Raw genomic sequence first — 56,928 nt, forward strand, 5'->3', positions numbered from 1 at the left:
GCCACAGCTCAACCAGCCCCGCCTGCCCTTCGCGGCAAACGCCATGTTCCGGGATCGGAAATTCACCAAGCCCTTCAGCCGCTTCCTTGTCTGAAAAAACTTCATCGACAAATTTGAGAACCGGCTCTGTCGTTCGGAAGGACATTTTGAGCTTGAGATTTTTATAGTCGGTTACCGCCTCAAGACGTCGGCCAAGATCAATTTCTTTTGCCTGAAACAGCCCGACATCCGCCCCTTGAAATGAATAGATCGACTGTTTCATATCACCAACAGCGAAGAAACTGCGCTGATCAAGCCGCGCCCCAGCGCCGCTAAAATAATCCTCAAACAGGCTTTCAACCACAGCCCATTGGTTGGGGCTGGTATCTTGTGCTTCGTCGATCAAGATATGATCGACGCCATAATCGAGCTTGAACATGATCCAAGCGGAATTAACGCGGCTGAAAAGCTGTCGTGTACGAACAATCAAATCATCGAAATCAAGCGCCGCTCGATCGGATTTCGCGGCAGCGTATATGTCAAAAAGCGCCTTACAAAGACGGAAATGGGCGGCTGTATCCTGAAAAAACGCAAGCTTCTTTAACTGGCGCAATGTATCTTCGAAATCTTGCGCCAACTGTTTCAGAAATGGCCCAACCCATGGATCGACCTTATCGGTCGCCGCTGTCGCAATTCGACTGCGCAATTTGCTGCGATCCGCAGTCAAAAGAAAAGCGCAAAGAATGTCCCATTTCTCGTCCGCGCCCGACGCCGAAAAATAAGGGGCGAGTCTTTTGGCTGCGTCTTGTGGCTGTTTTCCATCCGCCGCGAGACCGTTATGCGCGCATTGAAGGTCATCCTTTGATAAACGCCCTATGAAATCTGCCTTGATCTGATCCTCGCTTAGCTTTGGATCGATCAGCAACTCCCGCCCCAAGGCCGCCAGCGCGGCATCGACGTCAATATCCTCAAGCGTTGGCTTTAGCCCCGACAACAACAGATCACGCAGCGACTTTTCTTTTCGTGTGGCCGAGAGGCGCGTAAATGCCGCGCGCAATTGCGGATCGTCGTCAGCCCGGATCGCCAGCGCATCAAGGGCGCTGTTCCGCATGCCCAAGGCTTGCGCATCCTCGATAACGGTGAACCCCGGTGGAGCCCCGGCTTCAATCGGAAAGCGCCGCAAAACGCTCTCACAAAAAGAATGGATCGTCTGGATTTTCAATCCGCCCGGTGTTTCTAGCGCTCTCGCAAATAGCCGCCGCGCTTGGGCCAATTGATCGGGCGTCTTTTCTTCGGCATCATCGCCTTCGATTTCCTTTAGCGCTTCGATCAACTCATTATCGCTCGCCAACGCCCATTCACCAAGCACCGAGAAAAGCCGCTCCGCCATCTCAGCGGCCGCCGCTTTGGTGAATGTAATACACAGGATCTTTTCCGGCTCAGCGCCAGACAGCAAGAGCCGGGCAACGCGGTTTGTCAGTACCCGTGTTTTTCCTGATCCGGCATTGGCCATCACGAATACTGATCGCGCGGGATGCGCCGCATGGCGTTGGTTATCAGTTGTTTCCTGAAGCGGGGTCATTCGTCACCTCCGCCCTGCGCATTGCGTTCACGTCTTCGAGCGAGGTGATCATAATCACCAAAACTATCCGTATATTGCGGGCGCGGCTGAGAAATATATGCGTTTTCGGCATTTGAAAAATGCAACAATAACGAGAAAAGACCGTCGCGCGTATCGGCGATCAATTTTGCGGCATCATCGCCCGTTGCGCGGGACGGACGATCTTTTTCTTTTCGGTCCAGCACTTTGATATATTCAAACCCATCGACCGGCGCCGCGCCGAGTGATGAAAAACCACCCTTTTCGACGATAAAACCCGTGAGCGAAAGCTGCGGGCTGAATTTCTGCTGCATACTGAGCGTTGGTGGATCACCGGTCTTGTAATCGATGATAAAAGCACCGCCCGTTGCGCGCATATCAATCCGGTCCGCCCGTGCCGATAGCGTATAATCCGTGCCGTCGAGCTGAAACGTATATTCGCCCTTACCTTCCAGAACCGCCGGCGCGCCCAGCGCCCGTTGCTCTTCATCCCAACGCGCAAGCCACGCGCAGGCGTCTTCAACGCGCTGTCGCCAGAATGCGTGATGATGGGGTTCATAGCCATATTCGGGTGCGTATTCGTCGAACAACTGGAGCAGCTTTTCTTTACCTGCTGCCGCATCCGACTCCGGGGCTTTTGCGTAATCCTCCATAATTTTATGGAACAGATTACCCACATGCCGCGCGTCAAACTCTTCACCCAACGGGTCGAGCTTTCGTAAGCGCAAAATCCGCTGCGCATAAATCGCATAAGGGTCGCGTAAAAGCTTTTCAATCGCTGTTACCGGGAAAGCCGTGGGCCGGGCCTCAACAGGCGGACGCGGAGAAGGTGCACCGATGAGCGCTATTTCAGACGGCTTATCAAGCAAATCAGCCAGGCCTTCAAAGGTCCTGGTTTGGTCAACCTGATCAAGAACCGAAGCCCCTTTTAAAATATTCTTGAGCCTGACCATCCAGCGCGAAGGCTTAGTCGGCTTGCCGCCCGCACGGGTTGAACGCACCAGCATCACTTCGGGTGACGCAGAAAGCTGCGCAAAGTCATGGGCCGCAAGGCCAATGCGCCGCTCGGGCGAAGGCAACCCTAATTCCCTTCGCATGGGCCGAGAGAGGAATGGATCAATCGCCGCGTCGCGCGGCCAAACGCTTTCATTAAGGCCGCCAAGGATGACAACATCCGCAGATTGCATACGCGCTTCGAGCGGGCCGAGAATCGACAAGCGCGGATGCGCCGGTTCGCGCCGACGCACGGCCCCGCCGGCGATCAACCGCGTGAAAATTTCCGGATATTCGGTTGACTGATCATTTTGAATTAAGCCCAGACTGTCACGCAATATAGCGAGAAGGCTAGCGCCTTCTTCACCGTCATCACCGCGCCACAAACGGTCCTCGCCTTGTTCTTCATCACTCGCGCAAAGTATTTCACTCGCGCGAAGATGGCTCTCAAATCGATCAGAGAAACTTTCAGAAGCGTCTGGCCATAAAGCGGCCGCTTGTTCGAGCGTTGAAAACAACGTCGCGAGCGGCGGTGCAATGTCGCCACGTTGTTCAAGCCGTTTGCGCAATCCCTCTATATTTTTTTGCGGCCTTAGGCCCCGCAACACACGGTCCATCTCGCCAATGGCGCGGGCACGGTCTTTGCCGTTAAGGCCGCCGCCAAAGCGTGAATGGTCAAGCATCGCCATCAAATGAACCGGATTGGCGACATCGCTGAGCCAGGCCGCAACCAATCGCAGGAAAATACCACATGGCGTATTGGCAAAGGGCGCACCGGCGGAATCGTCAACGATCACATCCCAGCGGCGCATCTTAATCGCGACGCGCCGGGCGAGGTCACGATCTGGTGTGACGAGCATTGCCGTGCGATCCGGCTGATTGACGACTTCACGCAATTTCAGCGCAATGATCGATGCTTCGCGCTCTTCATCCTTGGCCTCAACCAAGCTTAACCCCTCAATGCCATTCGTAATGGCAGACCGGTCTGCTTTGGTGTTTTCTGCCCATTCGCGCCAATCATCCGACGCACCGGCCGGCCGCAAGGCCATAGTCACAAGATCCGTTCGCGGAGGGATATTGCCTAAATCCGAACCGGGCCAGGGCCGGATGTCACCGCGCAGCACGTCGAGATTATCAATCAGCGCCTTGAGGCCGCTTTGCGGATGCGGCTCGTCAACGGCGTCCCAGACATGGGACGGCGACCAGAAATCAAGCCCCGGTAAAACCACACAGCCAAAGGGAAAAGACGCCACCGCTTTCATCATCTGGCCGACCGCAGGGGTTGAACCGGTCGTACCGGCAATAATGACCGGATGGTTTGGCGGCGTTTCGAGCCAGCGATTGGTTTGTTTCTTTATGAGGGCAATGCGCCGGGCCGCGGGGTCTGACAGGGATTGCTCCGCAAGATAGTCAGGCCACAACTCGGTGACGATTTTGAGAAACTCAAGCGACCCTTGCCAATGTTCAGCCAACCCATCGGGAACGATATCACCCAGCTTCGCGGCATCGACCTCTTCCGTATAAAGAGAATCGAGCAGCTTTCCCAACTCATCCGCCGCGGAGATGGCCCCGGCCCAGCGATGTTGACCGTCAAAGAATACCCGTTCGCGCTCGGCGATCAGGCGAGCCAGAATTAAGCGCCGATTGGCCGATGAAATCGCCGGTAGCAACGACAACTCATCCTCAATGGTCGCGCCGATATCATCGACCAGAAATTCATCTTCGTCGATATCGCCGAGCGCGCGGATGTGTGGTGTCAGGGCCGCATTTGTGCCCGCTGCCGCTAAAAATGCCTCGGATAAGGCACGCGCCGCCCGCCGTGTCGGCAGATAGATCAGTGCATCAGCGACGGAAAAATCCTCGGCAGTGATGGAGGCCGTTAGGGTTTGCGCCAGATCTTGCAAAAACGGTCTGCCCGGCGCGATCGAAAAATAGCGCGGCGCTGTAGATTTAAAAATGTCCTGATCCGCCGTCACCCTAAACGACGCTCCGCCTTCTCAAACCCATCTGGATCCCCCACATGCAACCAGTCACCGTCATAGATTGTACCGAAAAGACGTCCGCGGCTAGCCGCGCGTTCCCACAAAACGCGTGTTGAGAACGCCCCCTCTGACCCTTCATCGATCAATTCTTGCGAAATGATTTGAAGACCAGTAAAAACGAAGGGCGCTGTATCTTTTTTTCGAAGCTGTATTTGTCCGTCAACGGAGCGGTTGAAATCGCCCTTGCCATCATAGCCGCTGGTTCGTTCGATCGGCACCAACAAAAGAAGAGCATCCATCTGAACGCTATCCCAGACACTCGCCAGCGCCGAACAGGCATCCGGCCCGTCGCTATCGATCATGATGGCGTCAGTATTCGTGCAAAAAATCGGCCCATCCCGGAATAATCCACGCGCCTTCTTTAAGCCCCCGCCCGTTTCCAACAAGGCATCACGCTCATCCGAGATGATGATCTCCGGCGTGGTCCGGCCTTCTACATGGCGCTCGACTTGATCGGCGAGATAATGAACATTGACCACCGCCCGCTCAACGCCCGCATCGGCGAAACGATCCAGGGCGTAATCAATCATGGCCTTGCCCGCGACCTTTATAAGGGGTTTTGGGCAATCATCCGTAAGCGGACGCATACGCGTTCCCAACCCCGCAGCAAGAACCATTGCGGATTGCGGCATAAAATTTGTCATGCAAGCCCCGGAAAGTGTTTTTCAAAAAACGGCCTGAGCGGCGCGAGCGCCGGACGTTCAAGATCGCGGCCGAAATGCGCCTCTACCCGCGGCAAAAGATTGAGATAGGCGGGTTTATTATCCCGTTTGGCAAGGCGCGCAAAAATCCCGAGGATTTTTGCATTTCGCTGCGCCGCTAATATCGCATAATCGCGGTCAAACTGTGCCTTATCGCCCGGCACCTGGTCCTGATAATAGGCGATCATCTGGGCCGCCAGCGCAGGGTCGACATCACGGCGCGCATCTTCGAGCAGGGAAACAATGTCATAGGCCGCATGACCATAAAGCGCATCCTGAAAATCTATGACGCCAACCTTTGCCGCCCCTTCACGCTTGGGCAACCAGAGCAAATTTTCCGCATGGTAATCACGCAATACGAATGTATTCGGAACAGATAGCCCGGTCAGAACTTCTGACCACATGCTTTTGTACTCTGTACAAATATCAATATTGGCCGCTTCGCCATGCTTTAGCGGCCAATACCAGTCAATAAGCAATTGGGTTTCGGTTTCAAGCGCCAGATGATCATAGTCGAGCATCGAATAGTGATCATTTTCAACGGGCGAAAGTGGGGTTTTGTGTAACCGGACCAAGGCGTCAATCGCCGCGCGATAAAGTGTTTCCTCTTCGATCGCGCCAACCACGCGCGCAAACAGGTCGTCTCCGAGATCTTCGAGCAAGGCAAACCCGTTTGCCGCATCCGCCGCAAGAACCGACGGGGCCGATAGTCCGGCCTTGTTCAAGGCATCGGCCAATGCAACAAAAGCATGCAAATTTGGGCCGGCGAGCCGCGCCATCGCATTATACCCAAGCGAAATTCGGGTCGCTTCATCCGCATTTTTCGGACAGCACGGAGCCTCAGCCCCCGGCGGCGCAATCATCAAAATTGCCGTCTTTCCAGCCCGCTCAAGACGCTCGTAACGACGGGTCGACGCATCACCGGCAAGCGGAAAAATGGCAGCGTCCCCCCAACCGGCGGCCGCCAGCAAGTCGTCTTTGACATCGGTTTTCTTTATATTCGTCATGCCGTCCACTTTATACGATTCCCGCTTCCTTCAGGCGCGTTGCCCATGCCGCGTCCGCATGCAGGGTAACCCGCCGCGCCTTGCCATTTGCTGCTGTTTCTATGCGTAATCCAAGGCTGTTTTCGGGCAATAAGCCGTCAATCCGATCGGGCCATTCCACCAGCACCACCCCATCATCCAGCGCTTCTTCGAGCCCCAATTCCCAGACATCGCGCGGATCATCGAGCCGATAAAGGTCAAAATGCCATAGCTGGAACCGGTCGGCATCATAGGTCTCGACCAACATATAGGTTGGGCTTGGGGCGTCTTTGGTATCGGTGAGCGCCGCAATGATAGCGCGGGCAAATGTCGTCTTGCCCGCCCCCAGATCACCACTGAGCCGCAGAATGTCTCCATCCCGGAGCATAGGGGCCATTTTCGCGCCTAAGGCGCTGGTTGCGGCTTCGTCCGGCAGTTCAATTTCAAACGTCGTCATGCTTTCCCAAAGATATTGCTGCCGCGCAGAGCGCAACAAATCCCCCAATAGTCACATCAATCGCCGCACTGAGGCATAAAAGACTTGCTCTCCCATGCTAAGGCCTTACATCCAACCATTCGTAAACATGTCCCACTAACTACAGACGAGCCCCATGCCAAAAATTACCTTCATCGAACAAAACGGAACTGAACATGCCGTCGAGGCCGCCGAAGGCGCGTCCGTGATGGAGGCCGCTGTTAAAAATATGGTTCCCGGTATCGACGCAGATTGCGGCGGGGCCTGCGCTTGTGCCACTTGCCATGTCTATGTGGACGAAGCGTGGCAGGAAAAGACCGGAAAAGCGGCCACCATGGAACAGTCGATGCTCGATTTCGCCTATGAGCCGAAAGAGAACTCGCGCCTTTCCTGCCAGATCAAAGTCACCACAGAACTTGACGGTCTGGTCGTGCGCCTGCCTGAATTCCAGGGCTAATCTTTCCATTTGAGCCAACTCACTTGACCTGCAATGATCTGCGCTGTTTTATGAACAAATGCGGAACATTGCACCAATAGGCACGATTGCCAAGCCCGACCCTCTGACCCGCCCCGACCGAACCCTATCCCTGACACGCGGGGTGATGCGGCTATTTGTGGATTTGGGCCTTAGCCCCATCGCGGAATTCAGGTTACCCATCAAGCGGCGGGCGGATATCGCCGCGCTCGACCGGCGCGGTAAATTGGTCATGGCTGAAATAAAATCATGCCGGGCTGATTTCGAAACCGATCAGAAATGGCCTGAATATCTCGATTATTGCGATGAGTTTTATTTCGCCGTCGATCAGGAATTTCCGGTTGATCTTTTACCCTCGCAAGAAGGGCTAATCATCGCGGATGATTTTGGGGCGACCGTCATTCGCCCGCCGGCGCAACGCCAACTCGCCCCTGCACGCCGTAAAGCGATCACTTTGCGATTTGCGCGGCAAGCGGCCCGTCGCGCCCTTGCCGCACCGGAAATGCCTTAGACCCCTATTGTGGCGTGAGCCGTAAAACCTTGCCCGTCGGCTCAGGGTCGTTGGTCATTTCCGTCGCCACGTAAATCGCACCATCCGGCCCCACACGCACATCGCGAACGCGCTCACCACGGTTGAGCAAATAACGCGCCTCGCCCACCGGTTTGTCGCCGTCCATTTCGATATGGTGAAGCGCGGCACCCGCCATAGCCCCCACCAGCAAGTCACCTTCCCAATCGGCGAACAGGTCACCGCGATAAACCGCGAGACCTGAAACGGCGATTGACGGCGTCCAATATTTCACCGGCTGGGTCGTACCTTCATATTCCGTAAACGGTGTAATTTTCGCACCATTATAATCGATGCCATAGCTGGCTAGTGGCCAGCCGTAATTATTGCCGGCTTCAATGATATTCAGCTCGTCACCACCACGCGGGCCATGCTCGGTTTCCCATAAAATGCCGCGCTCGGCATCATAGGTGAAACCCTGACCATTGCGATGCCCCTTAGTGAACAATTCAGGCCGCGTCCCTTCGCCAAAGACAGGGTTATCATCAGGGATGGTGCCATCTTCATTGAGGCGCACAACAGACCCGAAACTGCTGGTCATGTCTTGTGCCTTTTCTTTATATTTCGACCCTTCACCGATCGTCGCATAAAGTTTGCCATCGCCGCCCCACACAAGACGACCGCCATAATGGTGGTTCGTATCTTTTTCCGGAACCGCATCATATAGGACTTCGACTTCGCCAAGCGCGCCATCAGCATATTTTGCCCGCGCAATGCGCGTCGCATTGGCGCGGTCAGTGCCATGGGCATAGGCAAGATACAGCCAGTTATTTTCCGAAAAATTCGGATGCGGAAGAATATCGAAAAGGCCCGCTTGTCGGCCCGGATGAATTTCAGGCAATCCCGACACCGGGTCTGGCATTAAATTGCCATCGCGAATAATCCGTAAACGTCCCGCCCGCTCGCTTACAAGGATGTCGCCATTGGGCAAGAACGCAATCGACCACGGATTGGCCAAGCCTTCGGCCAGCACCTCAACATCAAGTGCGAGCTCACCTTCCGGCGCTGGATCGGCCAAGGTTTCTTGCAGAGCAGGATCGCCACCGCCTTTTGCCGAAGTTGGGCCCGCACCACTTTCGCCAGAACAGGCAGTCATCAATACAGCACAGCTAATCATCAAGAATCGCTTGGTCATCGTTAACCCTTTCAGTGAATTGGCAAATTTGATCTCTATGGGTAGGCGCAGGCGGTGATTGCGGTCAATATTTCGTCCCGCGAATTGGCCACCCCTATGTTATACGAGTTAGCGCTGACATAAAATGGTGCTAAGTTGGGCGCGCAAATAGATGGGTTGGAATGATGAAGATCGCAAAAACAGCAATCGCCTTTATTATTGCCGTTCTCGTGACCTATGTGTCCGCCGCGATATTCTACACCCAGCAAGTCATCGCAAAACAGTCGGCCATCGGCATGGAATTCACAGCCGGTCAAAAGCTTGATTACTATACGAGTAATCTGAGCGGGCTTTGGCAATATGGCGCAACAATCACTATTGCTCTGCTGATCGCGTTCGCGGTTGCGGCTGGTGTTAAACGAATCCTCACCCCACTTGCACCGATCGCCTATCCGGTTGCCGGGGCCGCGGCGATAGCACTCTTGATCGTTTTGATCGAAAGCCAGCTCGGTGGCGGCGCTGGTGTTATCGGCGGCGCACGGGATGCTTTGGGTATTTCTTTGCAATGTTTTGCAGGTTTCTTGGGCGGCGGGCTTTTCGCCATGCTTAGGCCGCGATAGAACCCCCAGCAATATGCAGAATAATCTCGCCACCCTTATCCGCAATACGGCCGCGCGCGTTCGATCGCGGGATTTCATGTGGGCTATCGGCATTAGTGCCGGCGTGTGCGTTGCGTTGATTATTGCGCAATTAGCCGATTGGCGTTTGGCCGTTCTGGCATGGGCCGCGTTCTTGGCAGCATTGTCGGTTCGGTATCGCTTTTCGTCGGGCCGGGTTTGGGCCGCCCCCGTGCAACGGATCATCGAAACCGAATTGAGCGCACAAAAAGCCGAACTCGCGCGCCTTCGTATGGCGCAGGGTGTTGCCCGCGCATTGCCCGAACCGCTTTTTATCCTTGATGCGGACGGCATGGTGGAACACGCGAACCCGGCTGCGCTCGATCTTGTCGGCATGACCGAGGCAAGCGGACGGCATTTTGCATCGGTTCTGCGCGCCCCATCGGTTTTCGAGGCCGCAGAAAATGTAATTACCAGCAACGAACCGGTGACCGTTGAGTTCACCACGATTGGCGGCGTGGAGCGCACTTGCCGCGCCCATATTACGCCGATCGAGACCGGCGACGACGAGCCGAACAGGGCGCTAGTCTTTATTCGTGACCTGACGAGCGAACTCCGCGTTGAGCAAATGCGCGCCGACTTTATTGCGAGCGCCAGCCACGAACTCAGAACGCCGCTTGCCTCTGTTTTAGGGTTTATCGAGACGCTTCGCGGCCCCGCCAAAGACGATCCCGAAGCCCATGACAAATTTCTTTCCGTCATGCAGGCTCAGGCTGAACGCATGCAGCGGTTGGTTGCTGACCTGATGTCGCTCTCACGCATTGAGCTAAACGAACATGTCCCGCCGCGACAAAGCCTTGACCTCGCTGAAGTCACCAAAGACGTCATTGAAAGCCTGACACCTTTGTTCGAAGCGTCAGAAGCCATCGTTGACTTCACCAAAGAAACCGATCAGCCCACAGACATTCGCGCCGATCATGACGAAGTTTTTCAGGCGATCCAGAACCTCGTGGACAATGGCGTAAAATATGGCGGCGAACCGCCCATGGTAAAAGTCAAGGTTGGCCGCGGTGCCGCGCCAACGCCGTTCAAAGATGGACCGCCTGCGCACCGCGCCGGTGACAGTGCCGAACAGGTTGCAGCGCGCCTCGGTGTACCCGTCGATGATCTCGTCTATGTTCAGGTCCGTGACTTTGGGGTTGGCATTGAGCGCAGTGACCTGCCGCGCCTAACCGAACGCTTTTATCGGGTCAGCGTGGAACGCAGCCGCAAAAGCGGCGGCACCGGTCTTGGCCTTGCCATCGTGAAGCACATCATGAACCGCCATAAAGGTGGATTTCAGATCGAAAGTCGCCCGGCGAACGGCGCGTCATTCACCTGTCACTTTCACGCGGCAAAATAAAATTCTGGTGGATTAGCCGCTCCGGCAGGCAAGCGATCATGCGCAACTGTTGCGCATTTTCGTTTGACCAGACAAGAAACTGTCATAAATAATCCCCATGTATTCGGTCCTTCGGCGCAATAATTTGCCATTGTGCGCAAAGCGATCGAGCAAAGAAGCGTCAAAACACTAAAGAAAACAAAAACATGCCTATTTCCGCGCCCAGCAAATCTTATCCTGAACGTCTTGAGCTTGAGACCTCTTTGTCGCGCATGGCCGCGCAGGTCGAAAGCCAATTGGCAGGCGCAATCGGTGCATTTGAACGTCGCGACATCCCGACGGCAGAAAAAATTATTGCTGGCGACGAGCGTATCGATCAGTTCGATCAGGCAATCGAAAACAAAGTCATGGACCTTCTTCTTAACGGCCCCTTGCCGGAAGAAGCTCTGCGCGAAGTCATGACAGTGAGCAAAATCGCCGGTGAACTAGAACGCGTTGGCGATCTTGCGAAGAACGTCGCGAAACGGACATTGGTCGTGAGTATGGAAGCACCGGCGCGGCCAACCTCTGGCGTCGCCCGTATGGGCCGCGCGAGCCTTCGTCAGATTTCTGATATTTTGACAGCCTATTCCGCGCGGAATTTGGACGCCGCCAAAGCGGTTTGGGGCGGCGACGACGAGCTTGATGAGCTCTATAATTCCGTATTCGAAGAAATTCTCGTTGCGATGATGCGTGACCCCGCACAGGTCAATGCGTGCACACATCTCGTCTTCACCGCAAAGAATTTTGAACGGGTAGGCGACCACGCAACCAATATCGCCGAAGCGCTTCATTACCTGCTGACCGGATCGCGTATTATGGATTCTCGACCAAAGGGTGACAAGACCTCGACAATCACTGTTTCACCCCCTAAAGCGGGCTCGGTTTAGACAGTAACAGGATCCGCATATGGGTCGGTGACGTCTTACGGCCGGAGCGACCGGAATGATCCGCGTTCTGGCATCGCGTCATCACCCGATGCACCAACAAAATGGGACGTGCCGGCATGCCCGAGACAAAAGTCTTGATCGTCGAAGATGAAGACGCGCTTTCGACGCTTCTTGAATACAATCTCACGAAAGAAAAGTTCGAAGTCGCCATCGCCGCCGATGGCGAAGATGGCCTTTTAAAGGTGGAAGAATTTTCGCCTGACATCATCATCCTTGATTGGATGCTGCCAAAGGTTTCGGGCATCGAAGTTTGCCGCCGTTTGCGCGCAAAACCGGAAACCCGAAACATTCCGATCATCATGCTCACCGCCCGGTCCGAAGAAGCGGATCGCATTCGCGGGCTGGAAACCGGCGCAGATGATTATCTGACAAAGCCATTTTCGACGGCGGAGTTACTCGCCCGCGTGAAAGCGATCTTGCGGCGTATCCGCCCTGGGCTCGCCGATGATACGGTTGAATGCGGCGATATTTCCATCGACCGCGTATCGCACAAGGTAACGCGCGGCGGCAAAGAAATTCATCTCGGGCCAACCGAGTTCCGGTTGCTCGATCACCTGATCCAACATCCGGGCCGTGTATTCTCGCGCGAGCAACTCTTGAATGCGGTTTGGGGCTCTGACGTCTTTGTGGAAGTGCGCACCGTGGACGTTCATATCGGACGATTGCGCAAAGCGCTCAATAAATACAAACAAGGCGATGCCATCAGGACGGTTCGGTCCGCCGGTTACGCCCTTGATATGAGCTAACAAAAAAGCCCGCCAATTGGCGGGCTTTTTAATATCGTTTGTCGGCGGAAGGTCTTAGCTCGCTGCGCGACGTTTTTCGAGGATCGCAGCCGCTGGACGACGCACCACCGGACGATCCCGGCGCTGTGGCGGCTGAAAGGCGAGCCGAGCATGATGCGAGCAATAAGACTTGCCCATCGCCGCAGGCTGTCCGCAGAAATGGAAATCTTCTTTCGCCGGATCGCCGATTGGCCATTTGCACATGTTGTTTTTGATCGTCGCAACGGTGGTCATTGCGCCGGTATCAAGAACAACCGGTGTGATTGTATCAACTTCCGGGATAACTGATTTGATTTCAGAGCGTTGCGGTTTGGCCGCGACGGTCTCTTCCCGTGGCTCTTGTTGTGTTGGTCCGCAACCACGCTGCGGCTTTGCTGGCGTCGCGCGGCCCGAAAGACCAAGACGATGCACCTTGCCGATCACGGCGTTACGCGTCACGCCACCCATTTTATTTGCTATTTGCGCCGCCGAGAGCCCTTCCGCCCAAAGGGTTTTCAAAAGCTCCACCCGCTCATCCGTCCAAGCCATTTCGACCTTCTCCTCGCGTTGATTCCGGAAAGCGCTCCCGCGCTGGTCTTAATATCAATATTTAGTGTAGTGAATAAACGCCGCTCCCTGGGCGCCTAAATATAGTATCCTATAGGTTGAAAAACACAACATGGCGCCCCCACATATTTTTGCCCACCACATGTTGATAAATCGTCATACTTGACGAGAACCGGTTATAGCGCGCACACACCGTTGCAACGCAGCAAGGAAAATTGGCATCCGAGATGAGCACGACAGACACTTCTAAAGAATCCGAAATTCCATCTCTCGACCTGAACACGGGCTTTGGCGCACGTCGATTTGGCGCGATCAATTGGCTCGGTTTGTGGACGCTGTATCTCAAGGAAGTCCGCCGCTTCATGAAGGTGGTTTTTCAAACGGTGATCGCCCCGGTGATCCAGACGCTCCTGTTCCTGATTGTCTTTACACAAGCATTTGGCGCCGCACGCCCGGATGTGAACGGCGTACCTTTTATTGAATTTCTGGCACCGGGCCTGATCATGATGGCGGTACTGACCAATGCCTTCACGAATTCGTCCTCGTCATTAATTATCGCTAAGGTTCAGGGCTCTATCGTTGATGTATTGATGCCGCCTCTGTCAGCCTTTGAATTGACGGTTGCTTTGGTTGCGGGCGCCGCAACACGCGGCATCATGGTCGGTACGATCACGGCGATCACCTGCGCGGGCTTTATGACCGCAAGCGGCGCACCGATGGCGATAGAAGCCTTTTGGGCAATTATTTATTTCTCGATGGCCGCCGCGATTATTTTTGCTAGCCTTGGTACGATTGGCGGGATTTGGGCGGACAAATTCGATCAGCTCGCTGCGGTTACAAATTTTGTCATTACGCCGCTGACCTTTTTATCGGGCACCTTTTATTCGATACAAAACCTGCCTGAACCATTCCGCACGATCAGCCATTACAACCCGGTTTACTATCTGATCGACGGCTTCCGCGCCGGATTCACCGGCGTACACGAAGCAAATGCGATGACCGGTGTCTTGGTTACATTCAGCCTCGCTGCCATATTTGCCTTCGCCGCCTATACGCTCCTGCGCATTGGCTACAAGATTAAAGACTAAGGATTACATGTCACAGACTGCCCAACATACCGATTTCATTCTCCCGTTTCAGATTGCCGATACCGCCGTTCGCGGCCGCATGGTCCGGCTTTCTGGCTCAATCGATGAAATACTAAGCGCGCATGCATTTCCCGATCCGTTAAGCGAACTGGTAGGCGAAGCCACAGCCCTTGTTGCGATGATGGGGGCCGCATTGAAATTTGATGGCAAGCTGATTTTCCAAGCGCAGGGCGACGGCCCGGCATCACTTGTCGTTGCCGACTATTCGGCGGGTGGTGCCTTGCGCGCAACCGCGAAGGCGGAACGCACCGACAATTTACCAAAGGGCGCAGCGGCGCTTTTAGGCAAAGGATCAATCGTCATGACGATTGATCAGGGTGCGGATATGGATCGCTATCAGGGCGTTACCGGCATCGAAGGTGAAACCCTCGCCGAGGCTGCGGTATCTTATTTCAAGCAGTCAGAACAAATCCCCACGGTCATAAAACTTGCGGTCGGGCGCATTCAGGAACCCGGCCAAAAAGAGCAGTGGCGCGCTGGCGGCATCATGGCCCAATTCGTACCGGGCGAAGGCGGCACGCGCGAACGCGGCGAAGCGGTATTGCTCGATAGCGAAGAACAGGAAATTTGGGATCGCTCGCGGGCCTTTATCGAAACCACGCAAGACGACGAGTTGCTTGATCCTTCAATTGATGCGGAAACCTTGCTTTATCGCCTGTTCCACGAGGATGGCGTGCGCGCCTTTGACCCGCAGCCGCTCCGCGCAGAGTGCAGCTGCGAGATGGAGAAAGTGTCTGCTGTTCTCGCGCGCTATTCAAAAGAAGAACTAAGCGATATGGTTGAAGATGACGCGATTAACGTCACCTGTGAGTTTTGCCGTCAAACCTATCGCTTCACACCAGAAGGTACCCCCATCGCCTCATGAAAAAAAAGCGCTTTGCCAAAGAGCTGGAACCGCTAGAACTCGAACTGGCGAAACTGCAAGAAACAGTTTCGCGTAAAGGGTTGAAAGTCGCGATCATATTCGAAGGTCGTGACGCAGCGGGCAAGGGCGGCGCAATAAAAACCATCATGAGGCGGATGAATGCGCGGATCTGGCGTATCGTTGCGCTTCCTAAACCGTCTGATCGCGAACAGACACAATGGTATTTCGAGCGCTATGTAAAACATTTGCCCGCAGGCGGGGAAATCGTTCTCTTCGACCGGTCATGGTATAACCGCGCGGTCGTAGAGCCCGTAATGGGGTTCTGCACCCAGGAACAGCACGAACATTTTATGCGCGAGGTCCCGGCATTCGAGAAGATGCTGATCGATAGCGGCATGATTTTGATCAAATTCTGGATTCATGTATCGGCGGAGGAACAGGAAAAACGTTTCCAAGACCGGGCGAACGATCCGCGAAAACGTTGGAAACTTTCACCCATCGACCTGAAAGCGCGGGATTTGTGGATCGAGTTCACCCGCTATCGCGACAAAATGTTTAAACTTACGCACACGGATGAAGCGCCGTGGCTGGTGGTTGATGGAAACGATAAAGAAAAAGCGCGCCTCAATATCATTCGCGCTATTCTGGACCGGGTTCCCTATGAATATAACAAAGAGGCGTTTGATCCGATCAAACTGCCGCCGCGCCCTGACATCAAAGACAGCGATTATATTGAACCGTCTCTTGATCAGTTGAATTTAGTCAAAGACTATTATGCCGATGATGATTAGATTGCTGATCGGACTTGGTTTTTTCAAAAGCTGGAACCATTAACTTTTGACATTGTTGTCGTCACGCATATCTAAGGGAGTGCGTGATGAAAAAACACAGATTCTCATTAATCGCGCTGAGCGCAATTACCTTGTCAGCCTGCGCATCCGGTTATTACGGACCGGTCTATGAACCAGCGCGCTCGTCATCGGATTCCGGTTATTCCGAATACCGCATAGATGACAACCGGTTCCGCGTTCAATACCGCATCGAAAATGGCGATTTGGAACTGGCGCAAGACTGGGCCTTACGCCGCGCCGCCGAAGTAACGCTCAATCAACGCTATGACTGGTTCCAGATCATTAGCCGCAACAGAACCTTCCGCGATGATGATTTCGAACGCTATGACCGGTTCCGCTCCTATAATGATCGCTATTATGAGCGACCACGGTTCGACCAACGTTTCGATGATGATGCCGTAGTGATTATCGAAGTCATTATGGGCAATAACCCGCCGCCTCGAAGCGCAAGCGTTTACGACGCGCGACAGGTGCTCGACTATACTCGCGGCAGAACCCGCTATTAATCACTTTTAGGGCGCGCGTCACGGCGCGCCCGTTCCCACATTTTCACGTCTCGCAGCCACCGTCCCAGCGCCGACATCAGCGCCAACGCAAAGCCGTAAACACCGCCACGAAAATATTGTTGTAAGATATATTTTTTGGCGAAATAAAGTGGCAATCCAAAAACAATCCGCAAGCCCAGATAGGGCAATGATTTTAGCGGCAGAACCGAGGCCCGCACGGACGAATTACGATTGAGCTTGGATAGGAACTGCTCAGCGCCCGTAAACGCATAATGATGGATTGGGTTATCCAAGCGCCCTACCGGCATATCCGACGGGATTTCAAATTGATCCCATGCCTCATGCGCAGGCATACGAATTGCGCGTCGGTCATATAGCTTATACCGAGTTTGAAGGCCAAAATCTTTCCAAGCCCGCCCGACCGGCGGCACAAGCGCCAGCATGGTCTTAAAGACTTTATGTGGCGGCTCACCATTCGCGAATAAATTCCGTATTTCGCCCGCCAGTTCCGGCGTTACAATTTCATCTGCATCAAGATCAAGTAGCCAGTCATGCTGGCATGCCTCTTCTGCAAATCGCTTTTGATAGCCATTACCGAGCCAGTCTTGTTCGATCACCCGCGCGCCCAAATCTTTTGCGATTGAAACCGTTTCATCCGTTGAACCGGAATCAATAACAACCACTTCGTCAGCGAGTTGCTTGGCTGCGCGCACCACATCGCCAATCAGCCGCGCCTCATTAAGCGTGCGGATATAGACCGATATTGGCAAAGGGATGTTGTTGTTCATAACCCAACCGGGAGAACGGCGCACCTTTTAGGGCGCGCCGTTTTGATACTTGATTACGCTTGTTGCTTTGCGATCCAGGCGTCAACTTGCTCTTCGAGAATAGCAAGCGGGAGCGCCCCGTCTTTCAGAACAACATCATGGAAAGCACGAACATCGAAATCTTCACCGAGGGCCGCTTCTGCGCGTCGGCGTAATTCGAGAATTTTGTTCATGCCAATTTTATAGGCCGTTGCCTGACCGGGCATGGCGATATAGCGCTCGATGGCCATAACCACATCACCCTCAGGGTTTGGCGTGTTCTCCAAGAGGTAGTCAATTGCCTCTTCACGGGTCCATTTTTTGTCATGAAGCCCGGTATCAACAACCAATCGTGCCGCGCGCCATAACTCCATCGCAAGGCGGCCGAAGTCTGAATAGGGGTCGGAATAGAAACCCATCTCCTTGGGGATATATTCCGAATAAAGGCCCCAACCTTCCGTATAGGCTGTAAATCCACCAAAGCGGCGGAAGCTTGGTACATTTTCAAGCTCTTGCATGATCGCAAGTTGCATATGGTGGCCCGGAATCCCCTCGTGATAGGCCAGTGCCTCCATTTGATAGGTCGGCATATTCGCCGTATTGTAGAGATTGGCATAATAAATGCCCGGGCGTGATCCATCAGGCGCAGGACGCTGATAGAATGCCTTGCCCGCTGATTTCTCCCGGAATGGCTCAACCTTCTTGACGATCAATTCCGCTTTTGGCTTTGTAAAGAACAACTCGTCAAGACGGCCACGCATCACGTCAATTATTTCCGTGGCCTTTGCGAGATAATCTTCGCGCCCTTGTTCCGTATTCGGATAGGTGAACTTTCCTTCAGGGTCTTCGCGCATATAGACGAAAAACTCTTGCAGAGTGCCGTCAAAACCGACCTGCTCTTTGATGGTATTCATTTCGTCATGAATACGCGCAACTTCCGAGAGGCCCAATTCATGGATCGCTTCCGCCGACATATCGGTCGTGGTCATCAATTGTAATCTGTTGGCGTAATAGGCTTCACCATCAGGAAGCTTCCATGCGCCATCATCATTATTGACCTTTGCGGCCTGCGTCTGGAACATATCGATCAGCGCCTCATAGGCAGGCTTGACCGAATTAATCATGGCTTGCTCGGCGCGCGATTTCAGCGATTGCTTTTGCTCGTCGGAAATATCCAGCGCGTCAATTTTTTTGTTGAAATCCGAGAGAAGCGTCGACTCGCGTTCGCTATCATCATAGGGCGCACCGGAAATAATATTGCGTGATGTCTCGATCATCTTCGCAAAGGCCCATTTCGGCGGATAAATCCCGCGCTCATATTGGGCTTCGGCCCGTTCCTGATTTTGCGCGAGATACTCTTTCATCCCTTCGAGCCGCGCAACATAGGCCTCTGCGTCTTCGAGCGTATCGACCCTATGCTGATTAATCAAAAATGCTGGCGCAGAAGAATGCGGCCCGCGGAAATTGCTGAACACATACCAGTGATTCCGAAATGGCTCATTTCGCTGTTCCTGTTCGGCTTCATATTCGAACAAGCGGTATGATAGCTGCGCTGACGGGTCGAGCTTTCCGAGTGAGAACTGCTGGCGCATTTCTTCCAATGCCGCCATTTGTAGCTCATAGGATTCCTGTTCGAATTCTTCGGTCGCATTGTCCCATTTGTCGTAATTGGTTTTGCGGCCAAGAAATGTCTGGGTCATTGGCGACCGCGCGACACTGGCCTCAAATTGCTCTTCAAACCATTGGTTGATTTTTGCAGTCTGCCCGGTCTCAGTGGCACTTGTCTGCGCTTCTGATGCCGCGGCGGTGGGCGACGTGTTCGTTGTGGTTCCGGCGTCGCGGCCACATCCGGCGATCAGCGCAAGACTGGCGGCGGAAACCAATAAGATTTTGTTCAATTGTGCAGTCATTCAGGGACTCCGTTTAATATCAATGCGCCCATCGAGCGCTTGGCAGCAAGCTAAGCAATTGACGCTCGGGCGACAACCCGCGCAACATCTAATCAAATGCGAAACTGAATGGCGTCGCCAGGCGGCGATGCTCGTCCACAATCAACCGGCGCTCTAGCGGCGGGTGCGCGCGCGCCGCGCAGGCCGGGCGCGAACACAACCGGCAGGTGACGCCGATTTGGGTACGCGCCGCTTCGGTCAGGTTCGTCTCCTGCGCATAGATGAGCCTTTCCGCATATTTAAGCTCACAGCCGAGCGCAACCGCCCGCTCGGCCTTGGGCGCGTTAAACCCGCCCTCGCCGCCATGAACCGTTCGCGCGATGGAGAAATAAGTCTCTCCGTCTGGCAGCTGAATCAGCTGGGTATGAATTTTTCTTGGTGTACGGAATGTATCATGGAGATTCCACAAAGGGCATGACCCGCCATAACGGGCGAAAGGAAACACCCCACCGGAAAAACGTTTTGATACATTCCCTGCCGCATCGATACGCAGGAAAAAGAACGGAATACCTTCTGCGCCGGGCCGTTGTAGCGTCGTCAAGCGATGGCACACCTGCTCAAAACTCGCGCCGAACCGTCGCGCCATGGCCTCAACATCATATGACAGCTCTTCCGCTGACTGATGAAATTTTCGATAGGGCAACATGATCGCCCCGGCGAGATAATTTGCGAGCGCCGCCCGCGTCAAGCGCCGCCCCGCATCGCTTTCGAATGCGCCTTGATTGACGACCATATCGAGCTGTTCACGCCCTTCGAGCAACGCTAACTGTAGGATCAACTGAAAAGAACGGCTTGCCTGATCCAGCGCTTCGGAAACAAGAATTTGTTTTCGATGGCGGTCATGCCGCCGATAGGCACCAACCATCACATCCGAAGGGAGGACACGAACGGTCAAGCCGTGTCGCGTTTTAAAGCGCTGCGCCGTTGCCTCGAATAGATTTCCGCCATCATTCGACAACGCATTCGCGATGTCTTCGCCCATTTCATCAAGCGCAGGAAAATAGTTTCGCGCGACGGTGATAAAGTCCCGCGCTTCTTCGACGGAATCAACGCCGCCAGATGTACCGGCGGCGCGCGCTTCGATCGCCGAGGTTCGGCTTGTGCGATACGCACCATAAAGCGCCGCAACGGCCTCCCCCATTGCCGGGTTCGCCGACATTAAATCCCTGACGTCTTCTTTGGTGATCGATAATTCCTGAAAAATCGGATCAACCAACATGGCCTCAAGCTGGTTGAAAATATCGTCTTCACCCGAGGCAAATGCGCTCAGGTCCAGCCCATAGGTTTCCGCCATGCGCAACAATAGATCCGCAGGCAGGGGGCGCTGATTTCGCTCAATCAAGGTGACATAGGACGCGGAAACTTCGAGATCCGCAGCCATTTGCGCCTGCGTCAGGCCAAGATCGCGCCGGATCCGCCGAACGCGCGGGCCCACATATAGCGGCTTGGTTTCTCTGGCCATACCCCGGCTTTCCTACTTTAAACGCACCAAAATCGGTGAAAACTTACATCGTTTCGGCTTCGTTATAGTCAAAGCATTATTAACGCTATGGATCATTATGTGACAAATCTTACAATATTACAAAACAGAACGCATTTCTACACACAACCGCACCTGAGTCTCGTTGTGCAGCGCCATATTGGCTGCTTATGGTCGCCGCAAGAAAGGGCGACAGCGCTCGAATTTTCAAAAGGAGTTTTTCATGTCTGATTTTTCCAAACTCATCCCGGATACCCCGAAAGACCGCTTTGACGGTATCGAGCGCAATTACACGGCCGCTGATGTTGAGCGCCTGCGCGGCTCGGTTCCAATCGCCTACACACTCGCGGAGCGCGGCTCACGCAAGCTTTGGGAACTGCTTAAATCAGAAGATTACATCAACGCCCTCGGCGCGCTGTCTGGTAATCAGGCAGTTCAAATGGCGAAAGCCGGCCTGAAGGCGATTTATCTTTCCGGTTGGCAGGTAGCTGGCGATTCAAACGTTGCGGCGAAAACCTATCCTGACCAATCGCTGTACCCAGCCAATTCCGGCCCGGAACTGGCAAAGCGTATCAACAACGCGCTGTCACGCGCCGACCAGATTGAATATTCCGAAGGCGACGTAAAGCGCGATTACTATTTGCCAATCGTTGCAGACGCCGAAGCCGGTTTTGGTGGACCGCTCAACTGCTACGAAATCATGAAGGCCTATATCGAAGCTGGCGCGGCTGGTGTTCACTTTGAAGACCAACTCGCCTCTGAAAAGAAATGCGGCCACCTTGGCGGTAAAGTTCTTATCCCAACCAAAGCCCATGAGCGCAACCTGAATGCGGCGCGTCTTGCGGCCGATGTTGCGGGTGTCCCGACTGTTCTCGTTGCCCGTACTGACGCCGAGTCAGCGAAACTGATCACATCAGACATTGATGAGCGCGATCATGAATTCATCGACTTTGATCAGGGCCGCACACCAGAAGGCTTCTACCGCCTTAAAGAAGGCATGGGCGTTGACCACTGTATCGCACGCGGATTGAACTACGCGAAATGTGCCGATCTGCTATGGTGGGAAACATCGAAACCAAATCTCGACGAGGCACGCCGCTTCGCCGAAGCCATTCAAAAAGCCTATCCTGGCAAGATGATGGCCTATAACTGCTCGCCATCGTTCAACTGGGAAGCCAATCTCGACAAAGACACTATTGCGAAATATCAGCGCGAGCTTGGCGCGATGGGTTATAAGTTCCAGTTCGTTACGCTGGCTGGTTTCCACGCGCTCAACCACTCTATGTTCGAGCTGGCAAGCGGCTATCGTGATCGCGGCATGGCGGCATATTCGGAACTTCAGCAGGCTGAATTTGCTTCTGAAAAAGATGGCTATGAAGCCACGCGTCACCAGCGCGAAGTCGGCACCGGTTATTTCGACCTCGTTGCGAATACCCTTTCGGGCGGTCAATCATCAACAACTGCGATGAACGAATCCACAGAGACCGCTCAATTCAAGCCCGCAGCAGAGTAAGCTACGGACTTAGGTGCCTCTTTTCAGGGAGGATGCACCCGCCGCCGTGACCCCGGGGTCACGGCGGTTTTTTTTAATTATTGGTTTCGGAGAGAGCGTCTCTTAGATCGACGGCAATATCAGGGAAATCCGTGAAGACGCCATCGACACCCGCAGAAAAATATCGGTAAAGCTCGACATCAGCGTCGGATTTGACCGCACGCGCCGCCATAGAATCCGCAGGCAAAGTAAATTCCGCAATCCCCGGCCCCGCATGCTGATCCTTGCGGAACGTCCAAGGATGGACAAACAAACCAAGCGCATGCGCATCGGCAACAAAATCACCTCGCCCCAATAATGACGGCTCCTCGTGTAGCACGAGGCTTTTCGCCGGCCCGACACCATCCGCATATGCCGCAACCTCAGAGAGCGGAATATTAGGTCCGCTACCGGGCACGGCCTCATACACCAACTGAACAAGAAAAGCGTCGGTTTTACCCTTTAGGCGTTTGAGGATCTCCGGCTCGAAGGATTGGATAAAAACCGGCCCCTCATCAAAACCTTCCAATGCCTCCAAGAGCGGTTTTTCAAAATCCAATCCGATTGATGTGAAGTACCCCGGATGTTTGGTCTCAGGGTAAACACCGATCGGCCGCGACTCTGCGCGGTCCTTTATTAGGGCTAAAATTTCGTCGAATGTGGGAATTTCATATCGCCCGTCATCTTCGGTCGAACGCCCGGGAAATGGTTGACGGGCGCGTAATGTTTTTATCTCCGCCAGCGTGAAATCTTCGACCCACCAATCGTTTCGCGCCTCCCCTTTTGGGTCGGCAATGCGCCGCTTACGGTCTGCAAACGCTGGGTGGTCCGCGACATCGGTTGTGGCCGATAAATAGCGATCATGGCGCGCAACCAAATAGCCGTCTTTGGTCATTACCAGATCGGGCTCAATAACATCGGCCCCCTGATCAATTGCCAACGCATAAGAGGCCAGCGTATGCTCGGGCCGATAGCCACTAGCACCGCGATGCGCGATCACGATCGGCGGCAATCCATCAAGCGTGGCCCATTCCATCGAAACCTCCGGCGCTCTTTCAGGCGGCGCATCCTCGCATGATGCAACCGCCAATAGGAAGAGCCACCCAATCCACGTCTTTGACATTTTTCACCCCTTTGTCTGGGGTGTAAATGGGCACGAAAAAATGGCGGATTTCAACCTTAGCGGCGGCGTCTGCGTTGTCCTTCCGGGCGCTCACCCTGGCCGCGGCCGCTCTGTTGCGAACGCGCGCCTTGGGGCGGAACAAATGTCGCCATTTCGATTTTACGGTATTCGGCTGCGCGCACGCGCGCCTCTTCCATTTGCGCGGGCGTTAAATTGCCTCTTATGTGATCGACCACCGCTGCCGAAATATCCGGCATGCTGTAAACGCTTCTTACGCCATTGGCCTCGTAAACACCGACCCACATCATCGCTTCTACCGGATCGCGGGGTACCGCCTGATCCGAGAATACTTTCAGGCCACTGAGGACCTCAGCAAGCTTGAATTGCGCGCGGGGATTCCCGGCCCAAGCCGCACGGCGCAACCAAAAGAGACCCTCGGACCGAAGCAATTCCGTCTCTTGCGCACTCTTGCCCGATACTTCGAATAGACAGGCCCCAAGCTCATACTGCGCGACGTCATATCCCGCACCATAGGCCGAAACCACACGATAGGCCGGCAATGCCCGCGCACAGCCCTGTTTGGCCTGAATATCTCGCGCCTTTGCCAAAAGGGTCGATGGTTGATTGACACTTACGGGGCCACCACCGCGTGGCCGGTCGCCTTTTTGCGGAGAAGCACAGGCCGTCACCAACGCCGTTAAAGCAATAATCATCAGTGGACGAAATTTCATAGAGAGGGCTTTCTAACATTCTGGACAGAAAAAGGGTTTCGCCATTAAACGCATCGGCAGCTGTTTTCCGTCGCACATTTTTTTCATTTTTCTGCGACGGAGTTGCCTCAATACCACGTTTATCGGTTGGGTTCGGTGACATGAGCACCCTTTAACATTATCGCCCCATCACCATTGGCGCCCCTCCAATGGACGATAATGTGGACCCTCCCTTGCAAAGAACCCGGATGAGTTTCCTCATCCGGGTTCCATTAATTCGGGCGGCCCATAAAACCGTTATTGCTTTTGCTGCGCTTCCATATAGGCGTCGAGTTCTGCCTTTACGGTTGAGACGACTTTCATATCGGCTTGCGGCGCATTTTGAACCGCTTCCACCAACACCAAAGACGCCTCCATCTGTGATTTCAATTCTGGCGGCAAATTATCCAGCATCGAACGATCCATCTGTTTGAGCATCGCCATGGCCTGCGGATCTTCTTGCTGCATATGCAAAGCGAGATAAGCGATCATCACCCGGTCACCAACGCCGCTCCATTCGTCCGCATTAAAACCATGTGGCTTTATAAGTTGTGCAAAACGACCATAGTCAGCGGGGTAGTTTGTTTTGAGGGCGGAAATCGCCTTTGTGTAAGGCATAAATTTCTCACCGGCTTTTGGCTGGGTATCAATAGCCAGACGGTCGGTCTTCCCTGACGCTTCAAGCTCGTCGCCAAAGCCATTGACCGAATCCAAACTTTCGACGAACCGTTTTGCCTGATCCTCCGTAAGCGCATCACCAGCAAAGGCATTTGTTATCGCGAAAACAAATACACCAAAACTGATCAATAATTTTTTCATGAAAATTCCCCTCTTTCGAATTCTGAAATGCCATTCTAAGGCATATCGCCGGCAAAGCCATGTGATTAATCGGTAACGCTGGGCTTTGTGCGATTTAGTTTTTTCTCCCCAATGCGGCGTTTTGCTTCCAGGCGCTTACGTTTTTGATTGAGTGAAATTTTTCGCTTTTTACGTGGCTTTGGCGCGATTGTAGCGCGCTCGATCATGGCCGCGAGGCGCTCTCGCGCATCGGCGCGATTTCGCTCTTGCACACGGAAACGACGGGCTTCGATAACAAGCTCCCCGTCTTTGGTCATACGACGACCGGCAATCGCCATGAGCCGTCGCTTTATCGCATCCTCAAGCGATGGCGAGTTTTTGACATTAAAACGCAGTTGAACCGCTGTTTCGACCTTATTGACATTCTGACCGCCAGGGCCGGATGCACGGATGAAGCTCTCGTGAAGCTCCCATTCCTGAATCACGATCTGATCCGTAACGCGCATTTAATTTGCGTTCGCCGCCGCCTCGCGCCGGATCTCGCTTGCGCGCTTTTTAACGCTTTCCGACTTTAACTGACCACAAGCTGCGAAAATATCACGGCCGCGCGGTGTCCGGATAGGCGACGCATAACCGGCGCGAGAGATGATCTCGGCGAATGCCTCGATCCGGTCCCAGCTGGAACATTCATATGGCGCACCCGGCCAAGGATTGAACGGAATAAGATTGATCTTCGCGGGAATCCCTTTGAGCAGCTTGACCAGCGCCCGCGCTTCTGCGTCGCTGTCATTGACATCTTTCAGCATGACATATTCAAAGGTGATCCGGCGCGCATTCGACGCACCCGGATAATTCCGGCATGCCTCTAACAATTCTTCGATCTTATATTTTCGATTGATCGGTACCAACACATCGCGCAGCGGGTCATTGGTTGCATGCAGCGAAATCGCAAGCATCGCCGATGTTTCTTCGCCAAGACGCTTAAATTCCGGCACGACACCAGAGGTTGAAACCGTGATCCGGCGGCGCGAAATAGAAATTCCGTCGCCATCAGAAATTACGTCAATCGCCGTTGAAACATTGTCGAGATTATAGAGCGGCTCACCCATGCCCATAAAGACGATATTGGAAAGTCGCCGCGCGTCGGCATTAGACGGCCATTCTTCCAGGTCGTCTTTGACTGCCATGACCTGATTGACAATTTCCGCAGCCGTCAGATTACGGACAAGTTTCTGCGTACCCGTATGGCAAAAGGTGCAGGCGAGCGTACAGCCGACCTGAGACGAAACACAAAGCGCGCCCGCACGACCAACGTCGGGGATATAAACGCACTCGACCTCGACCCCGGGGCCAAGCCGCAGCAGATATTTCCGTGTGCCATCGACCGACACCAGACGTTCGGTGACCTCGGGCCGCGCAACGACAAATTGCGCCGCGAGACCGGCACGCATGTCTTTTGCGATGTCGGTCATCGCATCAAAATCAGTGACCCCGTGCTGATAAATCCACCGCCAGAGCTGGCTGCTGCGCATTTTTGCTTTTTTGGGGTCAAGCGCAAAAGCGTCGCTTAAATGCTGCGCAATTTCCGCACGGGAAAGGCCCGCCAAATTGATAGGGGGCTCACTTGGCGCGGAAAGCCCAGTTTCTGGGCGATTTGATATATCGAGACGTGTCATAACAGGGCGGATATAGGGCCTGCGACAGCTTTCCGCAATCGGCCTATTTCTGCTCTGTTTTACGCGCGCCCCATAGCGCAGATGCCTATCACGTTTGCAATCACGTGCATCTCGTGGTGAGTAGAGGGCTATATCGGAGAATCAGTCAGGATGGATACGCCTTCGCAACCGCATCCGAAGGATGCCGGCGCAGATCTTAACGACCCAAATTCCAGCGCGCGTGCGACAAGTCCGCTACAGCGGCGATTTGCAATTTACCTTCTGTTGTTTGGCGCGATATGCGCCGGAATGGGCCAGACGATTGTTTTCTCCGTCCTGCCGCCCCTCGCCCGGCAAATTGGCCTGACAAATTTTCAGGTCGGCTCAATTTTCATGTTCTCGGCGATTGGCTGGGTCGTCACCGGCCCGCGCTGGGGCCGCATGAGCGATCGCAGAGGCCGTAAGCCGTTTATCATCATCGGCATGCTCGGCTTCGCGGCATCAATGTTGTTTTTCGGGGTCTCTGTACAATTGGGTCTCGTGGGGTTGTTGGCTGGCTTACCGCTTTATCTTCTTATGGTCGTGACCCGCAGCTTGAACGGCATTATCGGCTCGGCCGGGCCGCCAGCGGCGCAAGCCTATATCGCAGACCGTACCTCTCAATCCGATCGCACTGCCGGGATCGCCGGATTTTCAGCGGCGTTTGGCTTTGGTGCCATGCTCGGCCCGGGCTTTGGCGCGGCCACGTCGCTAATCGGGCCGATTGTGCCTTTTTATGCGAATGCAGCTTTAGGGATGATCATGTTGATCACCGTCTTGCGGTTTTTGCCGGAACGCACGGGCCCGACCCAACGAAAAAAGCAACAGAAAGTGAAATTGCTGGATCAGCGCATTTTCCCGTTTTTGATTTTCGCGCTTGCCTTCGGGATTTTGAACGCGATTCCCATACAGACAATCGCCTTCTATTTCATCGACCGGCTTGGTTACGAAAATGATGAAGCCACCCATTTTGTCAGTATCGGCCTGACCGCTGGCGCGCTTTCATCTCTGTTTGGGCAGCTTGTCATCGTTCAGCGATTCCGATTGCCGCCGGCACGATTGATGCGCATCGCGCCCGTTCTCTTGTTGATTGGGCATGTCCTTATTTTCGCTAATGCCGAATTGGTACCCGTCATTGCTGGATTGATGATTAGCGGCCTTGGAGCGGGGCTTGCCATGCCTGCGGCAACGGCGGCCGCATCGATGCGGGTTCAATCCGATGAACAAGGCGGTGCCATCGGGCTTGCAAATTCGGCAGGCGCAACCGGCTTTATCATCTCACCCATCGTCGGGTTTTCGCTTTATGAATGGTCGCCGGCGGCACCGTATATATTAACGGCCAGCATCGCTGCATTGCTGATTATCTATGCGTGGACCAGCAAAGCGGTGAAAAATGCGGTGCCCGCAACTGAGGACGTGCCGCCCCCGGAAGCCGTCGCTGACCCTGCGGCAGCACCTTATCAATAAGGTCATTCTTCTTCGTAAAAAAGGATGTCACCCGGCTGGCAATCAAGCTCTTTGCATACGGCTTCGAGCGTTGAAAACCGAATTGCTTTGGCCTTGCCGGTTTTGAGGATGGACAAATTGGCGATCGTCACGCCCACACGCTCTGACAATTCTGTCAGCGACATGTTGCGGTCAAGCAAGACGCGATCGAGTTTCACCAAAATGGCCATTATACAGTTAAATCCTGTTCTTCTTTTATATCCGTGCCATGACGAAATATGGTCGCCAGCGAAAAGGCAATCAGAACACCAATCCAAGGGGCGGTCGATAAACCCATCTCCAACCCTTCTGTGTCGATAATCTGTGCGGCTTCCATGGCCGCAGCCACCAGCCAGACCCCGTAAATCGATAATTGCGCACCGGCACCGAAATAACCGATCCGCCGCAGCCGATCGCCATTGTCGCGCGCAAACGCATTATCGTTTTGGACGTTGCGCAAAATGGCTAACATCTGACCAATGACAAAGATCCCGAACGTAACGGAAATCAGCAAAACCAAGGATTCCACCACCAACGCCGCGCTCGTCATGTCCTGGTTATTTTCAATACCAAAATAAATCGTAGGCCATTTCGCATCCATATCAGCAGGGTCAGAGCCCAGATATTTGGGCATGCTTGACCCGGCAAACAGGTAATAGGGAACGGCCAGATAATTGAGCGCCAGAATTATACGCGTATAGACAAGCAATGTGATCAGTAGGCTGACTGATTTAATGCCTTTTGCTTTTGGTTTTATTTCCACGTCGCGCACGTTTTCCAATCCTAAACCGTCAGGTCCTGCTCTTCTTTCATTCTCGCGCCCTCACGGAAGACCTCAGCGAGAACGAAAACAGCGATAATCGCGAGCCATGAAATGAAAGAACTATTGATGTCGATATCCGCCCGGAAAATCATCGAGAACAAACCAAAAGCGAATTTCGCGCCCTCCCCAATAAGCAGCGCATAGCCGACCGCACGAAACCGATCGGCATTTTCTTTTACAAACGGCGATCCGAGACGCAGTGTTTTTAATATTTCCAATAGGCGATTAACCACAAAAAGCATTACCGCCGTGGTTGCAAAAGCATGAGCAACGGAAAAATAGACGTTTAGGCTTGCCAGCTTTTCGTCACCTTCGTCGGCCACCTCTAAATCGCCCCAATCGCTCAGCATTTCCGCCAGCGACGGTAGGAGCGGAATTATCAGCAACATAAGGACAATACCGACGAGGCTAATCGAAAGGATAATACGCGTAATATGAAGCCCAATCGCGAGAATTGAGGCCAGCGATCCTTTGCCAATCGCGCGCATAACGTCACTCTCCGTCTTTTAGGTTGGTTATCCTGATCACCCTAAAAAAAGGCGATCAGGCAAAATTTGGTCTGACACGCTTGCGCCGTGTCTTCGGTGCCGATCTCGGTGTTTGGCTGGGTCACCGTGCCCAGCGAGATCAGACACCCGGCGGCGATAGCAAGCAGGCTACCGGCCGCCATAAGGTGTAAGGCTTTTTGCATTACGCTACTCCAGCGAACGAGCCGAGCGCAGAAAAATAGCCGGCCCCAATTAATGTGATCGTCACGAGGACTGCCAATCCATTGACAAATCCACCAAATCTATCGACATTGTTTTCCGAGTTTGTGAAGCGCATGGGTTTCTCCTTTTCTTTCCTGTGTTTGCATCTCGTTTGATCTCTTGAGCGGTTTGGGCTTCGCCCGGCCGCTCTTTTTTTGGTCTCTGATTTGGGCTTTTTTCGCCCGATTGTTGTTGTAGGCAGTGCGAAGGTTGTTCCGTCGTCTTGTTGATTATCGATATACACTTATTGAAAAACGATGCAAGCGTTTTTTTCGAAAAACGATAAATTTTTGCTGAAAAAGGATAAATAGATGAGCGAAAATCATCGAAAATTGGCCCCCGGAGAGCTCATTATCGCCTCGCACAACGACGGAAAAGTACGCGAAATCAACGACTTACTAAAACCGTATTCGATGACGGCGATTTCTGCAAAAAAAATTGGCCTTCCCGAGCCCGAAGAGACCGGAAAAACCTTTGCGGCGAATGCGGGACTGAAGGCGCGGGCTGCGGCACAGGCTGCAAACCTGCCAGCACTGGCAGACGATTCCGGTCTTTGCGTTCATGCACTGGACAACGCCCCGGGCATCTATTCGGCGCGCTGGGCCGGCGACCCGCGCGACTTTGGTCACGCTATGAAGCGGGTTGAAACCGAACTCGCCGAACGTAATGCCAAGGACTATTCCGCCCATTTCGTGTGCGCCCTCGCCCTTGCCTGGCCAGATGGCCATGAGGAAATCTTCGAGGGCACGGTCCACGGCACCTTGGTTTTCCCCGGTCGCGGCGAAAAAGGGTTTGGCTATGATCCGATCTTCATGCCAGACGGGTACGAAACAACCTTTGGCGAAATGGACCCCGATGCAAAGCACGCGATGTCCCACCGCGCCGAGGCATTCCGTAAACTGATAAAAGAGAGTTTTTGATGATGATCAGAGCATTGGTTTTTATTGCACTTTTGGGCCTAACAGCGGCGTGTTCAAAAACCACGACCACATCGACCGTGACAAACGAGGTACCAGCTCCATCCCTCGAACAAATCGCTGAGAATGTTTGGATTCACAAATCCTACGCGGACTTTCCGCCTTATGGGCCCGTCCTTTCACAGGGCTTGGTCATAAAAACAGACGAAGGCATTGTACTGGTGGATACGGCGTGGACAAATGGCGACACCGCGATTGTTCTCGACCTGATTGAAGATACGCTTGGTGACGATCCTGACATGGCCGTCGTCACCCACGCCCATGCGGATAAAATGGGCGGTGTTGATACACTCAACAAACGCGGCATCGGTGGACGTGCGCACCCGCTCACCAATGAAGATGCGCCGGGGCGAAATTTAAAGCCTACGCAATATACGATTTTGGAGGACCGCGATATCGACACCCTGATGGGCTGGTCTGAGAATGGTGTCGATCACGATGGTCCGATTACGGTATATTATCCGGGCCCGGGCCATGCACGCGATAATATTGTTGTCTATCATGCGCCCTCAAAGGTCCTGTTCGTGGGGTGCCTCATCCGCCCCGGCACATCGAACAGCCTCGGAAACACAGCTGATGCCGATCTAAGCCAATGGGCACAATCGGTCCGCAACGTCGCCGCAACCTTTCCGGAAGCGCAAATCATTGTGCCTAGCCACTCGGTCGCCGGTGACCGAGCCCTCCTCGACCACACGATTGCCTTGGTCGAGGCAGCAAACGCAGAATGAACACTAAGCCATTTGGGGTATATCTGCACTGGCCTTATTGCGCCCGGATATGCCCCTATTGCGACTTTAATGTTTATAAAAACCGGACCAATGATGAAGCGGCGTGGATAGCCGCCCTGACCCAGGATCTGGATTTCTGGGCGAACCGCACAGCTGGTCAAAAGCTTTCAAGCCTTTATTTCGGCGGCGGCACGCCCTCGCTCGCGCCCCTTTCTGTCATCGAAGCGGTCATTACCCATTGCGATCAAAAATGGGGGTTTACGGATGATGCGGAGATCACCTTAGAGGCAAACCCGACAGATGCAGAACGGGCGACCTTCGCGGACCATGCGAAGGCCGGGATCAACCGCCTGTCATTGGGCGTTCAGTCCTTGCGTGATGATGCGCTCAAATTCCTCGGTCGGGAGCATGATGCCGAAGGCGCATTGCGCGCCATTGAAACCGCAAATGATGTGTTCAATCGCATAACATTCGATTTGATTTATGCGCGACCCAACCAAACGCTAGCGGATTGGGAAAAGGAACTGGGCGAGGCACTGGCGCTTGGATCATCCCATTTATCGCTTTACCAGCTCACGATTGAACCGGGCACAGCCTTTGCCAAAGCAGTTGATAGCGGACGCTGGCAACCCGCACCTGAAGATTTATGCGCCGATATGTTCGATCTCGCGCAGGCACAAGCCGCAGCGGCGCATATGCCCGCCTATGAAATTTCAAACCACGCCGCACCCGGAAATGAATCCCGGCACAATATGATATATTGGACGAATGCGGACTATATTGGCATTGGCCCCGGTGCCCATGGGCGCATTACCGAAAACGGCATTCGGATGGCAACAGAGACAGCGCTAAAACCGTCGGACTATCTGGCGAACCCGTCCGCAACGGAAACGCCGCTCACCCAAGACGAAGCGATGACAGAGCGCTTTTCGATGGGCCTTCGATTAATCGGCGGCATGCCCCTGACGCCAGATGATATGTTTTTCGATCAGGCAAACCGACTTGATACGCTCAAGCAACTGATAGAAGACGGAATGCTCGAATGGGATCAGCAAAATGTACGCGCGACTGCAGATGGGCGACGTCTTTTAAACCGCGTGCTTTACGCGTTACTGGGATAATGCGAGTAGAGAGCCATGAACGAAGTTAGTGATGTCGGGCACATTATCCAGCTGGCGGTGGCCCCGGTTTTTTTGCTCGCCGGTATTGGTGCGTTGTTGAATGTCGTGACCCATCGCCTGGCGCGGGTCATTGACCGGGCGCGTGTTTTAGAAGCGCGTCTTGGCGAACAGCCGAGCGCGACCGAAATCGGTCGTATCAAGGATGAACTGGCGGCGCTTGATAAACGCATGCTGTATGCACAACGGGCAATTTGGCTGTTTTCGATTGCCGCTTTATTGATCTGCGTCGTGGTTGCAACGCTCTTTATCGGCGAGTTTATCGCCGCGAATGTTGAAACGCTGGTTGCGATGCTGTTCGTTGCAACCATGCTGGGCATGGTCGCGGGATTAGTGTTATTCCTGATGGAAATATCAATCGCCACGCGGACATTGCGGGTCCGGGAAACATTGTTTGCAAAATAACCGCCCTATAGCGAAATGACACCAGAACAGAAACAACGCTACGCCAGACATATCCTCCTTCGCGAGGTTGGTGGCCAAGGCCAGAAAAAATTACTGGCGGCGCGTGTTCTTGTAGTCGGCGCGGGTGGATTGGGCGCGCCCATCATTTCTTATCTGGCCGCCGCTGGTGTCGGTACCCTCGGCATCGCCGATGATGACACGGTCGATCTTTCGAATTTACAGCGGCAGGTGATATTCAAAACCAAAGATGTGGGGCAGCCGAAAGCTGATGTCGCACAGGATTTTGTTAGCGCGCTAAACCCGAATGTGACGGTGATCTCGCACCCCCGCATTGATGCGGATAATGCGAACGCAATCATCAAGGACTATGATCTTGTGGTCGAGGGCGTCGATAATTTCGCGTCTCGTTACGCCCTTAACCGCGCTGTCATCGCGAGAAAAATACCGCTGGTCTCAGCGGCGCTGGGTCGGTTCGAAGGACAGCTTTCGACTTTCAAACCGTTTGAAAAGCCGGGTGTTCTGCCCTGCTATCGCTGTCTCGTCCCGGTGGAACCACCGCGCGACGAACAGATCAATTGTGCCGAAGAAGGGATTTTGGGGGTGGTCGCCGGTGTTATGGGAACACTCGCGGCGACCGAAGTCTTGAAGGAAATTCTATCCATCGGTGACAGCCTGGCCGGACGGCTCATGCTATATGACGGGCTGTCCGGACAGTTCAGAACCATCGGCCTGCCTGCGGACCCGGCCTGCCCTGACTGCGGGGCTTAATCTTTCAGGGTAATGACGACCACAGTGCCCGGTGCGACCGGGACTTTTGTTTCGTCATAGCGCGGCTTGCGCAGCTTAGGGACAAACCCGTTTGAAAATGCAACCGGTTCTTTCGGACGGCCCAACACTTTGCCGCGATTGAGGACACCATCGCCATTTTCATCGAGATACGCCGCAAAGGAATATTCGCCCGGCTCAAGCCCATAAAGGTTCAGGACAGCAACGCCATCCTCGCCGATCTCGGCTTGGTGCTTGACGCGCGCGGAATGCAGAAACGCCTCTTCGCTGTCATAAACGCTCAGCCGCACATACTGACCGGGCTTGACCGCAAACTCAGTATTCACCGCTGCGACGACGCGCGATGGGTCCGCATATTTGGAAGCCAAATCAAATTGATTGGGAACGGAATCCGCATGTGCGGCTCCGGCAATCAACGCAATAAACCCTATCCCCAACAATTTACGCACGGCGCTATACTTTCAGTTTCCACAAACAAGGCAGGTTAATTGGGCGAACAGATTGAGAAATCAAGCCAATTAACCGCAACTTAACCATATGATGCGCTCACAAAATTGCGATTCAACTAAAATTTGGGAAAAATCACGCCTGAATTAAAAGCTGTTACCGACTGGCCACGCCATAACTGATGAATCCGGCAAATTTCGGCATGCCCGGCGCGTAATGTTGGTCCAATTCATCAATCGTAAAACCGGCACTCCCGACAAGCCCGGTAGTATCGCGGTTGAGATTACAACCACCAGCAAGTTTGCCCCAGATACCATTGAGACGGTTTTGCCACCGCGCGACGCCCCGATCCGGAGCCAAACCATGTTCCAGAAAAACCAGCTTGCCGGCAGGGGTTAACACACGGCGCATGCCAGCCAGTGCTTTTTCGACTTCGGGGATTGTACACAGCGTAAAGGTCACAAGTACCGTATCGACGCTTTCATCCGGCAGCGGAATATCTTCGCCGGGCAGGTCCAGCCATTCAAACGGAACCTCAATATCCGCGACCCGCTTTTTCGCGCGCTTACGCATCGCCTCAGCAGGTTCAAGTGCATAAAGATGTTCAATCGCCGATTGGTCATAGAACGGAACATTATGACCAGAACCAAAGCCAATTTCTAAAACGCGCCCGGAAGCCCGCGGCACAATCTTCGCTCTTTCCTTGGAAACGGGCTTCATCCCACAAGCGCAGGATACGAGGGCCGGTTCGATATGATCGCTATACCAGCCCATTTGCCCTAACCCGCGCGCGGCAAACGTCCATCATCCAGCCCGAGGATGACCCGGTCCGGCGGCTTATGTCCGTCCGCGAACATTTTAATATTGATGATCATCCGCTCACCCATTTCCATTCGACTTTCAACGGTGGCGGACGCCATATGCGGAAGCAAAACAACATTTGGTGCACGCAATAATTTCTCGCTCGGCGCACCGCGTTCGTAAACATCAAGCCCCGCACCGGCCAGACGGCCTTCTTCGATCATGCTTGCCAGCGCTTCTTCATCAACGATCTCACCGCGCGAGATATTGACCACATAGGCTTGCGGCTGAAGTAATTCCAATCGGCGGCGCGACAACAGATGAAAGGTTGCCGGGGTATGCGGACAATTAATCGAAACGATATCAACCCGCGCCAGCATCTGGTCGAGACTGTCCCAATAGGTCGCGCCCAGTTCTTCTTCGATATGCGGGTTGATCGGGCTGCGGTTATGGTAATGGATTGAAAGTCCAAAAGCCTTGGCCCGTCGCGCAATCGCTTCACCCACACGGCCGAGCCCGATGATGCCGAGCTTTTTCCCGCGGACCCGATGGCCGAGCATCCATGTCGGCGACCAGCCTTGAAAATTGCCGCTCTCCAGCGCCCTGACGCCCTCGACCATACGCCGCGGCACGGCCAGTATCAGCGTCATAGCCATATCCGCCGCATCTTCAGCGAGAACCGACGGTGTGTTGGTCACGGTGATACCGCGCGCATTCGCAGCGGCCACATCGATATGGTCGGTGCCTGCGCCAAAATTGGCGACCATTTTTAGCCGGGGCCCGGCGGCATCGAAAAAGGCTTGATCCAACCGATCTCCCAAAGTCGGTGCCAATACGTCGACATCTTGAACGCGCTCGATCAATCCTTGCGGAGACAATGGCATGTCGGAATCGTGCAATGTCGTATCAAAGAGATCTGAAAGGCGCGCCTCGACCGGAGACGGAAGTTTCCGCGTTAGCGCCACTTTTAGTTTCTTCGGATCCATGCCTTTTGCCTTGCGTTCCTATTCGATTGCGAAATAAACATCTGGTTAACCCAAGATTAACGGCTTCGCCGTGTAATAAGGGTTTATTCACCTTTTAACGTTTTTTCGAGCGTCCTTTCATGTCGCGCCTTAATATTATTACAAAAATTTTCTCGGCGACCGGTTTTTTTCTGGCCTGCTATATGACCGCGCCCGCCAGCGCGGCGCAAGATCGTGCGCCCGCCAACCCCCCTGAAATCCGGCTGGATACGCCCTCGGGGCTGCCGGTGCCGCGACTTGTCTCGTTAAAGGCCAAAAAGACCTTTTGCCGGTCCGGTCCAAGCTTTGCCCATCCTGTAAGATTGACCTTCATGCGTCAGGGATTGCCGGTCATGGTCGTGGCCGAAACGACCGATTATTGGCGCAAAATCCGGGATTTAGAAGGTGATGAATGCTGGACGCACAAATCCAAGCTCTCCGGCATAGAGACCGCGCTGGTCCTCGAAGACGGGCTGCCGCTGCGGGCCCGGCCCGAAGCAACCGCCCCCGCCAAGGCCCGGCTGGGTCGCGGCGTCATCACCAAGGTCGAAGAAGAGCGGGATGGCTGGCTGCGGGTGACCGCCAATGGGCGCAAAGGCTGGGCAAGAGCCTCGGCTTTTTGGGGTGCCCGCGCCCAAATGCCGCTCGGTACGCAATATTCTTCCGCCCAAGCGCTCAATATTGCTGCGACGCATAATTGACCGAAGGCGGCGTCCCCTTTACCAAACGGCTAACACAAGCGAGGATCAGCCTCGCGTTAACGAAGTTAGTAATAAGGTCGCATGACAGAACAGAAAAACAGCTATAGCCGCGAAGAACTTCTCGAATGCGGCTATCATGGCCTGCGCGGAAAAGGCACCGCCCAATTACCAGTTCCACCCATGTTGATGTTCGACAGAATTGTCGAAATTAACGATGACAGTGGTGAATATGGCAAAGGCCGCATCGTTGCCGAACTCGATATCAACCCGGACCTTTGGTTCTTTGATTGCCATTTTCCGGGCGATCCGGTGATGCCGGGCTGTCTCGGGCTGGACGCTTTATGGCAGCTTGTCGGGTTTTTCCTGACCTGGTCAGGTCACCCGGGATCGGGACGTGCATTGGGCGCAAAAGACGTAAAATTCTCTGGCATGGTTGTACCGAGCGCCAAGCTTGTTACCTATGAGCTAGACATTCGCCGGGTGATGAGCCGTCCGCTCATTCTGGGTATCGCGAATGGGGTAATGAAAGTTGATGGTCGCCAAATTTATTCGGCCAATGACCTTCGTGTCGGGTTATTCTCGCAAGAGCAACTTGCGGCCGGCCTAAGCCTTTAAAATACTCTTTGGCGAGCACGAAAGGATATTTATGCGACGAGTCGTAATTACTGGCATGGGTGTCGTTTCTTCCATTGGTGACAATGTAGAAGACGTCAAGCAGGCTCTATATGAGGGGCGGTCTGGCATCGCTCGTGACGAAAGCTTTGCTGAGCATGGCTTTAAATGCCAAGTATCTGCCCGCCCCAAAATCAACGTAGAAGAAATTCTCGATCGCCGTACCCGCCGTTTCATGGGTGAAGGCGCTGCATGGAATTACCTTACCATGCGCGAGGCGATCGAAGATTCAGGCTTGAGCGAAGACCAGATCAGCCACCCGATGACGGGTATCATCATGGGGTCTGGCGGCCCTTCGACAAAAGCGATTGTTGAGGCCGCGGACATCACGCGCAAAACCGGCGGCACCAAACGCATCGGGCCAACCGTTGTGCCAAAGGCAATGGCATCAACCAATTCCGCAACATTGGCGGTGCCCTATAAAATCCTCGGCGTGAATTATTCAATTTCCTCTGCATGCGCGACATCGGTTCATTGCGTTGGCGCGGCGGCGGAACAGATCATGTGGGGCAAGCAAGACATTGTCTTTGCTGGTGGCGGTGAAGAACTCGACTGGACCCTCGCCAATATCTTTGACGCTATGGGCGCAATGTCGAACAGCTTTAACGACACCCCATCGGTCGCAAGTCGCGCCTATGACAAAGACCGGGACGGTTTTGTCATCGCCGGCGGCGCGGCAACGGTTGTCCTCGAAGAATATGAACATGCAAAAGCCCGCGGCGCGAAAATCTATGGCGAGATCGTCGGTTATTTCGCGAACTCCGACGGCTATGACATGGTGCAGCTTTCGGGCGAAGGGGCTGTCCGTTGCATGCGCGGCGCACTGGAAACAACGCGGCAACCCATCGACTATGTGAACCCGCACGGGACTTCGACCCCGGTGGGCGACCAGAAAGAAACCCAGGCGATTCGCGAGGTTTTTGGCAATGAGATCCCGCCATTCTCGTCCACTAAATCGCTGACCGGACACTCCCTTGGGGCCGTTGGCGCACAAGAGCTGGTGTATGGCCTGATCATGATGCGCGACAAGTTCCTCGCCGCATCGGCGCATATCGAAAATCTCGATCCGGAATTTGCTGACCTGCCGGTCATTCGCGAGCGCGTCGATAACGCCAAAATCGATTGCTTCCTGACCAACAGCTTTGGCTTTGGCGGAACCAATGGCTCGCTCGTCGTCGCAAGGGTCTAGGACATGAGCCAGCCGGTCATCATGGCCGTGATCGTCGCGATCATCATTGCGACGGGCGGCCTTTGGTGGTTCCGGTTAATTCTTCCCGTTGTTCGAAAACAGCCCAAAACCACTCGTTTTGGCGTTTACGCATTGGTCTGGCTCGCCTATTTCATTTTGACAATGATACTTATCGGGCGAAGCGGCGGCGCATAGCGAGCGGCGCACCGTGTCAACAAGCGGCTTGAAAGCCAAAAAGGATATAGAATTATGAGCAGCGATATTTCGTACCCGCAAGGCGATTTGATGAAAGGCAAGCGCGGCCTGATCATGGGCGTCGCGAATAAAAATTCGATCGCATGGCACATTGCGCAGCAGCTCAAAGCCCAAGGCGCAGAGCTTGGTTTCACCTATGCCAATGAGGCGCTTGAACGCCGCGTGCGCCCGCTCGCCGAAAGCGTTGATGCGGATCTTATTCTCGAATGTGATGTGCTGTCCGATCAATCAATGGAAGCGGCTTTCAAGACCGTCGCTGACAAATGGGGTGAGATTGATTTTCTGGTCCATGCGATTGCGTTCACGGACAAAACCGCGCTTGAAGGATCTTTCGTAGAAAACACGACCCGCGAGATTTTCCGCGACACGATGGACGTCTCTGCATTCTCATTCGTTGACGCTGCGAACCGCGCATCGAAAATGATGAAGCCCGGCGGCTCAATGATTACGCTGACATATCTCGGCTCAGAGCGCACAGTACCGAATTACAATGTCATGGGCGTTGCGAAAGCGGCCCTTGAAGCATCGACCCGCTATATTGCTCGTGATCTGGGACCACAGGGCATTCGCGTTAACGCGATTTCTGCCGGACCGATCAAAACGCTTGCTGCTGCAGGGATTTCTTCCGGTCGCCACATGTTCTCTTTCAATCGCGCGGCCAGCCCGCTGCGCGATGACACGGACCCGAAAGGCGTTGCGGGCGCAGCGCTTTATCTGTTGTCGGATTTGGGTGCGTCATGCACCGGCGAAACCCACCATGTGGATGGCGGTTTCCATATTGTCGGCATGCCCGACGAAGCCGCGCTTAAAGGCTAAGCAACACAACATACCGAAACGTAGAAAGGGCCGGATTTCCGGCCCTTTTTTATTCCGCCGCCGCGGGGATCATACCGCGCCGGTCTTCAAGCGCGGGTCCCGTTGGACGCCCTTCAAAGTCCGTCCAATGACGGTTTTCAAAGTCATATAATTTGCACGCTTTTAAAATGCGCCAATAGTCCTTGAAGGTGAAACGATAAGTCGTGACCGCGTCACCATAATGCGCCTTTAAAAGGCGACTTGCATGGTCGAGATTGTAAATCGGAATTGTCGACATGGCATGATGGGCGGTGTGTTCCATCACATTAAAATAAAGCCCGAGCCATTTCAGCTCTTTGATTTCCATATGGACCGTTCCTTCAATACAGGAACGATAGAACGACCAATCCTCCGCCTTATCAAACCAATGGGTGTCTTCATGGGCATGGTGTAAAAAGAAACTGAACGACGCAAGGAAGTTCCAAATCAGCATTGGCAGGAACCAACCAACCGCAAAAATCGTCAACAGGCTTCGCTCTGGGTGCCACATTTTACCGAGGGTCAGGATCGCGGTGATGATCAAGGCCTGGCCCACCACAACAAGAACCGAGTCCCAGAAATAGCGACGCCATTGCGCGCGGGTTTCTGGCGCGATGGGCAGAATGATTTTCGGTATCCAAATGCTGATCGGATAGTTGAAAATCTGACCAAGAATGCCGCGATTGTGGCGTTCTAAAAACCGGCGAAAGGGACTGGCGGCACGATATTCTTCCAGGCTCATCGGTGCCCAGACATAATCAACGCCTTTGAAGTTTGTTTTGCCATGGTGGAAGCGGTTATGACCAGTTTCCCAGAGGCTCGCGGAGTGGCCGGTCGGTAAAAAGGTCAGCCGGCCCATAATCTGATTGGCGCGAAGGTTTGGAAAATAACATTTGTGAACACAATCATGACCAATGATAAAAAGAAGGCCCAAACAAAACCCATTGGCGATTGAGGACAAAAGATTCACCCAAAGCGGAAATGGCCCGAGGGTGCCGTATAGCGTCGCGAAATAGGCCGCAAAATGCACCAGCGCGATAATCGCACCCTTGCGCCAAGATGGCGTTTCGATTGCGAGACGATCAGCCTCACTCAACCATTCAAAGGGACGCCCCGTGGGCCCTTGCGTGTCTGACATGTCTTGCGCTCACCTAAACTTTTCCAGAACAGATTAAGCGCAATACTATTATGTTCAAGTGACACAATCACGGCAGTGATTTTTGCCCTTGGCGGCGCGATTAGCTGCCCTGTTTTTCCGCGATCCAATTGTCGATTTTTTTCTCAAGCACCGGCAAAGGCATTGCGCCAGTCAACAAGATTTCGTCATGGAACTCGCGGATGTCAAAATCCGGCCCGAGGGCGGTTTCTGCCCGTTGACGTAGCTCGTTGATTTTCAGCATACCAAGCTTATAGGCGGTCGCCTGCCCCGGCCAAACCGAATAACGCTCGATCTCGCGGGTCACTGATGCGGTCGTGTCGCCTGTAACGCCTTGCATATAAGCAATCGCTTCTTCGCGGCTCCAGCGTTTATGATGAAGCCCGGTATCGGTCACGAGGCGCGCCGCGCGGAACAATTCCGATTGAAGGCGGCCAAGATCACCGAGCGGGTCATTCGCATAAAGCCCCATTTCGGCTGCAACCTGTTCCGCGTAAAGCGCCCAGCCTTCGGAAAATTCGGAATAGCCGAGCATATTGCGAATAAGCGGAAGTTTGGCCGCGCGTTCAAGCGAGCGCTGGAAATGATGCCCCGGCACCGCTTCGTGATAGGTAAGTGTATTCAAAGCGTGCTTCGGCCAGTCTTCGGTATTTTTGAGATTGATCCAGAAAATACCGGGCCGCGTGCCATCAAGCGAGGGCGCACTGTAATAGCCGCCCGAGGACGAGTCCTGTTCATAAATCGGTATACGGCGGACTTCGACCGGCTGCGACGGCAGCGTATAAAACCAATCATCGACGCGGGTCATAATTTCGGCGACCTGCGCATTGAGGTCCGACAGCAAATTCGCCCGGCCTTCATCCGTATTCGGGTAGCGCATGTCTGGACGCTTCCCGATCGACGAGAAACGCTCAGCGACGGTGCCTTCACTCAGGCCTTGTTCTTTCAAGATGGCGTCCATCTGTTCGGTGATACGGGCGACTTCCTCAAGTCCGAGATTATGGACATCCTCTGCCGTCATGCCGCCTGCGCCATAGGCCGCGAGGCGATGGGCGTAAAACGCAGCCCCTTCATCGCCGAGCGTCCAAATGCCGGCATCATCGCCCGCCTGGGATTTCAGGTTCTCAAGCGCCGCACCCAGTCGCGCATAGGCGGGATAAACATTTGCCTCGACCGCAGCCGCCACCCGCTCGATCAAGGCCGATTGATCATCAGCGCTCAATCCGTCAATTTTCTCGATTTTAGCGGCGAATGTCGTGGTCAGCGGGTTTTCCGCTGGCGGGGTTTCAGTGAACACACTGATGGTCCGCAAGGCACCATCAAGTGCAAATCGCGGCGGCACAATCCCCAATGCCGCATCTGAGGTCACGGTCTCGACGGTCTCGTCAAACACCCGGCCAAATTCGGAGAGCCGGGCAATATAATCTTCTGCATCCTGAGCGCTTTCGAGGCGATGCTGGGTCAGCATGACCCGCGGCAGAAATACCTGCGGCCCGGATCGTTGAGTGACGACATAAGGCCCCGCTGAACCGAAAGCGGTCGCCCCGCCGAAAGCAAACTGGTTCCGCTGCGCCGCCGTGTGATAGGTGTCGCGCAACACATCATAGGTAATCAGCGCCTGCCCCTCCAAGGTCGAGCGGTCGATGCTGCGGATTTCCTGCAAGAAGCGCTCGTTCATGGCGCGGGCGGCTTCGTTCGCGGCAAAGCCATAGCTTCCTAACCGTGCTCGGAACCCTTCGCCCGCGACCGTTTCATCGACACCCAGAACACTCGCATATTCCGGGGATGCGCGGAGGATTTCTGCGGCATGACGGTCAGCCATTTCCAATAGCTGATCAGAGGCCGTGACGATTTCAACCTCTTGGGTTTCAATTTCCTGATTTACCGGTGTGGTCGGTGTCGCATCCTTGTCGCCGCAACCGGATAACCCCACCAATGCCGTCACAGCGACACTTGCTAGAACGTATTGTCTGATGACCATCGCTTAGCTCCCCATTTATGTCCCGATGCGTGGTTCCAAAGCTTACCGTGCTTATAAAATCAGCCAACACTTATAGTGCGCCGCCAATACGGAAAATAAAAAAACGGCACCTGTATGCCACAGATGCCGTTTTTCTCGATTTTTTCAATGAAATCTGAGTGTTAGGAAATTATTCCTTCTCGATTTCCTTGCCGGTCTCCTGATCGACGACCTTCATCGACAACCGGACCTTGCCGCGATCATCAAAACCAAGAAGTTTCACGTAAACTTCATCGCCTTCTTTGACCACGTCGGTTGTTTTCTCAGGACGGCCATCAGCCAGCTGCGAAATGTGAACCAGACCATCACGCGGGCCGAAGAAATTGACGAATGCGCCAAAGTCCATGGCCTTAACGACCTTGCCTTTGTAAATCTCGCCCACTTCAGGCTCAGCCACAATTGAGTGAATCCACTTATAGGCTGCGTCGATCTGGGCTTTGTCATTCGATGCGATCTTGATCAGACCTTCGTCATCGATATTCACCTTCGCACCGGTCTCTTCGACGATCTGGCGAATGACTTTACCGCCTGTGCCGATCACTTCGCGAATTTTGTCTTTCGCGATCTGCATGGTTTCGATGCGCGGTGCATAGTCACCAAGGTCAGAACGGGCCGCGTCGAGCGCTTTGCCCATCTCACCAAGAATGTGCATACGCCCGTCTTTCGCCTGACCGAGCGCAACTTGCATGATCTCTTCGGTGATGCCGGCGATCTTGATGTCCATCTGAAGCGAGGTCACACCTTGATCCGTACCCGCTACTTTGAAGTCCATATCGCCGAGGTGGTCTTCGTCACCAAGGATGTCAGACAGAACAGCAAAGCGTTCGCCTTCGAGGATCAGACCCATCGCGATACCAGCGACCGGGCGCTTGATCGGCACGCCGCCATCCATAAGCGCGAGAGACGAGCCACAAACAGTCGCCATTGATGACGAACCATTTGATTCCGTAATCTCAGAAACAAGGCGAATGACATAAGGGAATTCGTCTTGTGACGGGATCACCGCTTTCATCGCGCGCCATGCGAGCTTGCCGTGACCAATTTCACGACGGCCCGTAAAGCCCATACGTCCGACTTCACCAACCGAATATGGCGGGAAGTTGTAGTGCAGCATGAACTGCTCTTTATACGTACCGGTAAGCGAATCAATCATCTGCTCGTCTTCGCCAGTACCGAGCGTTGCAACCACAAGCGCCTGTGTTTCACCGCGGGTAAACAGCGATGAACCATGGGTCCGTGGCAATACGCCCGCTTCGGCGACGATCGGACGAACCGTTTTCGTGTCACGACCGTCAATCCGCTCGCCCGTATCAAGGATACCGCCGCGAACGATGTCAGATTCAATTTCCTTGAAAAGGCCACTTACGACGCTTTTCGAAAGTGCGTTTTCGTCATCTTCATCACAGAATGCTTCGATCGCCTTGTTTTTCGCTTCGGCGATTTTTTCCTGACGGACCTGCTTGATCTGTTCTTTGTAAGCTGCCTTGACGTCTTCTTCGACGAGGGCACGGACTTTGTCCGCATGCTCAGAATGGTCAGGAGCCGTGAAGTCCCATGGGTCTTTCGCGCATTCTTCAGCAAAGTCGATGATCAGATCAATGACTTGTTTTGCCGCGTCATGACCAAACTTGACCGCGCCGAGCATGACCTCTTCCGAAAGCTCTTTTGCTTCGGATTCGACCATCATAACCGCTTCGTTCGTACCCGCCATAACGAGATCAAGCTGCGTATCATCCATCTCGTCGAGCGTTGGGTTCAGAACATAGCCGCCATTGATGTAACCGACGCGCGACGCGCCGATTGGACCCATAAATGGAACGCCAGAAACTGTAAGCGCCGCGGACGCTGCGATCATTGCGATGACATCAGGGTCGTTCTCAAGATCGTGGCTCAGAACTTGAGCAACGACGAGCACTTCGTTTTTGAAGCCTTTGGCGAACAACGGACGAATCGGCCGGTCGATCAAACGCGACGTCAGTGTTTCTTTTTCGGTTGGGCGGGCTTCCCGCTTGAAATAACCACCAGGAACGCGGCCAGCCGCATAGTATTTTTCCTGATAGTGAACCGTTAGTGGGAAGAAATCGAAATTAGGGTTCGCTTCTTTTGCGGCTGTAACGGCACAAAGAACCGATGTGTCACCATATGTGACAAGCACCGCACCATCTGCCTGGCGCGCAATTCGCCCCGTTTCGAGGGTCAGCGTGCGACCACCCCATTCGATTGATTTTTTCGTAATGTTAAACATGTTTTCTCTTCTTTCGTGCTGTGCCCTACGCGGATCGCAAGGCACCCTTCATGAAACCCGGAAAGCAAAGCGCCGCCCATCGAGGCGGCGCATTCAAGCTTATTTGGGCTGCATTCGAATGGCACCATCTAGCCTAAAGACGGCACCGTTAATCATCGTATTTCTGCAAATCTCTAAGGCGAGAGATGCATATTCATCTGGCCGGCCAAGACGTTTAGGAAACGGCACCATTGCCGCCAAAGCGTCCTGAACCTTCTGGTCCATTCCGGCCATCATCGGCGTCCAGAAAATTCCGGGCGCGATTGTGTTTACGCGAATACCCGCATTCATCAGGTCGCGCGCAACCGGCAATGTCATGCCAGCAACGCCCGCTTTTGATGCGCCATATGCCGCTTGGCCAATCTGGCCTTCAAACGCCGCAACAGAAGCGGTGTTCACGATAACGCCGCGCTCACCATCTGCCTGCGGATCATTCTTTTCCATCTCAGCCGAAACCAGACGGATACAATTGAAAGAACCGACAAGATTGACGTCGATTACTTTTTTGAAGCTCTCAAGACGATGCGGGCCATTTTTGCCAATCGTCTTTTCGCCAATTGCGATACCCGCGCAATTCACAAGAATTGACGGCGTACCATGCGCGGCAACTGTTTTTGCCAATGCGTCAGCAACGCTATCTTCGTTGCTAACGTCTACGGAGCAAAAAATTCCACCGAGGTCTTTCGCCAGCGCCTCACCCTTTTCGGCATTGAGGTCCCAAAGAGCGACCTTAACACCCGCAGCATTTAGCGCTTCTGCCGTTGCTGCACCAAGCCCCGACGCACCGCCGGTTATGATTGCTGACGTACCCTCAAGTTTCATATTTGCTCCGATTTATTTCGCTGTCACGATGGCGGGGCCATGGCCCCACCGTTTGATGACCAATAAATGCTTAGCGGCGAATGCCCAGCGATTCGATCAGCTTCTGGTAACGACCATGGTCATTACGCTTGACGTAATCGAGAAGACTACGGCGCTGAGAAACCATTTTCAAAAGGCCACGACGTGAGTGGTTGTCTTTTTTGTGGTCTTTGAAGTGCTCAGTCAGGTTGTTGATGCGTTCCGTAAGGATCGCGACCTGTACTTCCGGCGAACCTGTGTCGCCTTCGCTATTCGCAAATTGTTTGATGAGTTCAGCCTTGCGGCTAGCCGTAATCGACATTTTTACTTCTCCACGGCGTCGGATAAATGAAGGCCCCGCCGGGACGCCGTCCAGCAGGGTCGTTAAACATCGGCTTATGGGGGAAAAACCCCCGCCATGCAAGGCCAGAATACGCCTCAAGACATGGCCAAGATATATGATGAAAACAGGTACTTTTCATCAAACAAAGATCATCTTGACCGCTCTACTGAGCTCTGTCTTTTTGGAGCAATGCGCCAGCGAAAATACGCAGGCGCGATAATGTGCTAATTCTCGCTGTTTGCGCCATCACGCCATTGCCGGAGCGGTTTCTTGCTGACGGCCCCCGCCCGGCGAATATCGCTGAATTTCATGCGCTGTTTTAGTGGCGTCCCCTGCCGTTTATGGGGTTTGCACAACAGGCAGCCGGCGCGAATTGATTTAGGCCCTCTTCGTTTGTGGTGCATATCATTCGCGCCGCGCGTTAGATTTTCTCTACATGCCGCATTCGGACGTTAAAAACGCCTCGATTTCATCAAGCATGAGCTTTTTCTGGGCCGGGGTCCAAGGCAGGCTATGGGGCATATCGTCGATCTCGACCAATTTCGCCGGGGCCTTGCCTTCGACTTTTCCGTAGAACCGCTGCGAATGGCTGATCGGCACGCGAACGTCGCGATCACCATGGAGGATCAAAATCGGCATGGTGATTTTGTCGGTATTCTCCATGGGGTTCATGCCTTTAACCGTTCGGCCCTGAAGATAGCGCTGAAGGCTGTTATCGCTCCAGACCCGGCTCAGGCGCGTCAGATCAGCAACGCCTGCGCCCGCGATGGCGCATTGATAGGGGCTATCCTCGCGAACCGCCGCCGCAAAGGCCGCGAACCCGCCATAGGAATAGCCCAAGATCGCGATGCGGTCGGGGTCGGCATATCCCAAATCCACCATCCACGCGGCACCATCATCTTTATCGTCCTGCATTTTCTGGCCCCACTCACCGTCGCCAGAAACCCACAGATCACGCCCCCAGCCGAAGCTGCCGCGATATTGTGGCTGTAACACTGCATAGCCGCGCGATGTCAGGAACTGAATCCATCCGGTCGGATCCCAATCCGCATAATCGCGCGCCCATGGGCCGCCATGCGGCATGATGATGGCGGGTGGTGCCGGGTCCCCTTCCGCGAAATCCGCTGGCAGGGTCAGCAGTGCCGGAATCTCTTTGCCGTCACGCGCATTATAATAAATCAGTGAGGTCGTCCCAACCGATGAGACATCAACCCAAGGGGCGGAATCGCCGAGCTTTTTGATCTGTGATCCATCCCGCAAGAGATAATATGAAGGCGGAACATTTGATGCGGACGACTGCACTAGGACCTTTGATCGGTCATCAGAATAATCGACGATTGAGATATTTGTATCGGGGAGCAATTTCTCGAAAGTCTTTTGGATCGAGTCAAAATAAGGATCGAGCCAATAGGCTTTTCTGACGTCACCCTCATAAACGAAACCGAGAAGCTGATTAAAATCATTTGGCGAACGGCCAAGGATCACCGAAGCCGCATCATAACGGCCATGGGCAAAGGCGGGATCTTTATCGAATTCCCGCGTCACCGGATCATACATGTAAACAGCAGCTTTATCGCTGAATTGATTGGTAACGACATAGAATTTGCCGGTTTGCTCGTCGCGCCCAACGATAGAAACGCCAACACGGTCGCTCGAATACCATGTGAATTTGTCATGAATATCAAAGTTACCAGTTTCGGGGTCGCGGATCAGGGTTTCAAACTTAAACTTGCCGCCATCATATTCGACCTTGTCCTTGGTCAGGATTGTTGCATCGCGAGGGTCGAGCAAGCCAACCGATTGTTCCTCGGAGTCAATGAATAAAAATTCCGTCTTTCCGGTACGAAGATTATATTTCTTATATTCAGTACGGAAATTACGGACATCAAATTCCGCAACAACGACGTTCTCAGGGTCGAGCGTCAGGAGATCCGACCGGATATTACCGCGTACGGCAATCTCGAAGCACCGTATCATGGCCTCGCCGCGGCCTTTCATCGTACCGCGAATATCAAACGGGTCTTTGAATTTCTTCAGCTTCTCATCGGTGAAAAACAACTTATAGGTAAACGTCTTGGTCAGACCTTTTGTGCCTTCACCATCGCACCCATAAGTCTCGCCAGAATAGGGCTTGCGCGCAACCGTGAGAATTTGACCCATCTTGAGGGCATTCGCGCCGATGAACTCGACATCAGACCCCGCCTTCGCAATCCTCGGGGCCGCCTGCTCATCATTGAGATCCCAGACCGAAACCGCTGGCCCTTCCGAATCCGCACCATCCGCCGCAACAAGCGCGACAAGATGATTACCGTCCGCCGACAATGAAACATTGCTTAATAGCGGTATCCGCGCGAGATCGTCTGCCGGGATCGGGTCCGCCGACACCTGACCGAAGGCGAATAAAGCCGAAAACCCAGCACCAATATGCGCTAATTTTTTCAATGAATTGAACATGCAATGCCCCTTTTATTGCACCCCCGCCGTGCGTTCGCTGGGAATGATAACAACAAATGAAGGTGAGAAAAGGTTTTTAACTGTTAAAAACGCGACTTGGCTTTAGCTTTAATCCGTCCAACTCGCAGATCGCGACAGCATCACCATGTAGTAAGGCGAGTACGCCTTCGATATTTCCCGACGCGCCGCCCCGGATGCCTTTCGCAATCGCCGGCGACACTATTGCCGCTTGCCCACGACGCAATTTATCCGCCTGCGGCCCATCAATGTCCGCTTGCGGCATCATATCGAGCGCGCTCGCAATGGGTAACAGCGCTTCGTCGCGCTCTTCCAGCGTTTCCATGTCTTCAAGCGCGGCAAGGGTTATTCCGTCTTCAGCGCGCAATGCGCCGACTGCTAATCGCCGAAGCTCACTCACATGCCCTTCTGTACCCAAGGCATGGGCAATATCGCGAACCAGCGCGCGAACATAGGCACCCTTACCGGTGCGGGCCTCAAAAACCGTTTCATCCGCAGACGGCGTATCAACAATCTCAAGGTCATAGATCGTCACCAAACGAGAAGCGAGTTCCACCTTTTCGCCATCACGCGCTATATCATAGGCGCGCTCACCGGCGACCTTGATCGCCGAAAACTGTGGCGGCACTTGTTCAATTTCGCCCGTAAAATCCGGCAGTACCGCTTCGATCTCTTCACGGGTTGGGCGCTTGTCAGAGTTCGCAATGACCTCGCCCTCGACATCATCGGTCGATGTGGCCTCGCCCCATTTTGCGGTAAACCGATAGTGCTTTTGCGCGTCCATGACATAGGCAGACGTTTTGGTCGCCTCGCCAAACGCAATTGGCAAAACGCCCGTCGCCAACGGATCGAGCGTGCCTGCATGGCCGGCTTTTTGGGCCTGAAACAACCATTTGGCCTTTGAAACGGCTTCGGTTGAACCGAAATCATAGGCTTTATCAATGATCAACCAGCCAGAAATCGGCCGGCCCTTTTTGCGCCGTCTGCCCATGGGGGCTCCTTTTTTTGTTTTTGAACTCTATGACCACGCCGCCGATTCGAACGGCAAAAGCGGGCTCGCGCGTTTCAAACAGGTCTTGTCTCGCGCGTCAATAGCTAGGCGATCGGCGTCTCGAGGAGATCGGTGAGACGCTTTGCGATCTCGTCATCGCTGCCCTGATCGGTACAGATAATACCATAATCAGGGACTCCAATGGAGGTTGCAAAAAACAGGAATGAATTCATCCACCACTGATCGCTGACAAACTCAATTACGCGTTTTGGCTGCCAATAGCTGAGATTATAACCGGCGGAACCATGGTCAAGTAAGACCGTCTCGGCATGCTCGCCGGCGGCGAGATAATCCTCGAGCGAACTATCATCCGTTCGCAGAACAATGCCGCCGCGGTCCTTGACGATTTTCTCGATCAATAAATTCGGGTGCGTGCGCACCGCGACCTCTGATGGTTCGCCATGCCTGGAAAGATAAATCATTGACCCGCGCTTCGGGGATACCGGCTGCGCACCAAGCAAACGGCGCAAATTCTGCGCATATTCCGGCGTCCAGTAGCGAATATACATCTGCTGGCGGATGACTTTGGCACGCTTGATTAAAATCGGCGCATCCACAAACTGAAAATCGATAGAGGTACGCGCCATATCACGGCGGACATAACCTTTTTGCGCGAACGCAGCGGGCAAAAACACGGGCCCGTCAACATTCGCTATTCCCGCCAGCGGTGTCAGATATTCCGACGTCCAATCGCCAAACGTATCCACATGTTCGGACTGAATAACATAGCCTGTCTCGACTTCGCGCGTGGGCGCTTTATTTTCGAGCAACATCCGCAAGCCTGGCTTGCATGATGAGTAACGCTCAAAAAGACAATTATCGTGCCATCCACCACCGAGGGGCGTGACAATCAGATTTTCAACCTCTTCAAGCAGCGGTCTTGGTTCAGCAAACCGCTTTCGTGTCTGTTGGTGTTCTGTGCCCGCATATTTGGGAATATCGCCGCGAAACGGAACCGGTGAACCATCGACCGTCGCAACTTCCGACGGGCTCATCGGCTCATACTGGCCGGTCAGCGCGGAGCTTTTCCGCCAAAACGAGCCGACAGCATTGCGCATATGCGCAACGGGGACTTTAAATTTCGCATGCTGAAAATAAGACGTCATTAATCTGGTAAACTCATCCGAGGGTTTTGCGGCACTTAACAGCAGTCTGGTAAAAATTTTACCTCATCATGCCCGGGATGACAGTTTAAATAATGTTATTTATGCCCCAGATCGCGGCGAACGTCGGGCCGCGCCAATAATTCGTCGATTTTTTTGGCCTCAGCAAAAGTGTCATCGCTGAGAAATTTGATGGCCGGCGTGTATTTCATTTCAATTTTCTTGCCGACCAGGCTGCGAAGATAGGGTGAAACCTTGTTCAACGCCGCAACGACCTCGCGCTCATTCCCCCCGCCCAGCGGTGCAACAAAAGCAGAAGCCTGTTTCAAATCCGGTGAAATGCGGATTTCGCTGACGGTCACGGAAACGCCTGCCAATGCAGGATCGGTCAGCTCTTCTCGTTGCAAGACTTCAACGAGCGCATGACGCAGCAATTCCCCAGCGCGCAACTGGCGCTGGGATGGTCCTTTAGCACTGGAAAAACGTTTCGGCATTTATCGTTCCACGCAACAATTAAAGCGTACGCGTGATTTTCTCCACCGCGAAACATTCGATCACGTCGCCGGGACGCATGTCTTCGTAATTGGCGAAGCTCATGCCGCATTCCTGACCGACCGGGACTTCCTGAACATCATCCTTGAAGCGTTTGAGCTGCGATAGCTCACCTTCGTGAATGACGACATTATCCCGAATGAGACGGACTTTCGCACCGCGACGGACCGTACCTTCGGTGATGCGGCAACCAGCGACCTTGCCGTGTTTCGAAATCGAGAAGACTTCGAGAATTTCCGCATTACCAAGGAAGGTCTCGCGCAATTCTGGCTCAAGCATACCCGACAGCGCCGCTTTGATATCATCAATCAAATTATAGATGACTGAATAATAACGAATTTCGACATTCGAACGCTCGGCCTCGTCGCGCGCCTGCTTATTGGCACGGACGTTAAAGCCAAAGACCGGCGCATTTGATGCTGCCGCCAGAATGACATCGCTTTCAGAAATACCGCCAACGCCCGTATGGAGCACCTTAACGCGGACTTCGTCATTGTTCAGCTTGTTCAGTGAACCAACCAATGCCTCGACGGAACCTTGCACGTCACCTTTGATAACGACCGGCAGTTCCTTGATCTCGGAATCCTGAAGCTGCGCCATCATCTGTTCGAGCGACGTGCCCGCAGATTTCGCCGCCGCTTTTTCACGACGCTGGCGTGAGCGGAATTCAGCGATTTCACGAGCGCGCGCTTCGCTCTCGACAACGTGGAATGTATCACCGGGCTCCGGCACACCATTCAGGCCAAGAATCTCAACCGGCAATGCAGGCACAGCGGCTTCGACCTTGCGGCCCTGATCGTCGGACATGGCGCGCACCTTGCCCCACTCGGAACCAACCACAAGAATATCACCACGCTTGAGCGTACCGCGCTGAACAAGGAGCGTCGTCACCGCACCGCGCCCTTTATCAAGACGGGCTTCGACTACGGCACCTTCCGCTGCACGGCTCGGATTCGCTTTAAGCTCAAGCAGTTCAGCCTGAAGCAAGATCGCATCCTGCAATGCATCAAGGTTCATTTTCTTCAGTGCGGACACTTCGACGTCCTGCACATCGCCGCCCATGCCTTCGACCTGAATCTCATGCTGGAGAAGATCCGTACGCACCTTATTCGGGTCCGCATCAGGCTTATCGACTTTGTTAATCGCAACGATGATCGGAACACCCGCAGCCTTGGCATGGCTGATCGCTTCCTCGGTCTGCGGCATGATCGAGTCATCAGCCGCAACAACGAGAATGATAATGTCCGTAACCTCGGCACCGCGTGCACGCATCTGCGTAAAGGCAGCGTGGCCCGGCGTGTCGAGGAACGTAATCTTGCGATCCTCTGCGAGCGTAATCTGATACGCACCAATATGCTGGGTAATGCCGCCCGCTTCGCCGGCGACAACATCGGTTTGGCGCAATGCGTCGAGCAACGATGTTTTACCGTGATCGACATGGCCCATGATAGTCACAACTGGTGGCCGTGGGCGAAGATCGTCTTCCGCATCCGGCTCGCCACCGAGACCCTCTTCAACATCCGATTCCGCAACACGTTTGACGGTGTGGCCGAGATCTTCAGCAATCAATTGCGCCGTATCGGCATCAAGAATTTCGTTCGCCGTGACCATCTGGTCTTGTTTCATCAATTCACGAACAAGATCGACCGCCCGCATCGACATACGGGACGCCAATTCCTGAACCGTAATCGTTTCAGGAATCGTGACCTCACGGACAACCCGATTGGAATCACCACCGCGTTTCTGACGGGCCTGTTTTTCACGCTCACGCGCACGCTTAACAGACGCCAGTGAACGTTGGCGCTCTTCATCATCAAGCGCATTCGCAATGGTCAACTTGCCGGAACGGCGACGGGTCGCGTCTTTTGATTTCGTCGGATCGCGGCGGTCGTCACCAACATTCTGGCGCTTGGATTTCAAGCGGCCACCAAGCTGCGCCAGCGGATTGGCGGCTTCTGATGGATCTGGCTTGCGGTCTTTCTCGGCTTCACGGCCTTTCGACCGTGCATCCGATTTCGCAGCATTGCGCTTTTTACGTTCGCGCTCTTCTTCTTCGAGCGCCTTGCGCGCAGCCTCTTCGGCCTTGCGGCGTTCTTCGGCTTCGCGGGCGCGCTTCGCTTCTTCTTCAGCGGCGCGCTTACGCTCTTCTTCTAGCTTTGCCCGCTCTTCGGCTTCGCGCGCTTCCCGTTCGGCGCGCTCTTCAGCTTCGCGTTTTGCGCGCGCTTGCTGTTCGCGGCGTGCGGCCGCAAGTGCGCCAGCGCGAGCCTGCTTTTCGTCTTCGGAAAGCGTACGGAGCACAGACCCTTTGCGCTTATCGGCCGCCGCTTTGGCTGCGGCCGCCTTGGCCTTGGCTGCACGATCATCTGTTTTTGCCGGTGCTGCTTTCTTGGCCGGCGCTTCCTTTTTCGGTGCGCTTTCGGCTTTTTTCTCAGCATCGGTTTTAGGCGTCAGAATGCGTCGCCGTTTTGTCTCAACGACAACGGTCTTGGAGCGCCCATGTGAAAAGCTTTGTTTTACCGCACCCGTTTCTGAACGGCGGATCGTTAAAGGTCGCCGTGAAGGTTTATCGGTATCTGTTTCGACGTCGTCGCTCATTAAATCTCCAAATGCGCCTTTCCAGAAAGCGCGTCCATTTTGATGGTTTTTACCCTTGCGCCCCTGCGCGTTGGCTCAAACCGCCTTCGACATACAGCCCAATGGGGCCGGGGTCCACACCGGACCCGAATTCTCAGCGCCCGGGCGCTAATCTAAAGGGTTCCGAAACCCTTCGAGCCGCCGAGCTTCGCGCAGAAAACGCTGCGCCGCAGCACCCGATTTGAGCGCCACATGCACCGTCGGCCCTTCGCGGCCCAATGCCGCCGCCAACGCTGCCTCATCAAATAATTCGACAACGGCTATATCCGTCGCCAAATTTGCCAGTTTCCGCCGCCCGTCAACGCCGCCATCAGCCGCATTCACGAGAACGTCGGCACCGTTCTCCTTCAACATGGCCCGGACTTTTTCAAATCCAACCACTGCATCGCCGGTTCGCCGCGCCAATCCAAGCGCAGAAAGTGCCGACTTCGCCAGACCGGCTTCGACCCGGTCTGCCAAATCGGGCGGGACAGACACCCCTGAACGCAGGGAACGTGCAAACCCGCCTTTTTTTAGCGCTGTCTCCAACGCCTGCCGGGAAACGGTGATCCAAGCACCGCGCCCTGGCAATTTCCCGGTGAAATCCGGTGCCAATTCGCCATCCGGCGACAACACGAACCGCAAGCCATTTTCCGGCTCAAGGCTCTCGCCCGTGGCAACGCATCGCCGCTCCGGCGATTTGCGTTTCGCGGGCCCGTCAGCGTCAGTCGCGATCGTCAGCGGCTTCCTCCTCTGCTTCTTCTTCGGCGCGCTGCGCGGCAAGATCTTCTTCGGTGATCCAACCAGCCTGCAGGCGCGCACGCATAATCAGGTCTTCTGCGTCCTCGGCAGAAATTTTGTACTGCTCAAGCATGCCTTCGTAATGCTTGCGCTCGCCATCGACGCGCTCGGTCCAACCGGTCAGGTCGTCCGTTGCACAACCCGCGAGGTCTTCGACGGACTTCACGTCATTTTCGCCAAGTGTCACGATCATTTTCAGATCAAGACCTTCAAGGCCTAGAATGTCGTCATCAACACCAAGCTCGACACGGCGTGCGTCGAGTTTCTTGTTCTCTTCTTCGATGCAATCACGGGCACGAGCCTGAAGCTCTTCGGCTGTGTCTTCGTCCAAACCATCGATTTCCATGAGTTCGCTGACTTCAACAAATGCGATCTCTTCAATCTTCGCAAAGCCCTCAGACACAAGAAGACCCGCCATCATGTCATCGACATCAAGGCCGTTCATGAACAGCTCAGACCGTACACGGAACTCTTCCTGGCGTTTCGCGCTCTCTTCTTCTTCGGTCATGATATCGATTTCATAACCGGAAAGCTGCGACGCCAATCGAACATTCTGACCACGGCGACCGATTGCGAGTGACAATTGCTCGTCCGGCACAACCACTTCGATCCGCTTCAGATCTTCGTCGAGAACCACTTTGGTCACCTCGGCAGGCGCAAGCGCATTCACAACGAATGTTGCGTCATTCTCATTCCAAGGAACGATATCAATTTTCTCGCCGCCAAGCTCATTTACAACGGCCTGAACACGGCTACCGCGCATACCCACACAGGCACCGACCGGATCAATACCATTGTCATTTGAGAACACGCCGATTTTGGCGCGGCTACCCGGATCACGGGCGACAGCCTTGATTTCAATAACGCCATCATAGACTTCCGGCACTTCCTGCTCGAACAATTTCGCCATGAATTGCGGATGCGAGCGGGACAGGAATATCTGCGGCCCACGGGTTTCGCGGCGCACATCCATAATATAGGCGCGGACGCGGTCGCCATTGCGGTAATTCTCGCGCGGCAATTGCTGGTCGCGGCGAATAATGGCTTCGGCTTTGCCGAGATCGATGATCACATGACCATATTCGACCCGCTTAATGATGCCATTGATGATCTCGCCAATTCGGTCTTTGAAATCTTCATACTGACGATCACGCTCTGCTTCACGGACCTTTTGCGTAATAACCTGTTTCGCACCCATCGCCGCCTGACGACCGAAATCCATCGGCGGAAGGGGCTCTGACATAAAGTCACCAACCTCGGCTTCGGGGTTTAGGTGCAATGCGTCTTTTTTCGCGATCTGGGTGAGGTCGCTTTCAACTTCGTCAACAACTTCGAGCAAACGCCAAAGTTTTGTCTCACCGGTTTTCGGATTGATTTCCGCCTTGACCAAAGTCTCGTGACCATAACGGGTGCGCGCCGCACGGGCGAGCGCATCTTCCATTGCCTCGATGACGAGTGCCTTATCAATAGACTTTTCTCGCGCGACAGCGTCGGCGATCTGAATAAGCTCCAGCTTGTTGGCGCTAACCGCGGTCATTGAGAGGTCTCCATAGCGTCATCTCCTTGTTGATCGTCTTGATCAGATAGATTGGGGCGGTCATCATTATCCGCCTTCATGGTTTTCTTGATTAGCTCATCCGTCAGAACAAGCTGCGCATTGGCGATCCATTCCATCGGGAATAGTGCCGTTTCATCTTCGCCATCGATATCGAACGCAACTTTGCCTTCGTCGATGCCGGCCAAAACACCCTTAAAGCGCTTTCGGCCCTCAACCAGCTGATTTAGTTCCAGCTTCGCGGGCCAACCCTGCCAGTCAGCGAAATCTTTTTCGCGCACTAGAGGCCGGTCGATCCCCGGCGAGGAAACTTC

58 protein-coding genes (2 of these 58 only partly in view) are annotated in these 56,928 nt (G+C 54.1%); 22 read left to right on the forward strand and 36 right to left on the reverse strand.

Annotated elements, in window-relative coordinates:
• The 5 genes in view from addA to tsaE are tightly spaced (at most 10 nt apart) and all read right to left on the reverse strand, a layout consistent with a single transcriptional unit that may run on beyond the window.
• On the reverse strand, positions 1–1,561 hold the beginning of the coding sequence (gene addA / locus ABFZ83_RS11230; RefSeq protein ID WP_411816643.1) for a double-strand break repair helicase AddA. It extends 1,922 nt beyond the left edge of the window; only the first 1,561 of its 3,483 coding nucleotides appear in the window; it begins with the start codon at positions 1,559–1,561; its stop codon lies off the left edge, out of view.
• A complete protein-coding gene (addB, locus tag ABFZ83_RS11235) occupies positions 1,558–4,548 on the reverse strand; it encodes a double-strand break repair protein AddB (RefSeq protein WP_411816644.1) in 2,991 nt (996 codons plus the stop codon). The genes addA and addB overlap by 4 nt, the downstream gene beginning before the upstream one ends.
• On the reverse strand, positions 4,545–5,258 hold the full coding sequence (locus tag ABFZ83_RS11240) for a nucleotidyltransferase family protein (protein WP_411816645.1): 714 nt from the start codon (positions 5,256–5,258) through the stop codon (positions 4,545–4,547). The genes addB and ABFZ83_RS11240 overlap by 4 nt, the downstream gene beginning before the upstream one ends.
• Entirely contained in the window at positions 5,255–6,322 is a 1,068-nt protein-coding gene (locus tag ABFZ83_RS11245) for an aminoglycoside phosphotransferase family protein (protein ID WP_411816646.1), read from the reverse strand. The genes ABFZ83_RS11240 and ABFZ83_RS11245 overlap by 4 nt, the downstream gene beginning before the upstream one ends.
• A gap of 10 nt (positions 6,323–6,332) precedes the next feature.
• Positions 6,333–6,797, reverse strand: coding sequence for a tRNA (adenosine(37)-N6)-threonylcarbamoyltransferase complex ATPase subunit type 1 TsaE (gene tsaE, locus ABFZ83_RS11250; protein WP_411816647.1), 465 nt, complete (start codon positions 6,795–6,797; stop codon positions 6,333–6,335).
• A 154-nt stretch (positions 6,798–6,951) separates the two neighbouring features.
• Here tsaE and ABFZ83_RS11255 point away from each other — a divergent pair, with 154 nt between their 5' ends.
• Both ABFZ83_RS11255 and ABFZ83_RS11260 read left to right on the forward strand, forming a co-directional pair.
• On the forward strand, positions 6,952–7,272 hold the full coding sequence (locus ABFZ83_RS11255; protein WP_411816648.1) for a 2Fe-2S iron-sulfur cluster-binding protein: 321 nt from the start codon (positions 6,952–6,954) through the stop codon (positions 7,270–7,272).
• 58 nt (positions 7,273–7,330) lie between these two features.
• Positions 7,331–7,801: an MmcB family DNA repair protein gene (locus tag ABFZ83_RS11260; RefSeq protein WP_411816649.1), complete on the forward strand. Its 471-nt coding sequence runs from the start codon at positions 7,331–7,333 to the stop codon at positions 7,799–7,801.
• A 4-nt stretch (positions 7,802–7,805) separates the two neighbouring features.
• On the opposite strand, the gene ABFZ83_RS11265 is transcribed toward ABFZ83_RS11260, so the two are convergent.
• Complete coding sequence (locus ABFZ83_RS11265; protein WP_411816650.1) at positions 7,806–8,993, reverse strand: PQQ-dependent sugar dehydrogenase; 1,188 nt, start codon at positions 8,991–8,993, stop codon at positions 7,806–7,808.
• A gap of 161 nt (positions 8,994–9,154) precedes the next feature.
• On the opposite strand from ABFZ83_RS11265, the gene ABFZ83_RS11270 reads away from it, so the two are divergent.
• From ABFZ83_RS11270 to phoB, 4 genes are all read left to right on the forward strand, one after another.
• Positions 9,155–9,592, forward strand: a complete 438-nt coding sequence (locus ABFZ83_RS11270; RefSeq protein ID WP_411816651.1) for a hypothetical protein — start codon at positions 9,155–9,157, stop codon at positions 9,590–9,592.
• Positions 9,593–9,605: 13 nt separating this feature from the next.
• Positions 9,606–10,991 carry an ATP-binding protein gene (locus tag ABFZ83_RS11275; protein WP_411816652.1) on the forward strand — a complete coding sequence of 462 codons (1,386 nt, stop codon included), beginning with the start codon at positions 9,606–9,608 and terminating at the stop codon, positions 10,989–10,991.
• Positions 10,992–11,176: 185 nt separating this feature from the next.
• Complete coding sequence (gene phoU / locus ABFZ83_RS11280; protein WP_411816653.1) at positions 11,177–11,899, forward strand: phosphate signaling complex protein PhoU; 723 nt, start codon at positions 11,177–11,179, stop codon at positions 11,897–11,899.
• A gap of 116 nt (positions 11,900–12,015) precedes the next feature.
• Complete coding sequence (gene phoB / locus ABFZ83_RS11285) at positions 12,016–12,705, forward strand: phosphate regulon transcriptional regulator PhoB (RefSeq protein WP_411816654.1); 690 nt, start codon at positions 12,016–12,018, stop codon at positions 12,703–12,705.
• Positions 12,706–12,759: 54 nt separating this feature from the next.
• Here the strand turns inward: phoB and ABFZ83_RS11290 are convergent, their stop codons facing one another.
• Entirely contained in the window at positions 12,760–13,272 is a 513-nt protein-coding gene (locus ABFZ83_RS11290) for a GcrA family cell cycle regulator (RefSeq protein ID WP_411816655.1), read from the reverse strand.
• A 245-nt stretch (positions 13,273–13,517) separates the two neighbouring features.
• Between ABFZ83_RS11290 and ABFZ83_RS11295 the strand changes: the two genes are divergently transcribed.
• The 4 genes from ABFZ83_RS11295 to ABFZ83_RS11310 all read left to right on the forward strand — a co-directional run bounded on the left by ABFZ83_RS11295 (position 13,518) and on the right by ABFZ83_RS11310 (position 16,660).
• Positions 13,518–14,378, forward strand: coding sequence for an ABC transporter permease (locus tag ABFZ83_RS11295; RefSeq protein ID WP_411816656.1), 861 nt, complete (start codon positions 13,518–13,520; stop codon positions 14,376–14,378).
• Between the two features lie 7 nt (positions 14,379–14,385).
• Positions 14,386–15,303, forward strand: a complete 918-nt coding sequence (locus ABFZ83_RS11300; protein ID WP_411816657.1) for an Hsp33 family molecular chaperone — start codon at positions 14,386–14,388, stop codon at positions 15,301–15,303.
• The gene (gene ppk2, locus ABFZ83_RS11305; RefSeq protein ID WP_411816658.1) at positions 15,300–16,094 is read left to right on the forward strand and encodes a polyphosphate kinase 2; all 795 of its coding nucleotides are present in this window, start codon (positions 15,300–15,302) and stop codon (positions 16,092–16,094) included. The genes ABFZ83_RS11300 and ppk2 overlap by 4 nt, the downstream gene beginning before the upstream one ends.
• A gap of 86 nt (positions 16,095–16,180) precedes the next feature.
• On the forward strand, positions 16,181–16,660 hold the full coding sequence (locus tag ABFZ83_RS11310) for a CC0125/CC1285 family lipoprotein (protein WP_411816659.1): 480 nt from the start codon (positions 16,181–16,183) through the stop codon (positions 16,658–16,660).
• On the opposite strand, the gene ABFZ83_RS11315 is transcribed toward ABFZ83_RS11310, so the two are convergent.
• The 3 genes from ABFZ83_RS11315 to ABFZ83_RS11325 all read right to left on the reverse strand — a co-directional run bounded on the left by ABFZ83_RS11315 (position 16,657) and on the right by ABFZ83_RS11325 (position 20,877).
• On the reverse strand, positions 16,657–17,448 hold the full coding sequence (locus ABFZ83_RS11315; RefSeq protein ID WP_411816660.1) for a glycosyltransferase family 2 protein: 792 nt from the start codon (positions 17,446–17,448) through the stop codon (positions 16,657–16,659). The genes ABFZ83_RS11310 and ABFZ83_RS11315 overlap by 4 nt on opposite strands.
• Positions 17,449–17,501: 53 nt before the next feature.
• Positions 17,502–19,376 (reverse strand): DUF885 domain-containing protein, encoded by a 1,875-nt coding sequence (locus ABFZ83_RS11320; RefSeq protein WP_411816661.1) that lies wholly within the window; start codon positions 19,374–19,376, stop codon positions 17,502–17,504.
• An 88-nt stretch (positions 19,377–19,464) separates the two neighbouring features.
• Positions 19,465–20,877, reverse strand: coding sequence for a helix-turn-helix domain-containing protein (locus ABFZ83_RS11325; protein ID WP_411816662.1), 1,413 nt, complete (start codon positions 20,875–20,877; stop codon positions 19,465–19,467).
• Between the two features lie 241 nt (positions 20,878–21,118).
• Between ABFZ83_RS11325 and aceA the strand changes: the two genes are divergently transcribed.
• On the forward strand, positions 21,119–22,408 hold the full coding sequence (gene aceA / locus ABFZ83_RS11330) for an isocitrate lyase (RefSeq protein WP_411816663.1): 1,290 nt from the start codon (positions 21,119–21,121) through the stop codon (positions 22,406–22,408).
• A gap of 73 nt (positions 22,409–22,481) precedes the next feature.
• Here aceA and ABFZ83_RS11335 read toward each other — a convergent pair whose 3' ends face one another.
• The 5 genes from ABFZ83_RS11335 to rlmN form a co-directional block, all read right to left on the reverse strand.
• Positions 22,482–23,549 carry a glycerophosphodiester phosphodiesterase family protein gene (locus ABFZ83_RS11335; protein ID WP_411816664.1) on the reverse strand — a complete coding sequence of 356 codons (1,068 nt, stop codon included), beginning with the start codon at positions 23,547–23,549 and terminating at the stop codon, positions 22,482–22,484.
• Between the two features lie 56 nt (positions 23,550–23,605).
• Positions 23,606–24,280 carry a hypothetical protein gene (locus ABFZ83_RS11340; protein ID WP_411816665.1) on the reverse strand — a complete coding sequence of 225 codons (675 nt, stop codon included), beginning with the start codon at positions 24,278–24,280 and terminating at the stop codon, positions 23,606–23,608.
• 276 nt (positions 24,281–24,556) lie between these two features.
• Positions 24,557–25,117 carry a hypothetical protein gene (locus tag ABFZ83_RS11345; RefSeq protein ID WP_411816666.1) on the reverse strand — a complete coding sequence of 187 codons (561 nt, stop codon included), beginning with the start codon at positions 25,115–25,117 and terminating at the stop codon, positions 24,557–24,559.
• Between the two features lie 65 nt (positions 25,118–25,182).
• Entirely contained in the window at positions 25,183–25,602 is a 420-nt protein-coding gene (arfB, locus tag ABFZ83_RS11350) for an alternative ribosome rescue aminoacyl-tRNA hydrolase ArfB (protein ID WP_411816667.1), read from the reverse strand.
• Entirely contained in the window at positions 25,603–26,772 is a 1,170-nt protein-coding gene (gene rlmN, locus ABFZ83_RS11355; RefSeq protein WP_411816668.1) for a 23S rRNA (adenine(2503)-C(2))-methyltransferase RlmN, read from the reverse strand.
• Positions 26,773–26,922: 150 nt separating this feature from the next.
• On the opposite strand from rlmN, the gene ABFZ83_RS11360 reads away from it, so the two are divergent.
• Positions 26,923–28,257, forward strand: coding sequence for an MFS transporter (locus ABFZ83_RS11360; protein WP_411816669.1), 1,335 nt, complete (start codon positions 26,923–26,925; stop codon positions 28,255–28,257).
• A gap of 2 nt (positions 28,258–28,259) precedes the next feature.
• On the opposite strand, the gene ABFZ83_RS11365 is transcribed toward ABFZ83_RS11360, so the two are convergent.
• Genes ABFZ83_RS11365 through ABFZ83_RS11385 form a run of 5 tightly spaced genes read right to left on the reverse strand, consistent with a single transcriptional unit; the run spans position 28,260 to position 29,923 of the window.
• The gene (locus ABFZ83_RS11365; RefSeq protein WP_411816670.1) at positions 28,260–28,466 is read right to left on the reverse strand and encodes a helix-turn-helix domain-containing protein; all 207 of its coding nucleotides are present in this window, start codon (positions 28,464–28,466) and stop codon (positions 28,260–28,262) included.
• Positions 28,466–29,047 carry a DUF2975 domain-containing protein gene (locus ABFZ83_RS11370; RefSeq protein ID WP_411816671.1) on the reverse strand — a complete coding sequence of 194 codons (582 nt, stop codon included), beginning with the start codon at positions 29,045–29,047 and terminating at the stop codon, positions 28,466–28,468. The genes ABFZ83_RS11365 and ABFZ83_RS11370 overlap by 1 nt, the downstream gene beginning before the upstream one ends.
• Positions 29,048–29,058: 11 nt before the next feature.
• Positions 29,059–29,586, reverse strand: a complete 528-nt coding sequence (locus tag ABFZ83_RS11375; protein WP_411816672.1) for a DUF2975 domain-containing protein — start codon at positions 29,584–29,586, stop codon at positions 29,059–29,061.
• Between the two features lie 41 nt (positions 29,587–29,627).
• On the reverse strand, positions 29,628–29,789 hold the full coding sequence (locus ABFZ83_RS11380; protein WP_411816673.1) for a hypothetical protein: 162 nt from the start codon (positions 29,787–29,789) through the stop codon (positions 29,628–29,630).
• Complete coding sequence (locus ABFZ83_RS11385) at positions 29,789–29,923, reverse strand: hypothetical protein (RefSeq protein ID WP_411816674.1); 135 nt, start codon at positions 29,921–29,923, stop codon at positions 29,789–29,791. Before ABFZ83_RS11385 ends, ABFZ83_RS11380 begins: the two co-directional genes overlap by 1 nt.
• Before the next feature lie 235 nt (positions 29,924–30,158).
• Here ABFZ83_RS11385 and rdgB point away from each other — a divergent pair, with 235 nt between their 5' ends.
• Genes rdgB through ABFZ83_RS11410 form a run of 5 tightly spaced genes read left to right on the forward strand, consistent with a single transcriptional unit; the run spans position 30,159 to position 33,903 of the window.
• A complete protein-coding gene (rdgB, locus tag ABFZ83_RS11390; RefSeq protein WP_411816675.1) occupies positions 30,159–30,767 on the forward strand; it encodes an RdgB/HAM1 family non-canonical purine NTP pyrophosphatase in 609 nt (202 codons plus the stop codon).
• A complete protein-coding gene (bla, locus tag ABFZ83_RS11395; RefSeq protein ID WP_411816676.1) occupies positions 30,767–31,552 on the forward strand; it encodes a subclass B1 metallo-beta-lactamase in 786 nt (261 codons plus the stop codon). The genes rdgB and bla overlap by 1 nt, the downstream gene beginning before the upstream one ends.
• Positions 31,549–32,673, forward strand: coding sequence for a radical SAM family heme chaperone HemW (gene hemW, locus ABFZ83_RS11400; protein WP_411816677.1), 1,125 nt, complete (start codon positions 31,549–31,551; stop codon positions 32,671–32,673). The genes bla and hemW overlap by 4 nt, the downstream gene beginning before the upstream one ends.
• 15 nt (positions 32,674–32,688) lie before the next feature.
• Positions 32,689–33,135 carry a DUF2721 domain-containing protein gene (locus tag ABFZ83_RS11405; protein ID WP_411816678.1) on the forward strand — a complete coding sequence of 149 codons (447 nt, stop codon included), beginning with the start codon at positions 32,689–32,691 and terminating at the stop codon, positions 33,133–33,135.
• Between the two features lie 15 nt (positions 33,136–33,150).
• Complete coding sequence (locus ABFZ83_RS11410; protein ID WP_411816679.1) at positions 33,151–33,903, forward strand: HesA/MoeB/ThiF family protein; 753 nt, start codon at positions 33,151–33,153, stop codon at positions 33,901–33,903.
• On the opposite strand, the gene ABFZ83_RS11415 is transcribed toward ABFZ83_RS11410, so the two are convergent.
• The 3 genes from ABFZ83_RS11415 to ABFZ83_RS11425 all read right to left on the reverse strand — a co-directional run bounded on the left by ABFZ83_RS11415 (position 33,900) and on the right by ABFZ83_RS11425 (position 36,155).
• A complete protein-coding gene (locus ABFZ83_RS11415; protein ID WP_411816680.1) occupies positions 33,900–34,370 on the reverse strand; it encodes a DUF2141 domain-containing protein in 471 nt (156 codons plus the stop codon). The two genes, ABFZ83_RS11410 and ABFZ83_RS11415, sit on opposite strands and share 4 nt — an antisense overlap.
• Before the next feature lie 154 nt (positions 34,371–34,524).
• Entirely contained in the window at positions 34,525–35,142 is a 618-nt protein-coding gene (locus ABFZ83_RS11420; protein WP_411816681.1) for a class I SAM-dependent methyltransferase, read from the reverse strand.
• Between the two features lie 5 nt (positions 35,143–35,147).
• Positions 35,148–36,155, reverse strand: coding sequence for a 2-hydroxyacid dehydrogenase (locus tag ABFZ83_RS11425; protein WP_411816682.1), 1,008 nt, complete (start codon positions 36,153–36,155; stop codon positions 35,148–35,150).
• Positions 36,156–36,274: 119 nt separating this feature from the next.
• Here ABFZ83_RS11425 and ABFZ83_RS11430 point away from each other — a divergent pair, with 119 nt between their 5' ends.
• From ABFZ83_RS11430 to ABFZ83_RS11450, 5 genes are all read left to right on the forward strand, one after another.
• Positions 36,275–36,874, forward strand: coding sequence for an SH3 domain-containing protein (locus ABFZ83_RS11430; protein WP_411816683.1), 600 nt, complete (start codon positions 36,275–36,277; stop codon positions 36,872–36,874).
• An 81-nt stretch (positions 36,875–36,955) separates the two neighbouring features.
• Positions 36,956–37,489, forward strand: a complete 534-nt coding sequence (gene fabA, locus ABFZ83_RS11435) for a bifunctional 3-hydroxydecanoyl-ACP dehydratase/trans-2-decenoyl-ACP isomerase (protein ID WP_411816684.1) — start codon at positions 36,956–36,958, stop codon at positions 37,487–37,489.
• 31 nt (positions 37,490–37,520) lie between these two features.
• The gene (gene fabB / locus ABFZ83_RS11440) at positions 37,521–38,735 is read left to right on the forward strand and encodes a beta-ketoacyl-ACP synthase I (RefSeq protein WP_411816685.1); all 1,215 of its coding nucleotides are present in this window, start codon (positions 37,521–37,523) and stop codon (positions 38,733–38,735) included.
• Positions 38,736–38,738: 3 nt separating this feature from the next.
• Complete coding sequence (locus ABFZ83_RS11445; protein WP_411816686.1) at positions 38,739–38,930, forward strand: hypothetical protein; 192 nt, start codon at positions 38,739–38,741, stop codon at positions 38,928–38,930.
• Positions 38,931–38,984: 54 nt separating this feature from the next.
• Positions 38,985–39,806, forward strand: a complete 822-nt coding sequence (locus ABFZ83_RS11450; protein WP_411816687.1) for an enoyl-ACP reductase — start codon at positions 38,985–38,987, stop codon at positions 39,804–39,806.
• Positions 39,807–39,855: 49 nt separating this feature from the next.
• Here ABFZ83_RS11450 and ABFZ83_RS11455 read toward each other — a convergent pair whose 3' ends face one another.
• The 13 genes from ABFZ83_RS11455 to rimP form a co-directional block, all read right to left on the reverse strand.
• Positions 39,856–40,962, reverse strand: coding sequence for a fatty acid desaturase family protein (locus ABFZ83_RS11455; protein ID WP_411816688.1), 1,107 nt, complete (start codon positions 40,960–40,962; stop codon positions 39,856–39,858).
• A gap of 100 nt (positions 40,963–41,062) precedes the next feature.
• Entirely contained in the window at positions 41,063–42,961 is a 1,899-nt protein-coding gene (locus tag ABFZ83_RS11460; protein WP_411816689.1) for a DUF885 domain-containing protein, read from the reverse strand.
• A 169-nt stretch (positions 42,962–43,130) separates the two neighbouring features.
• Positions 43,131–45,245 (reverse strand): polyribonucleotide nucleotidyltransferase, encoded by a 2,115-nt coding sequence (pnp, locus tag ABFZ83_RS11465; protein ID WP_411816690.1) that lies wholly within the window; start codon positions 45,243–45,245, stop codon positions 43,131–43,133.
• A 99-nt stretch (positions 45,246–45,344) separates the two neighbouring features.
• Complete coding sequence (locus ABFZ83_RS11470) at positions 45,345–46,106, reverse strand: SDR family NAD(P)-dependent oxidoreductase (protein WP_411816691.1); 762 nt, start codon at positions 46,104–46,106, stop codon at positions 45,345–45,347.
• Positions 46,107–46,176: 70 nt separating this feature from the next.
• Entirely contained in the window at positions 46,177–46,446 is a 270-nt protein-coding gene (gene rpsO, locus ABFZ83_RS11475) for a 30S ribosomal protein S15 (RefSeq protein WP_411816692.1), read from the reverse strand.
• A gap of 453 nt (positions 46,447–46,899) precedes the next feature.
• Positions 46,900–48,921 carry an alpha/beta hydrolase family protein gene (locus ABFZ83_RS11480; RefSeq protein WP_411816693.1) on the reverse strand — a complete coding sequence of 674 codons (2,022 nt, stop codon included), beginning with the start codon at positions 48,919–48,921 and terminating at the stop codon, positions 46,900–46,902.
• A gap of 76 nt (positions 48,922–48,997) precedes the next feature.
• Entirely contained in the window at positions 48,998–49,930 is a 933-nt protein-coding gene (gene truB / locus ABFZ83_RS11485; RefSeq protein WP_411816694.1) for a tRNA pseudouridine(55) synthase TruB, read from the reverse strand.
• A gap of 104 nt (positions 49,931–50,034) precedes the next feature.
• Positions 50,035–51,096: a hypothetical protein gene (locus ABFZ83_RS11490; protein WP_411816695.1), complete on the reverse strand. Its 1,062-nt coding sequence runs from the start codon at positions 51,094–51,096 to the stop codon at positions 50,035–50,037.
• 95 nt (positions 51,097–51,191) lie between these two features.
• Positions 51,192–51,587 carry a 30S ribosome-binding factor RbfA gene (gene rbfA, locus ABFZ83_RS11495; protein WP_411816696.1) on the reverse strand — a complete coding sequence of 132 codons (396 nt, stop codon included), beginning with the start codon at positions 51,585–51,587 and terminating at the stop codon, positions 51,192–51,194.
• A gap of 19 nt (positions 51,588–51,606) precedes the next feature.
• Complete coding sequence (gene infB / locus ABFZ83_RS11500) at positions 51,607–54,240, reverse strand: translation initiation factor IF-2 (protein WP_411816697.1); 2,634 nt, start codon at positions 54,238–54,240, stop codon at positions 51,607–51,609.
• A 147-nt stretch (positions 54,241–54,387) separates the two neighbouring features.
• Complete coding sequence (locus ABFZ83_RS11505; RefSeq protein WP_411816698.1) at positions 54,388–55,041, reverse strand: RNA-binding protein; 654 nt, start codon at positions 55,039–55,041, stop codon at positions 54,388–54,390.
• The gene (nusA, locus tag ABFZ83_RS11510; protein ID WP_411816699.1) at positions 54,983–56,596 is read right to left on the reverse strand and encodes a transcription termination factor NusA; all 1,614 of its coding nucleotides are present in this window, start codon (positions 56,594–56,596) and stop codon (positions 54,983–54,985) included. The genes ABFZ83_RS11505 and nusA overlap by 59 nt, the downstream gene beginning before the upstream one ends.
• Positions 56,593–56,928: the 3' portion of a ribosome maturation factor RimP gene (rimP, locus tag ABFZ83_RS11515; protein ID WP_411816700.1), read on the reverse strand. Its footprint extends 222 nt past the window's final position; the window shows 336 of its 558 coding nt (coding positions 223–558); the start codon falls outside the window, past its right edge — the gene reads right to left on this strand; it ends in the stop codon at positions 56,593–56,595. The genes nusA and rimP overlap by 4 nt, the downstream gene beginning before the upstream one ends.

Source organism: Hyphococcus formosus (genome assembly GCF_046736345.1).
GTDB classification, from domain to species: domain Bacteria; phylum Pseudomonadota; class Alphaproteobacteria; order Caulobacterales; family Parvularculaceae; genus Hyphococcus; species Hyphococcus formosus.

Coding starts and splice junctions, on each gene's coding strand:
- ABFZ83_RS11240 (WP_411816645.1), bottom strand. CDS start 5,258: ATGACAAATTTTATGCCGCAATCCGCAATGGTTCTTGCTGCGGGGTTG.
- ABFZ83_RS11245 (WP_411816646.1), bottom strand. CDS start 6,322: ATGACGAATATAAAGAAAACCGATGTCAAAGACGACTTGCTGGCGGCC.
- tsaE (WP_411816647.1), bottom strand. CDS start 6,797: ATGACGACGTTTGAAATTGAACTGCCGGACGAAGCCGCAACCAGCGCC.
- ABFZ83_RS11255 (WP_411816648.1), top strand. CDS start 6,952: ATGCCAAAAATTACCTTCATCGAACAAAACGGAACTGAACATGCCGTC.
- ABFZ83_RS11260 (WP_411816649.1), top strand. CDS start 7,331: ATGCGGAACATTGCACCAATAGGCACGATTGCCAAGCCCGACCCTCTG.
- ABFZ83_RS11265 (WP_411816650.1), bottom strand. CDS start 8,993: ATGACCAAGCGATTCTTGATGATTAGCTGTGCTGTATTGATGACTGCC.
- ABFZ83_RS11270 (WP_411816651.1), top strand. CDS start 9,155: ATGATGAAGATCGCAAAAACAGCAATCGCCTTTATTATTGCCGTTCTC.
- ABFZ83_RS11275 (WP_411816652.1), top strand. CDS start 9,606: ATGCAGAATAATCTCGCCACCCTTATCCGCAATACGGCCGCGCGCGTT.
- phoU (WP_411816653.1), top strand. CDS start 11,177: ATGCCTATTTCCGCGCCCAGCAAATCTTATCCTGAACGTCTTGAGCTT.
- phoB (WP_411816654.1), top strand. CDS start 12,016: ATGCCCGAGACAAAAGTCTTGATCGTCGAAGATGAAGACGCGCTTTCG.
- ABFZ83_RS11290 (WP_411816655.1), bottom strand. CDS start 13,272: ATGGCTTGGACGGATGAGCGGGTGGAGCTTTTGAAAACCCTTTGGGCG.
- ABFZ83_RS11295 (WP_411816656.1), top strand. CDS start 13,518: ATGAGCACGACAGACACTTCTAAAGAATCCGAAATTCCATCTCTCGAC.
- ABFZ83_RS11300 (WP_411816657.1), top strand. CDS start 14,386: ATGTCACAGACTGCCCAACATACCGATTTCATTCTCCCGTTTCAGATT.
- ppk2 (WP_411816658.1), top strand. CDS start 15,300: ATGAAAAAAAAGCGCTTTGCCAAAGAGCTGGAACCGCTAGAACTCGAA.
- ABFZ83_RS11310 (WP_411816659.1), top strand. CDS start 16,181: ATGAAAAAACACAGATTCTCATTAATCGCGCTGAGCGCAATTACCTTG.
- ABFZ83_RS11315 (WP_411816660.1), bottom strand. CDS start 17,448: ATGAACAACAACATCCCTTTGCCAATATCGGTCTATATCCGCACGCTT.
- ABFZ83_RS11320 (WP_411816661.1), bottom strand. CDS start 19,376: ATGACTGCACAATTGAACAAAATCTTATTGGTTTCCGCCGCCAGTCTT.
- ABFZ83_RS11325 (WP_411816662.1), bottom strand. CDS start 20,877: ATGGCCAGAGAAACCAAGCCGCTATATGTGGGCCCGCGCGTTCGGCGG.
- aceA (WP_411816663.1), top strand. CDS start 21,119: ATGTCTGATTTTTCCAAACTCATCCCGGATACCCCGAAAGACCGCTTT.
- ABFZ83_RS11335 (WP_411816664.1), bottom strand. CDS start 23,549: ATGTCAAAGACGTGGATTGGGTGGCTCTTCCTATTGGCGGTTGCATCA.
- ABFZ83_RS11340 (WP_411816665.1), bottom strand. CDS start 24,280: ATGAAATTTCGTCCACTGATGATTATTGCTTTAACGGCGTTGGTGACG.
- ABFZ83_RS11345 (WP_411816666.1), bottom strand. CDS start 25,117: ATGAAAAAATTATTGATCAGTTTTGGTGTATTTGTTTTCGCGATAACA.
- arfB (WP_411816667.1), bottom strand. CDS start 25,602: ATGCGCGTTACGGATCAGATCGTGATTCAGGAATGGGAGCTTCACGAG.
- rlmN (WP_411816668.1), bottom strand. CDS start 26,772: ATGACACGTCTCGATATATCAAATCGCCCAGAAACTGGGCTTTCCGCG.
- ABFZ83_RS11360 (WP_411816669.1), top strand. CDS start 26,923: ATGGATACGCCTTCGCAACCGCATCCGAAGGATGCCGGCGCAGATCTT.
- ABFZ83_RS11365 (WP_411816670.1), bottom strand. CDS start 28,466: ATGGCCATTTTGGTGAAACTCGATCGCGTCTTGCTTGACCGCAACATG.
- ABFZ83_RS11375 (WP_411816672.1), bottom strand. CDS start 29,586: ATGCGCGCGATTGGCAAAGGATCGCTGGCCTCAATTCTCGCGATTGGG.
- ABFZ83_RS11380 (WP_411816673.1), bottom strand. CDS start 29,789: ATGCAAAAAGCCTTACACCTTATGGCGGCCGGTAGCCTGCTTGCTATC.
- ABFZ83_RS11385 (WP_411816674.1), bottom strand. CDS start 29,923: ATGCGCTTCACAAACTCGGAAAACAATGTCGATAGATTTGGTGGATTT.
- rdgB (WP_411816675.1), top strand. CDS start 30,159: ATGAGCGAAAATCATCGAAAATTGGCCCCCGGAGAGCTCATTATCGCC.
- bla (WP_411816676.1), top strand. CDS start 30,767: ATGATGATCAGAGCATTGGTTTTTATTGCACTTTTGGGCCTAACAGCG.
- hemW (WP_411816677.1), top strand. CDS start 31,549: ATGAACACTAAGCCATTTGGGGTATATCTGCACTGGCCTTATTGCGCC.
- ABFZ83_RS11405 (WP_411816678.1), top strand. CDS start 32,689: ATGAACGAAGTTAGTGATGTCGGGCACATTATCCAGCTGGCGGTGGCC.
- ABFZ83_RS11410 (WP_411816679.1), top strand. CDS start 33,151: ATGACACCAGAACAGAAACAACGCTACGCCAGACATATCCTCCTTCGC.
- ABFZ83_RS11420 (WP_411816681.1), bottom strand. CDS start 35,142: ATGGGCTGGTATAGCGATCATATCGAACCGGCCCTCGTATCCTGCGCT.
- ABFZ83_RS11425 (WP_411816682.1), bottom strand. CDS start 36,155: ATGGATCCGAAGAAACTAAAAGTGGCGCTAACGCGGAAACTTCCGTCT.
- ABFZ83_RS11430 (WP_411816683.1), top strand. CDS start 36,275: ATGTCGCGCCTTAATATTATTACAAAAATTTTCTCGGCGACCGGTTTT.
- fabA (WP_411816684.1), top strand. CDS start 36,956: ATGACAGAACAGAAAAACAGCTATAGCCGCGAAGAACTTCTCGAATGC.
- fabB (WP_411816685.1), top strand. CDS start 37,521: ATGCGACGAGTCGTAATTACTGGCATGGGTGTCGTTTCTTCCATTGGT.
- ABFZ83_RS11445 (WP_411816686.1), top strand. CDS start 38,739: ATGAGCCAGCCGGTCATCATGGCCGTGATCGTCGCGATCATCATTGCG.
- ABFZ83_RS11450 (WP_411816687.1), top strand. CDS start 38,985: ATGAGCAGCGATATTTCGTACCCGCAAGGCGATTTGATGAAAGGCAAG.
- ABFZ83_RS11455 (WP_411816688.1), bottom strand. CDS start 40,962: ATGTCAGACACGCAAGGGCCCACGGGGCGTCCCTTTGAATGGTTGAGT.
- ABFZ83_RS11460 (WP_411816689.1), bottom strand. CDS start 42,961: ATGGTCATCAGACAATACGTTCTAGCAAGTGTCGCTGTGACGGCATTG.
- pnp (WP_411816690.1), bottom strand. CDS start 45,245: ATGTTTAACATTACGAAAAAATCAATCGAATGGGGTGGTCGCACGCTG.
- ABFZ83_RS11470 (WP_411816691.1), bottom strand. CDS start 46,106: ATGAAACTTGAGGGTACGTCAGCAATCATAACCGGCGGTGCGTCGGGG.
- rpsO (WP_411816692.1), bottom strand. CDS start 46,446: ATGTCGATTACGGCTAGCCGCAAGGCTGAACTCATCAAACAATTTGCG.
- ABFZ83_RS11480 (WP_411816693.1), bottom strand. CDS start 48,921: ATGTTCAATTCATTGAAAAAATTAGCGCATATTGGTGCTGGGTTTTCG.
- truB (WP_411816694.1), bottom strand. CDS start 49,930: ATGGGCAGACGGCGCAAAAAGGGCCGGCCGATTTCTGGCTGGTTGATC.
- ABFZ83_RS11490 (WP_411816695.1), bottom strand. CDS start 51,096: ATGACGTCTTATTTTCAGCATGCGAAATTTAAAGTCCCCGTTGCGCAT.
- rbfA (WP_411816696.1), bottom strand. CDS start 51,587: ATGCCGAAACGTTTTTCCAGTGCTAAAGGACCATCCCAGCGCCAGTTG.
- infB (WP_411816697.1), bottom strand. CDS start 54,240: ATGAGCGACGACGTCGAAACAGATACCGATAAACCTTCACGGCGACCT.
- nusA (WP_411816699.1), bottom strand. CDS start 56,596: ATGACCGCGGTTAGCGCCAACAAGCTGGAGCTTATTCAGATCGCCGAC.